The organism is Allorhodopirellula heiligendammensis, assembly GCF_007860105.1.
Classification (GTDB): Bacteria; Planctomycetota; Planctomycetia; order Pirellulales; family Pirellulaceae; genus Rhodopirellula; species Rhodopirellula heiligendammensis.
This window is the reverse complement of sequence record NZ_SJPU01000005.1, coordinates 57,672-115,342: the sequence shown is the minus strand read 5'-3', so window position 1 is coordinate 115,342 and position 57,671 is coordinate 57,672. Positions and strand designations below refer to the sequence as shown.

The window sequence follows — 57,671 nt, the reverse complement described above, 5'->3', positions numbered from 1 at the left end:
CACGTCCATGGCGGGCGTGCAGTGGCAGGTCCCTGATTCCGACGGTGAGCTGGGGTGGGAACCCCAACGGGCTGCGCTGACGAAGAAGTCCACTTTCCATGAGCACGTGCAGCCGCTTGCGATCAACGTCCAGTCCAAACGCGCCGTGGTAGGCAATACAGTCTCTTTTGCTGTTCCCAAACCGCTGACCCGATTGTCGCTCGTCGACCTTGTGTCAGGAAAATCCGTCCACAGCGATTCCGTCGAGGGACACATGCGACCACTGGCGTTACTCGACAACGGCAGTTCCGTCTTAATGGTTGGCTGTAGCGATGATCGAGGAGGCTACGAGAAAAAGAGTGAGTTACAGCTTTGGCGCTTTGATGGTAAGAAGATCGTTCGCTCGGCAAGCTGGACGCCTTACGCCCAAGACAAAGATCGCGGGCGTGCGGACGCGGAGGTGCTCGATGCCGAAGTGGTCAATAGCAGTCGAGTGCTGACGATGAGCGACAAAGGGCACCTGGTCTTGTGGGATCTGTCAAATCGCAAACCGATCTGGCACGCTCGTTTGAGTGAACGCAACTTCGCGATGAAACTGTCCGTTGATCGTAAACTGCTAGCGGTGTTTGACGAAAAAACTCTCATGGTTCTGAATCCAGAGACCGCGGAAATTCTGGGCAGCACCGCGTTGGCCCCTAACACTCCAACGGGCTGGTGCCGGGTCGCCTGGAGTCCCAGTGGCAAGCGGATTCTATTGACTTCGATTGCCGACGTGCGGGTGATGGATACTAAAACCGGGCAGTGGGCATTCGAGTTCACGCTGCCTGGCGGCCCCGTCGCAACGAAGGCACTGAGTTTTCCGGACGAGAAGTTTGCGCTGCTGGACAGTCGCTTGCTGGTCGATTTAGAGAGCAAGATTCAGGTCTGCGAATATCGCGGTGCATCCCAAATTGAAACCCTTGGCGGAACCTCGTTCATCGCGGTCCAATCCGATGCGGGAGGGGTTTTGGTACCAGCGAAGTTCCCGCACCCCGCGGCGTTAAAGATGCTCGCGAAGGCGCAGGAAGACCCGTCGCTGTTCCTTCTTCATCCGGGCGTTGCGGTTTCCATTGATGTTTCCGGAGTCAGCAACCAGTACCAAGCGACCGTTCGGCAGGGCCTCGAAAAATCCGTGGCCACCTCCGGCTACACGCTGAATGATTCGTCGCCGATTCAGATCATGGCCTCGATCAGCGGTCCCAAGCAAGAGGCGGTGGGTTACATCGCCGCCGGATCCTACATTGTCAACAAATACACCTCGGCGGTGAAACTGCAATGGAACGGCAAGTCTCTTTGGTCGACGAGCGGCTCGAACGTCCCTGGAGTCTTGATGACGAAACGCGGTCAAACGATGCAAGAAGCCCTCGATAAGGCGGGCAAGGCTCCCAACACTTCGATGTTCGCCGGACTCCATTTCCCCGAGTTCATGCAAAAGCCGAGTGAGAATCAAGCGGCCGGAAACCGCTCCCAAGCACTGATGTCGTCTCCGTTCACGCTTCAGGGTCTCGTCGATTCCCAGTGAGCTGGCGCCATTTGCATTGATATCCGTCCTGAGACACTGGTCTGAATTTTCCGACTCTTCGAAGAAAGATACCTGATGAAAGCAATTCTCTCTCTCGCATTGGTTCTGTCCCTGGCTAGCCAGCCCATCCTGCTCGTCAGTGCCGAAGAAGTCGCTCCGGCGGCGGCGGAACCAACTCAATTGCAAATATCCGACTCGAAAAACGATCATCTTCGCGAGTTCATCGTCGACCAATGGCCCTCCAACGGAGAATTGGTCCTGCAGGGGCCGCTACCCAGTATTCTCAGAGCGACACTGGCGGGTACTAAAAAACCAATTGAATTCTCGTTTAATCGTGACGCCAGCAAGATCACTTTGCATGTCCCCGGTCAATCCACCGGCTCGCCGCCGGCACGAATCCAATTTTTAATTGCCGAGGAGACTTCCGTCCTTGCCGATGGAACGGTCATCCTAAGTGCACTCGATAGCGAGGTGGTAGGACAGCAGGCCAAGCTCGAATCGCACCCCGGAAGCCACCGCATCGGTTTCTGGGGAAATGCCGCTGATTACGTGCAGTGGGAGTACCGTGCGCCGCCAGGCGAGTATGCGGCCGAACTCGTCTATTCGCGAGCGACCCCCGATGGAACGGTTGTTGAGATTTCCATCGACGATTCCGTCTCGACGTTGGAACTTTCTCATACCGGTAGCTGGTATCGGTATCGAAACGTTCCGATTGGCGACGTGGAGCTGATCGGAAACGCTCATACCGCGACGGTCCGAGTGCAGCGGATTGTCAATGGCGGAGTCATGAATTTAAAAGCGATCATTTTAACGCCTCAGCCATAAAAGCCCCAAATGCGATGCCGGAGTTGCTAGAATCATGTTCCGACAATTCGGCCTCCATCCCGCCAAATATTCACTTAACATTTGCTCTCGTTCACACGATTGACATCACCTGAGGACCTTGAAATGCATTTCCAGCCCGGCGTGAGGTTGTTGAAACCTCTCCTCACGATTGTTTGCTTACTCTTCGCGACATCGGGAGGTTGGTCGGCATTCGCAGCGGATCCGTTCAAATTCCAAGAAAATGACGTGGTGGCCATTTACGGCAACGGTTTGGCTGACCGGATGCAGCACGATCCGTGGGTCGAGACAGTACTACAAAACAATTTGAAAGGCCTGGACGTCAGCTTTCGAAACATGAGTTTCTCGGGTGACATGGTCAACAAAAAGCCACGTAGCCAAGGGTTCACTAACGACATCGAGTATCTGCAGCATGTGGCACCTGATGTTGTATTTCTTTTCTACGGTTACAACGAATCCTATGCAGGACCAAACAAGGCCGACGCCTATCAGGCTGAATTGGTCAAGTTAGTCGAGAACTATCGAAAAGTGCGTAAGGACGAGGGCGTCGACCTCCGTTTCGTGCTGTTCAGTCCGATCGCATTTGAAAACACGGGAGACCGCAATCTCCCCGAGGGCACGGAACAAAACGAGAGTTTGGCCGCTTACACCGAGGCCACTCGTCGCGCTGCTGCCGAAACGAACTCGACATTTGTGGACCTCTTTTCGCCAACCCTGCGGTTATTCCAGTCCGATGCCGAACGGTACACAATCAATGGCATTCACCTTTCAGCCAATGGTTACCTTGAACTCGCGGAGATGATCTCACAAGCGCTGCTTGGAAAGCCTGCGCCACCGGTCGACTCGGTTGCCGACCTGTACTCAGCGGTCAAGGACAAGAACTGGTACTGGCACAATCGCTATCGCGCGACCGATGGTAACGACGTTTGGGGCAGTCGTTCGGTGCTCAGCTTTGTCGACGGTCAAACCAATGCAGACGTGCTTAAGCACGAGTTGGTGATGCTTGACGTGATGTCCGCCAACCGTGACCAAGTGATTTGGGCTGCCGCCGAGGGTCGAAAGATTGAGCCCGATGACAGCAATGTTCCCCCACCGGTCAAAGTGATCTCGAATATTGGTGGCGGCAGCAAGAGCTCCAATGCAATGAAGGAAGGAGATGTTGATTATCTCAGTCCCGAGGAGAGCCTCGCCAAACTCAATGTCCCTGAAGGCTATGAGGTCAATGTCTTCGCTTCGGAAGTTCAATTCCCTGATCTGGCGAACCCGGTGCAGATGCAGGTTGATGCTAAAGGCCGGTTGTGGGTATCGAGCTGGAACACGTACCCGAAGTGGGAACCGTTGAAGGAAATGAACGATAGCCTGATGATCTTGGAGGACACCGACGGCGACGGCAAGGCTGACACCCGCAAGATCTTTGCTCACGTTCACAATCCTCTCGGATTTGAATTCTGGGGCGGTGGCGTGATTGTCACATCGGGGCCCGATTTGCTCTTCCTCAAAGACACCGATGGCGATGACGTCGCTGACGTGCGGTACCCCCTGTTGCAAGGGCTCGGAACCGCCGATACGCACCATGCGGCCAATAATTTGATCTATGGCCCCGACGGTGGGATTTATTGGCAGAGTGGTATTTTCCTAGTTCATAACCATGAAACGCCGTGGAAACAGAACCTGAATATCGGATCGTCGGGAATGTACCGTTTCGATCCACGGACCTTTGCGATCTCACCACACGCTGAAAACCGGCCCAATCCACACGGGACCAGCTTCGACCGTTGGGGCTACTGCTACGCTAACGATGGTACGGGCGGCCGCTCGTACCAAGTGCGCCCCGAGGGGAAGGGATTCAAAATGTTTGAATTGCTGACCAAGGAATTCCGGCCCGTCGCGGCGGACGCCATCATTTCCTCGGATCACCTCCCCGACGATGTGCAACAGGATTTCTTGATCTGCAATACGATCGGATTTCTGGGTGTCAAACAGTACGATCTCGATCGCGATGGCGACGGTGCGAAGCGAAAGCTCGGCGAGGTCTGGGGCACACCGGTCAAAGCGTTGATCGATAGCGAAGATCGGAATTTCCGACCGACCGACGCGGTCATCGGGCAAGATGGTGCGCTGTATGTGTCGGATTGGCACAACGCGATCATTGGCCACATGCAGCACAATATCCGTGACCCTAACCGAGACCACCAACACGGACGCATTTTTCGCCTAACAGCGACAGGGCGAGAATTGCAGAAGCCCGTCAAGATTCACGATCAGCCCATCGAAGTGTTGCTCGACAACCTCAAACATCCGGTTGATGGTGTGCGTCACCGCAGTCGCGTCGAGCTGAGTGCCCGTGATTCGCAGGCAGTGATCGCGGCAACCGTCAGGTGGATGGCGGACTTCGATCCCAACGATGAACTCGAGGCGCACCACCTGCTCGAAGCACTCTGGATGCACCAACAACATAACGTCCAGAACGAGGAACTGCTCAACAAGCTGTTGAACTCAAGCGTGAAGCATGCCGCCGTTGCTGCCAGCACGGTAAAACATTTTTGGGATAACGTTGACACCGCTGGCGCGAGTGGATTCACGGCACCCGCCGAGGAGCACATCGTCACATTTACGACTCCCAAGCATCTCCGCAATGCTGATCGGAAAGCGTACAAGCTCGGCGCGACAATCTATCAGCGAGAAGCCCATTGCATGACCTGCCACATGGCGGATGGCCAGGGCAACGCCAACGTGTACCCATCTCTGGTGGGTAGCCCTTGGGTACTCGGCAGCGAAGAGCGTCTCATCAAACTCGCCCTGCACGGCATGTGGGGCAAAATGACGGTCAACGGCAAAACTTATGATCCCGCTCGGGGCGTGCCGCCGATGACTGCCTTCCGTTCGATACTCAACGACAGAGATCTCGCTGCGGTGCTGACGTTTGTCCGCAATACGTGGGATAACGAGGCCTCGCCTATCAAGCCAGCTACGGTTAAAAAAGTTCGCGCCGAAACGGTCGACCGATCGACCTTTTGGAAGCCGGAGGAACTACTGGCCGAACACCCGCTCGAAGCTGCTCTCGCTCAGGCTGACGCTGGAACCGAGGTCGACAGTTTTTCCAACGAGGAATTGGAAAAGGAACTGCTCAGCGTTCCGCCTGCCAAGCTGGTGGAAGTCGCGCTTGCTAAAGGGAATGCCAAGCGAGGCAAAGAGTTGTTCTATCAATCGGCGGCGGCCTGCTTTGCCTGTCACGATCCACCAGCAGGTGCCGTTCGCATGGGTCCTGACCTGGCCACAGTCAAAACCGTGTTGACCAATGAAGAACTGGCAGAGGCGATATTGCATCCCTCCAAGGCCATCGATAAGGACTTCGCGCAGGTCAACGTCCTCACCGTTGACGGCGAGATCCTCACTGGCATTCGGGTTTCTGAAAACGCCGATGAGATCGTGCTACGAAATCTGGCTCAGACCGAACCGGTGAAGATCAGCAAGGATGATGTCGAAGATTTGGTCGAATCGAAGGTTTCACTGATGCCTGAGAATCTTGCACGGCTCTTGAAAAACCGTGACGAATTCAACGATCTGATGAAATACATCATCGAGGTCCGAAAACGTTAGGTTGGACGGTGGAGGACGCAGGGGCGAATTTCGTACTGCTGACGATGAACCTGATCACCGAGTTCGATGAATTCGGTCAGGTTGCTATCGGGAGCCATCCGCCACTGCGTTTTTCAAGTTCCGGCCACGGCCGCTCGGTAGCCGCGGACCGTTTCGGCTTGGCATTGTTGATCAATCACGGCAAGGAAGCGGCAGGGCGGTGATCGTTTGACGGGTGCCGAGAAGCACAGGGCCTGATGCAGGAGTGTGGCGAACTCATCTCGCGTGTACGCGGCCCGGACGCTCGCCGAAGCGTCGAAATGCACGACATCACTGCGTGTGACGAGACGGGCGGCGGCCGTGATGAGGGCGAGATTGGTGCGGGATCTCTCCAGATCACAAATCACGATCGCCCGATCGCTGACCCGCCACATCTCTTGGATCAATCGCGAGACTTCGGGCGGGTCGAGATGATGCATGAACAATGACGAAGTGACCACATCAAACCCCGCCGGTAATCCATCCCGCAAGCAATCCCGGCACACGGTGCCGAGTTGGACGCCGGCTGCATCGGCCGCTTCGGCCGCTGTCTGCATGGCCAGTTCACTGCGGTCGAGGGCCGTCACCGCCAACAGCATCTTCCGCCGACCCGCCATCCGCAGCCACTCGATCGGTAAATCACCGCTACCGCTGGCGACGTCGAGCACCCTCAGCGGTCGGCCGGCCGGCATCGTAGCGGCCAACCGAGCGAGCTGACGAAATAAAGTGCCGGAGATACCGCTGAGCCGGTTCAAGCGACGCAAACCCGCCAGCGCCGCCCGATGCCGATCGGCCGACAGGTCGGGGGCGTCCATCCATTCATTGACACGACAGCGAGGGAACGTCATGACGTCGGGTTGTGCTCCACGGGAGAGGTCTGAGCGGATGAGTTGCCTCGAAATTGACGCACGCGAAATACCAACGCGATCAGGCAAGCGATGATCACGACAATGCTCACCCACTGTGAGATCGATAGCGAAGTCCCAAATTGCCCCGCCTCATCGACACGGACCCATTCCAAGATGATTCGCAACACAGCATAAGCGATGAAACCGCACAGCATCAAAATACCGTCAAGGTGCACCCCGCTGATCCGCAAAATCCGCTCCAAGATCAACAGTAACACCAACATCACCGCTGCCATTACGGAACTGATGATTTGGGTCGCCCAAACTGGAGCTGCTCGGGGGGGCAGCTGATCGGGCGAAAACCGAGCCACCAATTCACCGTCGCGGACCACCGCCAAACCCGGCAATGCGTCTTCGGCGGGAATATCGGGCGGGGCCAATTTGGCAAAATCCGGATCGAGAATCAACGATACCGTCTGGCCTGGTTCAATGCTCCCCTGCGCTGCCAAACTGCCTGGCGTTACCGACTCGACCCTCCACTGCGTCCGCGCCCGACCGTGCTTGCCAGGTTCCCGTTCGGTGCTGCTAACAGGTTCTGCGGTAATCCCAATCAGTTCACCACTGAGTAGCTGATCCGCGTAGACGCTGCTGCCTGGCGGAAATTCAGCGGCCAGCGCGTTCGGCTCACAGGCCCCCCCATAGCAGCAACCATTCATGAGGCAGCCCAATCGCCCGAAGAATAAACCCACAAAAATACAGGGCACAATCACGTCACCAAGCTTCCAAAGGGGCAGACGCATGCGGGTGATCGCCCATGCCGAAGCAAGAAACCCACCGATAAAACCGCCATAGACAACCAATCCGCCCTGGGTCATCGCGGCCATGGCGGCAATGGTTTCAGGCCACGTGTCGCGTATAAAATCATTATGGTATTGGACCACATAGAACAGTCTGGCCCCGATTAATCCGCCGATAAATGTCCACGGCGCCAATCGAAAGATCGACTCCGCCCCCAGTCCGGCACGGTCCGCTCGCCAGGCCGCCAGCGAGACGGAGGCGACCGCCGCGAGCATCAGAAACATGCCGTAACCCCGAATCGGTAGTCCGACTGGGTCGCCCGCTATGTTGGCGAGTTCGAGCCGCGGCAGTACGAACACAATGATCGCCGCGAAAATCGCCCACACCACGCCCTCTTGAGCGATCAATGTTTTCCACGGTGAGAACGATGCTGAGCGTCCCGATGACCCCGCTGCGGCCGCCTCCGATTCGCGGGAGGGGCGTGATTCGCGGGAGGGGCGCAGCTGAGCCCACGCCAGGCGAACGATGACGTACAGGATCAGAGCAGCGAGCAGCCATCCCACGCCGAAAAATGGAATGCCAGCAATCTCGTGTGGAATTAGAAAAAGCGTTCGACGCATAACGATCGCAGGGGCGAGGGGAATAAGAATTGAATAATTGTGGCCCGATTAACTGATCAAGCCAATGTCGCAGGCCCGATACGCCACGAATAGGCGAATTTTCACTCCAGACGCTACAACCTGCCTCTGGGGGGACAAGAAAATTTAGCTAGACTAGCAATTCTGAGCAGGTTTGCGAAACTTTCGCCACCCGCAACTACACTGATGCTAGCGACTGACTATGCTATGTCGCTGACGGCCCCCATATTCTCTTCCAATTCGTTCTTCGAGGTCCCGATTCATGCCCAAGGCGCTTTGTCTGCTCAGCCTTGTGGCGTCGATTCTCCTGCTCGTGCTGTTCGGAGCCGATCTGATCATGGGCTTTGCGGGGATGCAGGACGCCGCCCCAATGCAAGGGACCAGTATGTTGATGGACCTTGCCTTCTTAGCATTTGCGGGCGGATTGGCCTACATGAGCTATTCCACCTATCGCGAACAAAGATGAGTGGCACGGGAGTTCACGGAAGACCGCGGGTTCAGAGTTCAGAGTTCAGACGTTAGAGTACACAGCGGTCCTTCTTCTGAACCCCTGAACCTTTTTTCTGAATTCTCCCTCTGATGTCTTCTCTGGCTGACTCTATCGGCGAAATGCTCGCCACATATCCCGATCCCGAATCCGGTCGACCGCTTGGTCCGATGGGCCAGATTCAGCAGATTGAGGTGGGCGACGACACGGTGACAGTGCGGATTGGGATCACCACGCATTGCCAGCCGATTGCTGATGAATTCGCTGATGCTGTTGCAGACAAAATTTTGACGATCGCACCCGGCAAGCGGGTGACGGTTGAGACGCCCGTCCACGAACGTCCACCGGCTCGCATTGGCCAGATCGGATTGCGTGCCAAGAGTGTGATTCTCGTAGGCAGCGGCAAGGGCGGGGTCGGTAAGAGCACCGTGGCCGCGTCGCTGGCCCTGACACTGCAACGTCTGGGCGCTAAGGTTGGATTGATGGACGCCGACGTCTATGGGCCGAGCATCCCACACCTACTCGGACTGCGGGGGCGTCCCGCCGTCTCCGAACAGAAGAAGATTGAACCCATTCGACTGGCCAATGCCATGCCGGTGATGTCAATGGGTTTTCTACTCGAACCCGACCAAGCAGTGATCTGGCGTGGGCCCATGCTCCACGGTTCCATTCAGCAGTTTCTGAAGGATACCGATTGGGGCGAGCTGGATTATCTCGTAATCGATATGCCACCGGGCACGGGGGATATTGCCCTAACACTTTCACAGAATGTGCCCGTTTCGGGAGCGGTCGTGGTGTGCACGCCGCAGGAGGTGGCGTTGCTAGACGCTGTCAAAGCGATCAGCATGTTCCGCAAAGTCAACATTCCGATCGCGGGCATGGTCGAGAACATGAGTGGTTTCCTGTGCCCCGATTGTGGCAAGACCTACGATATCTTCGGCAGTGGCGGGGCGCGGGAAAAAGCCGAAGAGCTCGGCGTGGCTTACCTCGGCGGGCTGCCGATCGACGTTACCCTGCGGGTTGCAGGCGATGAGGGGCGACTCGCCGAAGTGATCGAGACCGACGAGCGAGCACGTGCTCCATTTGAAAAAATTGCCCGAGCGCTGGTTCGCAACCTGGCCGCCGAAGCGGCAACAGCGCCACCCAAAGCGTCGCTGCCGACACTGTAGCGTTTCCTGAGGAGCGGGCTGATCCAAGCAGATGCGACGGCCCGTTTTCACTGGGTCGTGTTCCCACCGCTTGCTACAGCCCACCCTCTGAGCGTTCGCATGCAGCGTGCACGCGTTGGAAGGGAACATCGATACAGACACCATAGCCCGGATCCCGCGCCACACGAAAACGGCGGAAGTGTGGGGTGCTGAGCCCACACAGAAATTTGGCTTGATCGAGTGGTTCCGCAAACACGTCGGGATATCGCTCGATGGCGTTCTTCATCGCCATCGACGCCGAACGGCCAATGGAATCTCGCCCTGACTCGGTAGAGAGAGTTGGAATGGTGTCGGTATTGCGATCGGTTAACTTCGGCGAAACGTCCGATGCGCTGCGCAAACACACGCTACAGCGGCCGCAGGGTCGCTTGCGGCGGTGCCCAAAATGCTCCGCCAACCCGATGGCGAGGCACTCGGAACCTCGTAAAAACTCGATCATGTCTGCTACCCGGGTGATACTCTGTTCGAACTGTTGGAATGCGTGACGCTGCAAAGCAGCAATCACGGGCTGACGCCGTTTAATTGGCTTGACCCATTCGTAGCCGTGCATCGAGTCGGTCGCATCGACATTCCACAACCCCGCGATCGCAGTTTGCTCGATCGCGGCGATCAAGCATTCCCGATTAAGTTGATACTGGTCAGCGGCAACAATCAGATTAACCCGAAAACCTCGCCGCCCCTTTGCGAGCGAGGCCAACACGGCTCGGACGGCGTCACGATGTGCAGGGTCGCATTTTTCGATGATCACCTCGCTCGAAAACTTAGGAGTGATCCGATAGGTGTCGTACCGCATCGGTTGACATCGCAGGTATCCCAGCGTCTGCAGCCGAATCAGGATCGTAGCCAGGGCGGGTGTGGAAAGATTGATTTCCCACCCGAGTTTGCCAAGCGACAGATAGAATCGCGCGGGTTGCCCGATCAACCGGTCGAGCAGGTTTTTGAGTGATGTGGCGGTGGGCAAGTCCCCCGCCGCCAAATTTCCGAGGGCGACTTCATCACCACGGACGAGCAGTGTTTCGCACTGACACGGCTTCCCGTCACGTCCACCGCGTCCTATCTCTTGGCTGTAGGCTTCGATCGATTGGGACGGGTTATAGTGAATCACGCGGCGGATGTCGGCCTTGTCCACCCCCATTCCAAATGCGATCGTTCCGATCAAAATCGCATTGGCCGATTGGCCGAAGGCAAGTTGCACGTCGTCTCGTTCCGCGCTGGACAGTCCCGCGTGATAGACCAAAGGCTCCAAACCCGCGTTGCGGAGCGTTTCGCCGAGTTGATCAGCGGTACTACGGCGCGTGACGTAGATCAACGTGGCACCGCGGCGACGAGAACGCGCCCCTCGGAGCCGATCGATCAATGCCGCGTCACGCTCGCCGCTGCTGATAGGCGTGCAGCCCAACCGCAAGTTACTGCGGTGGGGTGACAACCGCACTGTTTGTTTGGCGTCGATCGAGAACGCTTTGCGGATGTCTCTCACCACAGCGGTCGTGGCCGTTGCGGTCAGGGCGAGCGTTTGTCCGATCTGGTAGCGCTCGACGAGGTCCGGGACGCGGAGATAGTCGGGCCGAAACGAGTGGCCCCACTGACTCATGCAGTGGGCCTCGTCAATCGCCAGCAGCGAGATCGGCAGTGCCCCGAGCTGGGCGGCGAATCGTTCGTTAAAAAACCGTTCCGGCGCCAGATAGAGCAGCTTGGCTTGGCGGGAGTGCAGTTTTCTCCAAGTCGCTGCAAACTCGGCAGCAGAAATCGACTGGTCAATCCTCAGGGCGGTGATGCCTTTTCGCATCAGTGAATCGCACTGGTCTTTCATCAGTGAAACCAGGGGCGAGACGACTACCGTCAAACCCGGTAAAATCTGGCTGGGTAATTGAAAGCAGAGACTCTTGCCGTGTCCGGTGGGCAGTACCGCGAGCGCGTTTTGGCCACGCAGGACGGCATCGATCACTTTCCGCTGAGCGGGCAGCAATTGAGGGTATCCGAACTGGCTCTCTAATAATTCGTGGGCGATTTGCCATCGCAAGCAAGTCTCCCCCTCGTCGCCACGCCTGTGCTGCTGCTCACCGGTATTCACGTTTGACATGATAGTCGCCCCTCGTCATGGACACACCGGGTCGTCATGATGAGCGGGGTCGTCATAATTGAGTCGTGCCGATAAGTTTTCAGGGTCGGCGAGAATTGAGCCCAACGCTCATTCTGCTCCCTTTCTTCCCTCTCCCGTCTCCCCCTCTGCCTTTCCTCATGGCTGCGACCTACAAAGACGCTGGCGTCGATCTCGACGTGTACGCGGAATCAATGAGCCGATTGCCTCGCTTGATGCATCGCACATTCAGTCCACGCGTGCTGCCGAGTGACGGCGGGTTCGCGGGGCTGTTTCGACTGGATTTCGACGGCAAACTGTTCGCGAGAAATTACGAAGAACCCGTCCTCGTCAGTGGCACCGATGGTGTGGGGACGAAGCTCGTCGTTGCTCAGTCGCTCGATCGGCACGACACCGTCGGCATCGATTTGGTCGCGATGTGCGTCAACGATTTGATTTGCACAGGGGCTGAGCCGCTGTTTTTCCTCGACTATGTCGCGATGGGACGCGACGATCCAGCTCGCTTGGAGCGGATCGTGTCAGGAATCAGTGATGGTTGCGTGGCTGGCGACATGTCCCTTCTCGGGGGCGAGACCGCGATCATGCCCGATATGTATGGCACAGACGATTACGATCTAGCAGGTTTTGCCGTCGGTGTTGTCGAACGCAAACGATTGATCGATGGACATTTAATCACCCCTGGTGATGTTGTACTGGGGCTGGCGGGATCGGGACTGCACAGCAACGGTTTTTCACTGGTACGCAAAGTGATTGCTGACAGCGGTGTGGGCTGGGACGACTGCCCACACGAGTTGGGTGGCGAGTCACTCGGCGACGTCTGTCTACAGCCCACTCGAATCTATACTTCTGCCATTCGCGCCATCCAGTCGCACTATCGGGTCAAACAGGTCCTGCACGGAATTGCCCACATCACGGGGGGCGGGATCGAAGAGAACCTTGATCGCATTTTGCCCAAGGGGGTCGACGCCATCATCGACCCCGCTGCCTGGACTCCCCACCCAATTTTCACCTGGGTGCAGCAGCAGGGTGCGGTCGCCACTGCGGAGATGCGGCGGGTCTTCAACATGGGAATCGGGATGGCGATCGTCGTCAACGAGTTTTATGCTGGCAGTATCGCGGGACAGATGCAATCACTGGGTATCGATTGCCATCGCATCGGCTCGATCACGACCGGCACGGGGCAAGTTCACTATACTGACCAGGAAGTCTGAGCCGAGTGCCGTAAGGCTCCGTCGCCAGCCCGGTCGCTTACGCGTCTCGACTCACTCATTTAACAGCCCGCTAGCCAGGGTTTTAAGCTGGCTTTCTAATCGTTTTCCAAACCTTCCTATTCGAGAGAGAGCACAACATGGCCCGCGTCGTTTATGCCACCCTTTTGAGCGTTCTTCCCGCCACGGTACTCTTCGCTCATGAAGGGCACGGGCACACCGCACCCGGCCAGGGCAATTCGTTATGGCATTATGTCACCGAACCGCAGCACGCGTGGGTGCTCACCGCGTTGGTGGTCGTCGCCGCAGCGGTAGCACTGTATCGCTGGTCACAGCGAAACGTCATCGCGTCCGCCGACGACTTGTCCTAAGCGATCCAGCATGCCTGCCGAGCAAGAATCCGTGAAGCGCATTACGACTCGCTCGCTGCAATCGATGCGACAGCGAGGTGAAGCGATCACCATGCTGACCGCATACGATTTCCCAACGGCGAGATTGCTCGACGAAGCGGGAATCGATGTGCTACTGGTCGGTGATTCGCTGGCCATGGTCGTCCAGGGCCACGACACAACGCTGCCGGTGACCATGGACCAAATGATCTATCACGCTGAGATGGTCGGTCGCGCCGCCAACCGCGCGATGGTTGTCGTCGATCTCCCTTTTCCCGAAGGCCAGATCGAGATTACGCGAAGCATCGAAGCCAGCGCGCGGGTCCTCAAAGAGACGCACTGCCACGCCGTCAAACTCGAAGGGGGCGCCGAACAGGCGGGCCGAATCGAAGCGATCGTGACCGCCGGAGTGCCCGTCATGGCCCATGTCGGCCTGCGTCCCCAAAACATCCACGTCGATGGTGGCTATCGCCTGCAACGTGACACCGAGAAATTGGTTGCTGACGCTCAGGCCGCCGAAGCAGCAGGCGCGTTTGCGGTCTTGATCGAGTGCGTGCCAGCTGCGGTCGCCGCCGCCATCACCGCCGCCGTCTCGGTTCCCACCATCGGTATCGGTGCGGGACGCAGCGTATCGGGACAAGTTCTCGTCACGCACGACATCGTCGGCTTGACCTCCGGTTACACACCCAAATTCACCCGCCAATTTGCAGACCTCGGCGAGGCACTTCGGGACGCCGCGACGGATTACTGCGAACAAGTCCGCCAAGGAAATTTCCCCAGTGACGCGGAAAGTTTCTAGGCCGCGACGGTGTCCTCCCGACCCCGTCACTTCCAACAGCAGTCGACCTACTTCCCGCTCAAGTCAGCGGTGCCGTTCGTCCACCCAGCGGCGAGACTTCCCCTCACTGCGGGGCAGACTCCCCGGGGCGACCGTCGTTACGGGAATCCGGAGTGCCATCCGATCACGCAGTAACTCCGCTAGCGGCGTCTGAACCTCGGTCACACCCTCATTCTCCACTTCGATCCGCAGTTGGTCCATCTCGTCACGGCGGGTAGCGATCATGCGGAACTCGGCTGTCGGAGCGATCTCTCGGACAATCGCCTCAATGCTGCTCGGAAACACATTGACGCCTCGAATCACCATCATGTCATCGGTGCGGCCAAGTACCCCGCCCGGTAGATGCACAAACCGGCAGGGCAGATCATGATCCCATTGAGGCCGGACGATGTCACCGGTTCGGTATCGGATCGCAGGGCCTCCTCGGCGTCCGAGGTTCGTCATCACGAGTTCACTCAACTCACCCTCGGCGGCTCTCCGCGGCACGGCAGTGACGGGGTCAAACACGAGAAACTCAGCGATGAATTCTGATTCGATGACATGCAGCCCCGAATCGTCGGCGCTTGCGAACCCCCATGCCCCCAGCTCGCTGGCACCGGCGTGATCGATCACCCGCGCCCCCCACTGAGACTCAATCGCCTCACGGATTGTTGGCACGCTGCCGCCAGGCTCGCCCGCGACAATGATTCGCGAGACGTTGTTCTTGGATAAATCAATGGAATGCTCAGCGGCGACACTTGCCAGGTGCAGGGCGTAGGTTGGGGTACAGCAGAGCACGGAGCAGCGCTGCTGGGCAATCATGTTCAAACGTGCCAAACTCGATAGCCCACCGCCGGGGATGACGAGCACACCACGCTGCACCAGTGCGTCATTGGCCGACCAAAACCCAATGAACGGGCCGAAGGAAAACGCCATCATCGCAATATCTGCGTTGGTGACCTCCGCCGCGTCGAGCACGTATTGCCAACAATCCAGCCACCACGCCCAGTCGGCTGTGGTGTCAAGCACAGGCATCGGCCATCCCCTCGAACCACTGGTTTGGTGATACCGCGTGTACTGCTCGGCGGGCAATGCGAAGATTCGGCCGGGTTCGCCAGGAGACGCCGCGAGCAGATCGGACTTGGTAACCAAGGGTAGACCAGCGAGTTCGTCGAGTTGCCGCAGCGGCAACTGACAAGCAGCCATCGATGGCGCGTAGAGCGGATGCTCAGACACGGAAGTCAAAATGCCGTTGAGCTTGCCAAGCTGCAGTTGTGTCAGTTCGTCGCGGCTCAGACCGCAACATTGGGGACGTGTCAGGATAGTCATCAGGCGGATTTTTGAGGCAGTCGGTAGCCGGCGTCCGTCGTGGAAACGGATCAACGACAGACTGGAGCAATCGTTTCGCGCCCGCCCCGGTGGCCGCCGCAATGGATTGTCCGATCAAGCGAGGTGCTATCATAGCGGCGACGAGACACCCGTACCTCACCGCCGCCTCCGCATAGCTGATTTTCCCCCGCTGAGCGATGTCGCTCTCAGCCCACGCCAAGCCGACGACGAGCAAACTCGCTCCAACGACCGCTAGTCCGCATCGGACCCAAGACCTCGCCTCGGAATCAACGCGCAACCCGATCAAGACGACTGGAATCATGCTAGTGATCACAACCATCCCCACCCAGAAAACAGGTCCGCGCTGGACCAGGGAAGTGTAGCGGAGCAGCGCTACCAAGATCGCACATGCAGTCAGCGTGGCCAGCAGATCAGCGATCGTGAACTGGCGGGCTCCATGCCCAGAACTTTCGAGTCGCCCACACAAACCGTTCAATGCGTTTGTCGCACACACTAAAACCGCTAAGACCCACGTCCGGCTGAGTGTCCAATCGCTCGTCCAGAGCCCACTGCTCGGCCCAACGTCCCCCATGTGGTCGCTGTCAGTTAGTGTCAAACCGAATAACTGCGATAGCACCAAAGCCATGTAGCCACCTGCCATCACGAGGAACGCCCGTGTCCCCTTGGACCATATCCCCTCGGACCATATCCCCCCGGGGCCGGTCCTATTTGCACGTATCCCTTTCAAGCTGCCGCGTTGTGGCGTCAGCGTCGCCGCCAGGGCAAATCCATATAGGAGCCCGACCATCAGTTCATGTGGGATCGAACCGTCCAGCGGGATCGGCAGGTTTAGCATCCGTGTTCCGTTCCGAGTGGGGAGTTATTCGGTTAGATTAGGCCGTTCGGCACGGTATCTATATTGATTGGCTGCTCAAATTTCCGGCACCCACGAGTCACCTACTTCCACGCGAGTCTGAACATGGACGGGACGACTGAACCGATTATCGCAATTATCGGACATCCGATCGCTGGGAATCCGACGCAATTTGCATTGGAAACCGGGTTCGCCGCTGCCCAGATTGACTGTCGCGTTCTATCGGTCGACCTGCCGCCGGATCGGGTATCGGCAGCCATCGCGGGCATGGACGCGATGAACTTTCGCGGCATCTGGATCACTCCTTCCTGTCGCGCTGCATCATCGCTGGTCGCTCCTCAAGCCTCGCTTCCCCTGCTCGATTTTCTACAACACCGCAGAGACGCTGCATCAGCCCCCCCGTGGACGACACTCTCATTGAAGCAACGGGTCTGGCCCGGCCTTGCTGGCGACCTCCTCGATCGCCGCTCCTGTCACTGTCGGAAACTTTGGTGGATTGACGATCGGGCAGGTCTTTCAGCGGATGACTTACACGCTCAGAGAACGAAACTTGTCGAACAGATACACGCCGCGAACTGCGATAGTTTCTCGGCATTCGAGGTGGACCAGATCGAAATCGTTAACACCCCCACCGGCATCGAAGTCGACGACGACCTTGATAATGCCGACGTGATCATCTGGGCACGGTCCAAGAACGTCCCCACTCAGTGGGAGCCTTCTTGTCGGAGTATCATCATCGATCTGAATGAGAACTGGGATCCTGAACATCTCGTTTTCTGGGATGGAATTAAGGCGGTCGCTGGCGACTGCTTGCGCGGCGCTGACGTGCATGCGGCTTGCTTGTCGCTTCTGACCAAGCTGTTATTCGATCGCCACGTCGATCCGGAAGTGTTTCAAGACGCTGTCGATGAGTACCTAGCTGTTTGACACGAATCGACATTGGCTGCTTGACCTCTTCCAGAGGAACTCGTTGAGCCACCCACCCATCAGGCCGCGAGTTCGCCGCAAGAACGCAGGTCAATGCCCGTGCGGCCTCACCGCTCAAGAACGCCCCCTCAGAAAGAAGTGCGATGAAAAGCATTCCCAAACAGGCTGCTGACCGCAAGCTGCAAACCGGATTGGTTGCCGCTGCCGAGCAGCTGCGTAACGCCGTCGACGCGCTCAGCTTCGCCGATCCGGTCACCCATATTTACAACCCGCTCGATTATGCTTGGGATTTGCACCAACGTTACATCGCGCAAGCAGCCGCGAGCGCCCATGTTTTGTTCCTGGGTATGAACCCAGGCCCCTGGGGAATGGCTCAGACGGGAGTCCCTTTCGGTGAAATTGCTGCGGTGCGCGACTGGATGAAAATTCGTGGAGACGTCGAGAAGGTCGAGAACGAACACCCCAAACGACCGGTCGAAGGACTCGCTTGCCAACGCAGTGAAGTCAGTGGCCGGCGGTTGTGGGGGCTCGCACAGGATCGTTTCCAAACTCCCGCAGCGTTCTTTCGCAAACACTTTGTGTTGAACTATTGCCCGCTCGTTTTTATGGAGAGCAGTGGCCGAAATCGGACGCCTGATAAACTTCCAGTCGCGGAGCGTGATGCATTGCAGAAGTGCTGCGACCAACACCTACGCGATGTGCTCGCTCTCCTGCCATGGACGCATTTGGTCGGTGTCGGAGCCTTCGCTGAAACCTGTTTGAAACGCGTCACCAACGACAGTGACGGTACTGCGGAAATCGTGCGGATTCTTCACCCTAGCCCCGCGTCTCCCGCAGCCAATCGAGATTGGGCCGGGACGGCGACCACGCAACTCGAACAGGCCGGAGTGTGGTGAGGGCCTCGGGAGGCCCCGACTTGTCGATTCGAGATGTCCGTTCGCGTGCCTATTGGCAACTCATCCATTGGCTTCCGACCGCACCACCCGACCACCCTCGTCAGCGGCGCCCGGCCCGATTTCGATAATCCAATCGGCGGCAGCGGTGAGCATGGGGTGGTGCTCGATCACAACGAGTGAGTGGCCATCGGCGATGAGGGCGTCAAAACAACCGATCAGCCGCGTGATGTCGGCGAAGTGCAACCCGGTCGTGGGCTCGTCCATCAAAAACAACGTGCGACGCTTGGTCGAACCAGCCAAAAAAGCAGCGAGCTTTAACCGCTGGGCTTCACCGGAGGATAGCGTCGTCGCGGGTTGACCGAGCGGGATGTAGTCGAGACCGACATCGACTAGACGCTTCAGTCGGGCCTGCGCCTTGGGCATGCTGCGGAAGAAGCGGTATGCGTCGCCGACCGTCATCTCCAGCACCTCGGCAATGGTGCGATCACGATATCGCACCTGCAAGACTTCGTCACGGTATCGTCGCCCGCGGCACTCGGGACATCGCATCGACACATCCGCGAGGAACTGCATGTCAACTGTCTGCACGCCCGCACCTTCGCACGCCGCACACTGACCGGCCGATGAGTTGAAACTAAAGTGGCCTGGTTTGAAGTTACGAATCCGAGCATCGACCGTGTCTGCAAACGCCTTGCGAATCTCGTCAAAGGCTTTGGCAAACGTGACCGGACAACTGCGAGGACTGCGACTGATCGGCGACTGGTCGACGAGCAAGCAATCTTCAATTCGTTCCACACCACGTAGGCTCTCAAAAGGCAAAGTGGCCGCCGCGCTGCTGGGAGGCGTCTCACCCCGTCGCCGCGCCAATTCGCTCGTGACGGCCCCGAAGAGAGTGTCATGAATCAGACTGCTCTTGCCGCTCCCCGATCGACCCGTGACCACGCACAGTGTTCCGAGCGGGAACGACACATCAACCTGTTTGAGATTGTGTCCCGATGCACCGCGTAACTCAATAAAGTGACTAGGTCTCCGTACTCCTCCATCACCCGCTTGGGCGCTAGCCCCGGTTACTTCACTTTGATCACCCGCTTGGGAGCTCGCTCCGCTTACTTTACTTTGATCAGCCGCTTGGGCGCTAGCCCCGGTTACTTTACGACCAGTTCGACAATCGTGGCTAACGCCTAAATGGCCAGTAGAATCAGCGTTCTTTAAATTTGAATTGTCCTGCTCGCAAAGGTAGGGACCGGTCAGCGAATCGGGGTCGTCGAGCAGCTCCTGGGGAGTTCCCGTGAACGTTTTCTTCCCGCCGCCCACGCCTGCTTCAGGTCCAATCTCGATCACATGATCGGCTGCAGCGATCAGTTGCGCATTATGTTCGACGGCCACCACGGTGTTACCGCGATCACGCAACCGAACGATGGTTTGAATGAGATTGCGGACATCATCGGGATGCAAGCCAGCGGTTGGCTCATCGAGTACGTAAAGCATGCCAATGAGGGTGCTGCCCAGCGCCGAGGTGAGAGCGATCCGCTGCGTCTCACCGCCTGACAACGTTCGGAGCGGTCGATCGAGTTGGAGATATCCCAGTCCCACGGCATCGAGATATTGCAATCGGTCGAGGATTTGACGGACTGGTTCTCGCGCGATCGCGTACTGCCGCTGCTCGCTCGCCTCAGCCACCATAGCGAGCGTCATCGCGTCAACGTCCGCAGTGTGATCCTTACGCTCATTGGTATCGATCGTCACGTTCGTTAGAAACTCGGTGACTTGATCGCATCGCATTGCCAGCACGTCTGCGATGCTTTTGTCGGCAATGCGATAAGCAAGCGCTTCGGGTTTGAGCCGTTGTCCGTCACAGGTGGGACAGGTCGAATAAGTTCGGTAGCGGGACGCGAACACTCGCACGTGCATCTTGTACTTTTTGCGATCCAACCAGGCAAAAAAGCCATCGAGGCCACCGAATTTTCCTTCGGGCACACCGGCGTGAATCTTCTTCAGCTCAGATTTTTTGAGCTTCTCAAACGGCACATCGACGCGAATCTTGAAATCATCCGCGAGGGCGAGCAGCTCGTCGAGCTCATGACTGTAAGACGGTGTGTTCCAGGGTGCGATCGCGCCTTCGCGGATCGACATCGTGGGATCAGGCACGACGAGCGACATGTCGACTCGCAGCACGTCACCAAAGCCTTCACAGGTGGGGCACGCGCCGAGTGGATGATTGAAATTGAACAGCCGCGGTACGGGATCGGCATACTCAATGTCGCACTCGTCACAGCGGCGACGATCGCTGATGACACGCTGTTCCATGTCACGTCCATCAACGGTCATGGTTCGCGCGGGAGCTTTGACCAGCCGCAAGGACGGTTTGGTTTGCCTCACATCCTCCACATGCGCGGAGTTGGATTGACTTCGCTGCAGTAGCACGACAGCTCGTCCGTTACCTTCGGCCATGGCCGTTTCGAGCGACTCAGTCCAGCGCGACAGCTCGGTATCACCGGACAATCGATCAACGACCACCACGGCGGCCACGCCACGGCTACCGATCCGCCGGGCCATTGGCCCCCGGTCCTCGTCGGAAAGACGAAACGTCTCGCCTTTGAGGATCAGACGCAGATAGCCTTCCTGTTGCAGACCGAGCAAAATCTCACTGGCGGCGGCTCGGTTGGGCAGCCAAATTTCAAAGCCGACGATCGCGCGGTCCACGCCGCTGGCCGGATCGGCCATCTCCGCTGCCACACTCTGCGGGCTATCAATCTCGACGCGGCGTCCACAGCCGTAACACACCAGATCGGCAGCCTTGGCAAACAACAATCGAATATGCTCGGCGATTTCGGTAGCCGTTGCGACCGTACTGCGATTGTTCTTGACTGCAGCCGCCCGCGTGACGGCTATCGCTGGTGGGATGCCAGTGATCGAATCGCAATCCGGCTTCTCCAGCCGAGCGAGATACTGGCGGGTGTAAGCAGAAAAACTCTCGATGTAGCAGCGCTGCCCCTCGGCGTAGAGTGTGTCCAGGGCCAGCGACGTCTTGCCGCTCCCCGAAAGTCCACAGATCACCGTTAATTTCCCACGAGGAATATCGACGTCAATGTTTTGCAGATTGTGTACGCGACACCCACGCAGCTCGATCGGGGGCGCGTCGTCTGCCGTGACGTTCTTGCGGGGCCTACGGGAGAGGGTGGGTTTCAAGTGAATCCTCGGTTTGCGTTGAATCTGGCGCGGACCATTTCACGCGTCAGTTATACACGAGTCATTCTGCATCCCGGAAGGGATTCCTTCCCATTCGCTGTCGCTCTTCATCCTCACTCGGTAGCGGGCGTGCGGACAGTAAGTTGTTTCGCATCATCAACTTACCTCACCCTCCAAGCACCGCAGGGAGCGTCGGAACACGAGGCTTTTGTGGTTCATTTGGGCAAACAACCTCTCGATCTGTTAGCCCGAAATGAGGTCGGCTGCCTCGATAGCCCGTCGGGTAAATAAATTAAAAATCCGCACTCAGCAGGATCTCTAAGAAGATCCACTACAGTAGAATCCAGCCATCTCGACTACACACAATGGTCGTACCTCAGGAGAATCCCCATGCCGACTCGATTGCGAACGCTCACGATATTCGTAGCGCTCATAGCCTGCGCCGCGATGACATGGAAGGCCAACGTGATGCAGGCTGCGGACATGCCCCCGAATATTGTCATGATCTTTGTTGACGACATGGGGCCGATGGACCTCGGGTGCTACGGCAGTACTTTCCACCAGACACCCAATATGGACAAGCTGTCGGCGCAAGGCATGCGGTTCAATCAAGCCTACGCTGCCTGCGCCGTTTGCTCGCCGACCCGCGTTTCACTCTACACCGGTCAATATCCTGCCCGAACAGGCACCACCAACTGGATCCGAGGATCCGCGAAACAATTCCCACATGAAAAGCTCAGCGAACCTGCCGATTGGAACGTCGCTGGATTAAAGGATGCGTGGACCACTTTGCCGGAAGTACTCAAGACAGCGGGCTATACCACGGCATCGTTTGGGAAATGGCACGCTGGGGGTAGTCCTGCGGACCATGGTTTCGACCAGAGCTACGACGATTGGAGTTTCAACCGCGAAGAGAACCAAGCAGATCCCAAGGGCGTTTCGCGCCTCACCAAAATGGCCACCGACTTCATCCACGAGAATGACAAACAACCCGTGTTTGTGGTCATCTCACATTTCGCCGTCCACACACCCATCCGTTTCAACAATGCCACCCGCGACGCATATGCAGAGCGAGTCGAGCAGGACAATCCGCAAACCAATGCTGACTATGCCGCCATGGTTGATGAGCTGGACCGGAGCGTGGGGCAGCTACTGGACTTTCTCGATCAAACTGGTGCCGCAGATCACACGCTCGTCATTTTATATGCAGACAACGGCGGGCTGGATCTCGAGGTGAACGGCCGAAAAAAAGGGCCGGCCAACAACGATCCGCTTCGTGGAAGCAAAGGATCCCAGTACGAAGGCGGCCTTCGCGTCCCGCTGCTCGTCCGCTGGCCGGGCCGAGTGCCCGCGAACCAGACCAATGATATACCCATCATCACGCCCGATTTCCTACCCACTCTGGCTGAGATTGCGGGCGTCGATCCCGCAGAGTTGCCACAGACAGTGGATGGCGTCAGCTTTGCCTCGGTGTTAACGGAAAATGGATCGTTAGCCGATCGCCCATTGTACTGGCACTTCCCACACTATCATCCTGGAGGTCGCCCCGGCAGTGTGATTCGGGTGGGCGACCAGAAACTCATCTATCGTCCCGACGACAAGACGGTTGAACTCTTCGACCTCGCCCAGGATCCTCGTGAAGCAAGCGACCTCTCCGCACAGATGCCCGAGCAAACTGAGCAGCTCAACGAACGACTGCAATCTTGGCTCGATCAAGTAGATGCCCCTCGGGCAATCCCCAACCCGAATTACAAGCGAAGACGGGCTCGGTATTGAGCCAAGATTTGATTAAGCCCTGAGTCCCGAACGGGATGGAAGCTCTCTGCCGGGGATGCAAGCCCCGGACGCGAAGCTACGCAGATTGATCGTCCCGAATGGAGCGACAATTTTATTACTGCAGTTTTGGGTGATGGTTGGTGTCTCCCGTCTCAATCCACGGGCTCACGCCCGCGGCGACAACCTGTCGTCCCATTCGGGACTGAGCATCAGTAGTAAAGTCGACGTCCCTCGCTAATGAGAATTGGCCCAAAAGCCTGCTCAACCCAAACGCCGTGCCAGCGTCGATGCCAAATCTCTCAGTGCCTCGTCGCTCGGCAAACTGATTTTCAGCGGCGGTCGACCCTGCTCATCTGGCTCGATCGATTCGCTCAGTTTGCTGGTCAACGCGTCCACTTTCGCTTTGTCGGGTTCCGTCGCCATCATCAGCCTCCCGTACATTCCATGCGAAGTGCTTTACCGAGAATTTGATGAGATCGACTTGAAGTGCCTCAAACAACTGGGTAGCTAGCCCAATCCGAGAGAGACTGCTCAGGTATGAGTAATGGTGTTAGGCCGATGATATTGTGAGTTTTTAGGAACTCGGAGTGAATCTGGCATTGAAGGTAGCGGAAGTCGTCAAGAGTTTTACTATTTCGGCGAGTCACGCGGCACTACCGAAACTCTGGACGAGTTCCGCTACAAAGACTGAGCGACACAAATAGATGCGGTTTTGGCCAGAAAACCGTTAACCCAATTGTGTATAACAGTCATGACGCGCCCCTAGCCCTAGCCGGTTTGTGAAGGAACCAAACGATGACTGACGACGCCAACGCCCCTAAGCACAGTAATACCCTGACGTACTGGATCGCAGGGGCGATTGTGGTCGCGATCGCGGTCGCACTGCTATGGCCCCATTTTGCGATGCACTTCGACATCGGAGGTGAGTTGTTTTTGAGATCACTCAAAATGATCGTGGTGCCGTTGGTGTTCACCTCAGTGATGTGCGGCATTCTTGGGCTGGGGGATGTCCGCCGTCTTGGCAAACCGGGGGCGACGGCGGTCGGCTACTACCTCTGCACGACCGTGTTGGCAGTGATCGTCGGTTTGATTGTCGTCAACGTGCTACGACCAGGCGTCGGGACGGTCGATAAAGCTCGTCTGCAGGAATTCAGTCAAGGATCGGAAAACCCGAAACAAGTCCTCCGCCGAACACTAGCGGAGGAAAGTGGATTGACCGAAGCGGAAGTTGCGGGCGTGCTCCATGACTTGCCAGCAGTCGAAGATGACATCCCCAGCACAAGCAAAATCCTGGAAAACTTGGCCTTGATGCTGGTCACGGACAACCTCTTCCAAGCGGCCGCAGAAATGCAGCTGTTACCGATCATCGTGTTCACGATTTGCTTCGGCGCGCTGCTGACAACGATGCCGAATCGAACTCGCTCCATCACGACACTTATCAGCGAAGCCAATGATGCCTTATTGGCATTCGTCATGATTCTGATGAAGATCGCGCCGCTCGGTATTTTCTGTCTGGTCACGGCTAGATTCGGCAAGGCGCAAGCAGAGGGAAAGTTCATGCAGGAGATCGGGCAGATCGGTTGGTATTTTGCCGCCGTGCTGATCGGGCTGGCTATTCACGCGTTTATCGTCCTGCCACTGATCTTCTGGATCGTCCGCCGAGAAAATCCTTATCGCTATGCCGCCGCGATGAGCCAAGCGTTGCTCACAGCGTTCTCAACGGCGAGCTCATCGGCAACACTCCCGGTCACGCTTGAGTGCGCGGAGTCAGCGGGAATTTCCAAACGTTCGTCGGAATTCGTCATCCCGCTCGGGGCGACGATCAACATGGATGGCACCGCGCTCTATGAAGCCGCCGCCGCGATCTTTATCGCCCAGGTCATCGGACAGGACCTGTCGATGTCTCAACAAGTCATTGTGGCCGTGACAGCAACACTCGCGGCAATCGGCGCCGCGGGGATCCCGGAGGCGGGACTGGTGACCATGCTGATCGTGCTCAATGCGGTCGGACTGCCGCTGGAATATATCGGCCTCATCCTCTCGGTTGACTGGTTGCTCGACCGCTTCCGCACGGCCGTGAATGTATTCGGCGATAGTGTGGGTGCGGCAGTCGTAGCAGTCACCATTCCCGAGGATGAAATACCGGAGCCACCGGCATATGCCCCTACCGGACAATGAACTCAGAGACTGGGCAAAGCAAGACTGGGCAAAACGAATCCAGAGAATACGATAAACAATGCCACAACCGTGACGATAAACAATCCCCACCAAGTCACAACGCTGGTATACCAGCGGTCGCCAAGGCCCTTCCAGAGATTCATTTTATGCCAGTTGAAGGTGAGCTGGTCAGTCACCTGCTCCGCTCGCGGCGGGGCCGTCAGCAAACTTACACAGCTACACACCGCCAAACAGAAGAACCAGTTGATAGACGCCTGATTGGCGTAGGGAACCAGCCACGCGGGAGGTGTGGCGGCGAGGCTCATATACAACTTGATGGCAATGCCCAGACCGAATCCCGAGATGATCGTTACCAACGCACCGGTGCCATTGATCCGTCGCCAAAGGATGCCGAGCACAAACACAGCGGCGAAGGGAGGAGCAAAAAACGCATACAGCGATTGGATGTATTCAAACAGACTGCCGCCGAGCCTACCTACAAATCCGCCCAGCAAGATCGAGATTGCCAGAATGATGATCGATGAGACCACGCCAACTCTGACAAGATCCCGATCCGACGCCTGGGGGCGAAACATCCGCTTGTAGATGTCGAGCGTGACGATGGTTGACGTCGAGTTGAGCACCGAGTTTACCGTGGACTGGATCGCCCCAAAGAGCGCCGCGAGCAGCAAGCCACGCAGCCCCACTGGCACCAACGACTGGATCAGCCGCACGTAGCCCTTATCGGCTTCTGGCTTCACCTGGTCCCACGGTCCCAGCAATATTTCAGGATGCAGCGCGAACAATATCATCCCAGGCACAACGGTGATCAACGGCATAATCACTTTGATCCAACCCGCAAATACAATCCCCATCCGGGCATCGTATTCGCTTCGTGCGCCCAACACACGCTGGATCATGAACTGGTTCAAGACATTGTACCAAACGCCTACTGAGAGAATAAAAGGTATGAGACTGATTGCCGGCACGATGGGATGGGTTGCGGCCTGGAAAAGCGACATGCGATCGTATGCATCGGCGTCTCCACCAGCAAGATGATCCGTGTTGACAGCGACAGCCTCGGCCCACTGGCCATGCGTCGCTTGATTCCGCTCGATCATGATGCGAAATCCGTCGATCAAAGATCCGCCGTCACCCGCCAGTGCGTCCAAGCCAAGGATCGTGACCGTCAATCCTCCCACTATCATGACCGCGACCGTCAAGAGATCGGTCCACGCAACGCTCGATAAGCCCCCGTAAATCGCCCAGATCCCCGATACGATTCCCAACGTAATGACAGCGAACCAGGGATCCCAACCGAACAAGCTCGAGAGGGCCAGCGCACCGCCATAAAGGACCGCAGCCAAAAACGCCACCACGTTGCTGATCACCGTCACAACGGCAAAGATCTGTCGCAGCGCGGCGTTGAACCGGAGCTCCAGATACTCCGGAGTTGTGAAAACTTTGGCTGACAACAGGAAGGGAATGAAGAACCAAATCAAGAGCGAGAATGTAATCACATTGCCCCACTCGAGCATCGAGACGGAGATTCCGAACACAACCGCCGAACCGATCATTCCAATGAAATGATCGCTGCTAATGTTCGATGCAATGAACGATCCTCCGACGACGTACCAGGGGAGTTTCTTGCCAGCTAGAAAATACTCGGTACTACTGGCCTGCTCACCGCGTCCGGCCCAATATCCGACGATGGATAACGTCGCGAAGAAGGCGCCGATTGCCAGATAGTCGAGCGGTGCCAACGCAAATGATTCAACTCCCATGCTTCCCTTTCATTGGTTGTCGCCGACATCGTCACGACTTTCGCGTTCCCGAGTGACCGAAACTCCCAACGAGTTCCACGGCCTGGACAATTCAGTTGATGCGCCCTAAGACGCTCTCGCAACAAGCTTCACAATACGTACTGCGGGATTTTCAATAGCTCTCCATCCCGGAACGCTGATTGGTGTGCGACAATCCCCGCCACGGTCATGTTGAGAGACTGGGCTACATCCACCCAGGGTTTGCGATCGCGGAGGATCGCGTCCACGAATTCACACGTGAGGTGACCGTGTGACCCGCCATGACCACCACCGGCAACACCTGGTGGCAGCGGTGGGCGGTCGGTGTTGACTTGGCCCTGGCCCGCCAGCTGTCCGTAAACACGCCCCTGCTCACCGTGAGCTGACGGCATGTCCCAGCACACCGCCATCCGTGACATCCCACCTTCGCTGGTGCGGAACAAAGCGATCTCTGATCCAAACGGGTTCTGGTAGTCGTTATTTGCCGCCTGCAGATGGGGAATGATGCTGTGATTGCCCATGCAGGAGACCTCTGTAAAACGCCCACCAGTAACCCCGATGTAGTATGCATTGGAATGGGTCGGGTAGTATTGTGGCGGGAGTCCCTTGCGCCAGCCGTTACTGTCCACCTGCTTTGTCTTGGGGTTGTATCCGCCAAGGAGCTTTCCAAAATAATGAAAATACTCGCCCTCCGAATAGACAATCTCACCCAGCTCGCCGGACTGATACTGTTGATGCATCGCGTACAGGTCGGGTCGATAATAAGATGTCTCAAACATCATGTATTTCTGCCCGCTCGTCTTGACCGCCTCAAATAACCGGTCGGCATCCTCGAGCGATCCGAAGACTGCAGGCACCGCCGAAGCGACATGCTTACCATGCTCCAAGCCCGCGATCGCTAAGCGTGCGTGGCTGGGCGCATCCGTTGCGATAAACACGGCCTCAATGCGATCGTCAAGGATCATTTTCTCAAAAGACGGATACGTCGTCTCGCAGCCGCACACCTTTGCTAGCTCGGCGCACTGCGAAGGAATCAGGTCTGTGACCGCGACAACCTCGACGTTCGGGTGGTTCTGGAAGCCAAACTGCGCTCCAAACCGGCACAAACCGTAACCAGCAATGCCCACTCGAATTTTGCGATCCGAGAACGGCTGCCAGTTCTTGGAGGCATGGGTGTCCGACTGCCCTTTTTCAAACCCAGCGATCACCTGACCGCTGGCATCCTTGGGTGCTGACGCAGTCTCTTGAGCCGATGCCGTAATGCCCACGCCAAGCGCCGAGGTGCCCAGACTGACTGCTTGTATGAACTGACGTCTTGAAGTGGATTTGCTCATGAGTATGTTTCCTTAGAGAACGTTGCCTTCGATGACAAAATGAAATTTTTCTAACAAGGGACGATAGCTACCAAAGTCGCTCCTAAAGCTTCGGAAGCTCTTTTTTGATGGCCGGCCCCACATCGATCAATTGTTCCGTTGTTTCACCTTCGGCGACCGTGACTTCCGCCGTCGTCGTCTTCAGCGAACTGAATTGAGGGTCGACAAGTCGGAACATTGTCGCTGGGGGAACCCCGGCCGGATCGTTGGATACTTCAACCGGCCCCTCACTACTAATCTTGTCCACCGTTACCTTGTATGTGCCCGCTGGCGCACCCTCAAACTTTCCAAGTGTCATGATGTTGACGACGCCCGTGGCGTCGGTGGATCCACCGCTGGCCCAAGTATTCGAAGCATCTTCCGGCATGAGCTGCACGCTTGCACCTTCCAGCGGCGTGCCATCTTGCACAATCGTAACTTTGACCGGCTGCAAACTTGGCATTCCGACAGGCAGCTCGTCGCCCGAACAGCCGACAAAAAACGTCGCACTAAGTCCGATGATAAAAAGCTTGGAAATAGATAGTGTTTTCATCTTTGCAATTCATTGTTAAGGAGGAAAATGTGTGAAAGCAGGCTGGGCGATCTCGTCCGCCAGTGCTGAGGATCTCGGCCAAGACTGGTCACCCCACCAATGGATCCGCGGCATTTGGACGTCACGGCAACAAATCAACTGAAACGCCCTGCCAATCCGTGTCGTCAGACCTGATCGACGGATGCAACTTGAGTCGACGATCAGGTTCCTGTATCATTCATTCGAGCGACTCTGTTTCTTGCCCTTGTGGCGATCCCATCGCTCCCCAAACACCATACGGACTCTTGCCGGACTTGACCTGATAACTGTTGAGATTCCCACTATCGATCGAGTCGGTCACGAATCGAACCGCCCCATCAAACAAGAGTGTCTGCACGCCGCCTTGATGGTGGCTGGTTGGAGAAAATGTACCCCAACTATTGTTATTGCCAGCATAGGCGCATGATGGTGAATTGGGAGAGAGCGTTGTTGTAAAGCGGCTATTAATGGCTCGTCCGTCACCGAGAATCAATCCACGCCAGCAGTCCGCAGGGGTGACGTAAGAGAGGCGGTCAGGAGTCATGGGAACAGTCAGACAAGGTGCTGCAGATGCCGTTGTCCCGTCATACATCCCGTTGAAGTTTGCAACGTCTCCTCGGACGAGCGCTAGGTCTCGGGGAGCACCCACAACTTCGCTCATCGCAATCGTGCGGCTCAGTCCGTCGAGTATGTCACGAAATCGCCTCTTATTCGCATTCATGTTGGTGGCCAGAGCACTGACCCACATGCTGCGTATATCAATTCTGGCGATGGCCATGTTTTCAGATGCATCGGACTTGGCATTGTGCCACATCGCATCTCCCAAACAAAACACATAAAGACTTTTGGAAATATTATTCAGTTCCGTCGAATCTCCATTCGCCGCTGACGGACAGATGAACGCGGCTTGTGGACCGGCAGCCTGTAGTGAGGGAGAATCCCACAGATAGGAGTTGGGGGCCGCATTTTTGGCGTCCTGCGTGAAGGCATCATGCAATGCACCCATCTCCATAAAAGGCATTAAAAACATCAGCCCGCTCACCTGAGGATAGGTTGCGTTGTTGTTATAACCCTGGAAATGTGTGGCTGCGGCGGGGAGTTGATTGTATGCACTGTGGTAGTTCTGTATCGCCAACCCCAATTGCTTCAGGTTGTTAGAGCATTGCATCCGACGGGCCGCCTCCCGAGCTGCCTGGACCGCGGGGAGTAACAGCCCTACCAAGACGCCGATAATGGCAATCACGACCAACAGCTCGACTAGAGTAAAACCGTGGTTTCGCTTCGAAAGACAACGCTTCATCTGATCTTCTCACATAAACACAGGAAAGGAATGGATGTGGGATTGCGTTTTTTGCCAATAGCGCTTCGCCGCTGCGATGACAATCGGTGTGTCTTTCGACAATCTCATAAGTGGACATCGCGGAAATGAGTCGATCATGACTTTCGCTCGCCGGAGAGGACCGGGTGATTGTCTCGAATATGATGCGACAGTGATTTCCTTGCCGCTGACCAGTTTCTCGTCAGGAGAGCGGTCAGAATCTCCCGGTGCTGACGCATCGTCTCAATTGCCACGGCACGATTTCGATCCTCCCATACAAACAACAGCTTGTAATATCGCCCCTGACGATCGAAGAAATCTTGAATATAGGTATTGCCCGCCGTGACGATGAGGTATTCGTGCAAGGACTCATTCACACAGAGTTCGCCGCCGGCCGACGTGGGTGCCGCATTCAGTTCGAGCAGGCGTTCCAGTTCTCCGGTGTCAAGCTTGGGCCGAGCCAACTCCAATGCCTTCAGCTCCAACGCCTCACGCACTTCGATAAAAGCCAGGAGATCGTCATGGCGAAACGGACGCAGGCGCCAACCGCGCCGAGGAATGTGATCGAGCACGCCTTCACCAGCGAGTCGATGCAGGATGTTACGGATCGCCGAGCGGCTAATGCCGTACTTCTCAGCCGTCACTTCCTCACGCAAATAAACCGGTTCGCCGCCCAGACTGAGCTGCACTAGGTCGTTGGCAATGACGTCATACGGGTCCCGCGGCGGCTCGGGCGAAGGGTGCTCGCGATGGCCGCCAGGACGCTTGCCGCTCGAGCACGCGACTGCCAGGCGATTGTTTTCACCTTTCTCCAGCAACCCTTCCTCAATCAATTCTGCCACCGCAGCTCGAACAGGCGTCAAGCTGACCTTGTAGTGGCCCGCGAGTGAATCCAGGGTCAGCTGAACCGGCGATTCCCACCCCGATCTCAGCTGCGCCGCGAGGTCATTCTTGATGTAGGAGGTGATTGACATGTCGACAGCGTACTTGTCTTCGGCGACAAAAACAAGTACTTTGGCGACAAAGTCAAATAAATATCGTGCGGCTGATTGTTCGTACCACTCGCGCGGCACATCCCGTCACAGCAGAAACTGGCAGCAGCAATGAAAATCACAGCGATCCAAACGCATGTCTGTCACGCCCGCATGCGGAACTGGATATTCGTCAAAGTGCTCACCGACCAACCAGGACTCTATGGCTGGGGTGAAGCGACGCTGGAATGGCATACTCGCGGCGTCGTCGGCGCAATTGAAGATCTGGCGCCTCTCCTTATTGGCGAGGACCCAACATGTGTCGAGCACCTATGGCAGATGATGTGGCGGCAGCACTTCTGGCACGGCAGTGGTGTGACGAGATCAACGGCGATTGCCGGGATCGATCTTGCCTTGTGGGATATCGTTGGCAAGGCGTACGGAGTGCCGTGTCATAAATTGTGGGGCGGCAGCGTTCGAGATTCGATCCGTTTGTATTGTCATCTCGGCGGTGGCGATCTCGAGAGTTTTTATGAGACGCCCGTCGACAATGCGAAACAGTTCGCGGATTTGGCCCAACAAGCCGTTGAAGATGGATTCTCTGCGTTTAAATCCATGGCGGTGCCACCTACCATGCCGATCGAGGGCCTCGGGCCGATCAAGGCTGCCGATGCCTGTGTCGCTGCGATGCGTGAGGCGGTAGGAGCGGACATCGACATCATGGTGGACTGTCACGCGCGACCTTCACCAGCGATGGGTATGCAGTTCGCAAAAGCTCTCGATCAGTACGGACTCTACTTCCTAGAAGAACCCTGTTGGCCAGAGAGCATTGCAGGACTGGCAGCCATCAATGCAGCGATCGCCACGCCCATCGCAGCGGGAGAACGGCTGACGCATCTAGCGGCGTTTCGTGACCTCTTCGTCGCCCGAGGCTGCGAGATCTGCCAGCTTGACCTGACACACTGTGGGGGATTCACCGAAGCTCGACGCATCGCCGCGCTCGCCGATGCCTATCGAATCGCCCTCGCCCCTCACAATCCGCAGGGACCCGTCAGCACAGCGGCATCGCTGGAGTTCGGGTTCTCACAGCCGAGCTACATCATCTGCGAGTCCGTCCACAACGACGTCCCGTGGCGCGATGATATCGTCGAAGAAGGATTCACCATCGACAAAAAAAACCGCACTGTCTCCGCGAACACGAGGCCTGGGTTGGGGATCTCAATCAACGAGGACGAAGTGAAAAAACACCCGTTTGAGCAGGAGATTGCGCAACGGGTCTTCTATCGAGACGGCAGTGTGGGCGATTGGTAGGAGACGGTAACGCAATTGTTCACGTCGATGACGAGTGATCGGAGTCGCCAAACTCTGTTTTATCTCAGCGTAAGTTTAACTCAGACTGCTCAGACACCATGAATCAATATTCACCCGCCCAGCCTCCATTTGCCCCACCTCCATCTGCCCAGCGACATAGTTCGTTTCGAGGTCGCATCGGAATTGCCCGTGAGGACATCACGCCACCGGTCGGTATCTACTCACGAAACTGGGGTGCCGCGACACATGAGACTGCCGAATCGATTCACCGTTCCTTGTCGCTCACCGCGCTAACGATTGCGACTTCAGCGGGTGGTGATCCTCTCGTTCTGATCGATGCAGACCTGGGCTGGTGGCGCGAGATGAACTCGTTTCGCCGGTTTCAGAAACGGCTACTCGACGAGGTCAAGCTTGCATCGTCCCACCTGATTTTTGCCTTGAGTCATACGCACGCGTCGCCGCCTTTGATGGAGCCCGATCCTTCCCTACCGGGCAGTGAACTGCTCGGACCGTGGTATGAGCTCATCTATCAAGCCGCCGTCAGTGCCATCAAGCACGCGTTAACGACCGCTGACGAGTCCGTCCTGGATTGGCACAGGGGGCATTGTGGACTCGCGGTCGCACGCGACTTCCCTGATCCTCATCCAACCTCAAACCGCATGATCTGCGGTTACAATCCAGCTGTCGCTGCTGACGATACATTGGTAGTGGGACGCATCACCGATCCAGCGGGAACGGTGCGAGCAACGTTGGTCAACTACGCCTGTCACCCCACCACACTAGCTTGGGCAAACACGGCGATCTCCCCGGACTATATCGGGGCCATGCGGGAGACGGTCGAGGAGGCAACCGGCGCGATCGCGTTCTTTCTTCAAGGGATGTCGGGAGAGCTCGCGCCCAAGCACCAATACGTTGGCGATGTCGAAGTGGCCGACCGTCATGGAAAACAACTGGGGCATGCTGCTTTGGCAACTCTTAACGACATGGATCCGGTCGGAAATCATCTGTGCTTCGAGGGCGTGATGGAATCTGGAGCACCGCTGGCACTTTGGAAATATCAACCCCACGAGATCTCGCCAGCATTGCAGGCCATCGAAGTGACCGTGGATCTGAAACTCAAAGAGTGGCCATCAGCGGAGGCCCTCGAACAGCAGCGCATCGCTTGCGATGACCGGGCATTGGAAGAGCGTCTGCGACGGAAACGAGATATCCGGCGGTGGCTCGGCGATGGTTCATCGTTTCCACTTCCCGTGTATGCGTGGAGAGTCGGCGACGCTGTCATTGTCGGTTGTGCAGGTGAAGCCTACTCACAGGTGCAGCAGGAACTACGACACCGCTTTGCCGATCTCACCGTCATCTGCATGAACATTGTCAACGGTACAGTCGGCTACCTGCCGCCAGCCGATTTATACGATGTCGATACTTATCCTGTCTGGCAAACGCCGTTCGATCGTGGCTGCCTCGAACGAACCGGCGAGGCGATGTGCGATGCCATCGAAAAACTTCTCAATTGAATCGCCGCCATCCTCCAATTATGTCCTCATAACCGACGAGAAAGCATGTCGACTACGACGATGAAACCCAGCATGGAAGGTGTATTTCCTGTGCTGAGCACTCCGTTTGATGCCCATGATGAGATTGATCGCGACAGCCTTCAACGCCAAATCGACTGGGCGTTCCAGCTTGGTAGCAACGGTGTTTGCTCTGCCATGGTTTCAGAAATTCTACGACTCACATCGGCCGAGCGAGTTGATCTCAATCAACTCATCGTGGAAATGGCGGCCGGTCGTGGTGCGGTTGTCGCGAGCGTCGGTGCGGAGAGTGTCAAACAGGCCGTTTACTTTGCGAACGCGGCCGTGGAAGCTGGCTGCGACGCCCTGATGGCAATTCCTCCCGTCACCACACGGTTGCCCTTAGCAGCACTTCAAGACTACTTCAGGATACTGGCCGATGCCGTACCCGTTCCGCTCATTGTTCAAGATGCCTCGTCGTACGTCGGCGCTGCGATCCCAACGGAATTCTACGTTCGTCTGCTCGATCAATACGGACCACAGAAGATCCTTTTTAAACCGGAAGGAGCGCCCATCGGACCCAACCTATCCGACCTTCGTGACGCGAGCGGCGGTCGTGCCAATATGTTCGACGGATCGGGCGGCATCCTACTGATCGATGCATATCGCCGCGGCGTCGTCGGCACCATGCCCGGCGCCGATCTGCTCGACGGGATTGTCGCTTTATGGAATGCGTTGAAAGCCGGCGATGACGAGACTGCCTACCGAATCTACTTCCCCATCTGTGCGATCGTGGCCTTGCAACTTCAAGCGGGGCTCGATGGGTTCTTGGCCATCGAAAAGTACATTCTGGTGAAACGAGGTCTGTTCACAACCGATCGCCGCCGCGAACCGAATGCTTGGGCTCTCGACGTGGAAACTCGCCATGAAGTGGATCGACTTCTGGAGATGTTGACCCAAGCAGTTTCCTGCCCCCAGTAGCATGCATCCGATTTATCTTGATCTCACGATCATCGCCGGCTGCGGCGGATTTCGGGTGAGATCCGAAGTCGGCTCCCCCGTCGTTGACGACGCTCGTGTGGAGACTCGCCCACTCAGAGGAGCAGAGCCGTCTGGCTACGATCGCAGAACTCGCATCTCATTGTTGTTAGAATGAAGACCACGCAGTGACCTCACTGCGGGCCCACCTTCATTCCTCGAATTCGCGATACAGGCTTCCCATGGACAGACGCACGTTCTTAACCGGATCCACGCTCGCTACCACCGCTGCAACGCTCGCCGGCGGCGCCTATGCAGCGGAAACCTCCACACCTCGCCGAGTTGGATTGATCGGCTGTGGATGGTACGGAAAATGTGATCTGCTGCAACTGATCAACATCGAGCCCGTCGAAGTCGTTTCCCTGTGCGACGTCGATTCCGATATGCTTGACGAGTGCGCCGATCTCATGCAGTCACGGCAGAAGTCTGGCAAGCGACCGCGAACCTATGCTCGCTTTGACGAGATGCTGGCCGAGCAAGATCTCGATATTGTCATGGTTGCCACGCCGGATCATTGGCATGCGCTCGCCATGATCGCGGCGGTGAAATCGGGTGCGGACGTGTGGGTGCAAAAGCCGACGGGAGTGGATGTACTCGAAAGCAAAGCGATGCTCGATGCGGCACGGGCGAACAACCGGGTCGTCCAAGTCGGAACGCAGCGGCGGAGCACACCGCACTTGATCGAAGCCAAAGAACGGGTGGTCGACGAGGGTCTGCTCGGTAACATCGCTTTTGCCGAAGTCTGCTGCTACTACCATATGCGCGCCAATTCCAATCCGCCGACCAGCGAACCGCCTGCCAACCTTGATTTTGATGCGTGGACCGGCCCGGCACCGCTACGCGACTACAACAAGCTGATCCATCCACGCTCCTGGCGAGCGTTTATGGAATACGGCAACGGGATTGTCGGTGACATGTGCGTTCACATGCTCGACCTGGTCCGCTGGCAACTCGATCTGGGTTGGCCACAGCGAATCAGCAGCGTGGGCGGGATCGAGGTCCAAACAAAATCGATCGCGAACATCACCGACACCCAAACGGCCACGTTTGATTTCGATGACCTCGACGTGGTCTGGACACACCGCAGCTGGGGCAGTCCCCCGGATCCCAAGTATCCCTGGGCCGCTGTCATCTATGGCGACAAAGGAACGCTCAAACTCAGCGTTAACGGATACGATTTCGAACCGCACGGTGGTGGGAAGAAACTCAGCGGCACGCCCCTGATCGAGCTCGACGAGTATCCGAGTGATCAATCCGATGTCAAGGATTGGAAAATGGAGTTGCACGTGGCATCCGCCATCCGTGGCCACCTGCGCGACTTTCTCAATGCGATCGACAACCGCAGTAAACCCATCGCGGATATCGAGCAAGGGCACATCAGCAGCGCCTCGTGCATTCTGGCCAACAACGCCATGCAGCTCGGCCGGACCCTAGCTTTTGATCCCCAAACGCATACCATCCCCGGTGACGAGGAAGCAACGGAGAGATTGAAACGTCCCTACCGAGCCCCCTATCAACATCCTGGAAATGCTTCTTAGCGGAACCTACCAGTACACATCCGTTTGATGAACTCCAAAATCTCACGCCCACTTCGGATCATCGCCGCTGTCGTCGCCATGACGGTGGCGACGATATTTGGTGCGGAAACCACGATGGTCAACGCGGATATCATCTTGATTGCGCAGCCACCGAGCTGACTCTCCTGAATTGCCGCAAACCGACGATGTGGTCGAATCCATGTGCGTCTCAATCAACCGACTGCCATCGCACACCCGTCAGCCTGAAACACACCACACGGTTATTGGTGACGTCCGGTCCCACAACAATCGAAGGTGTCGAAAACGTGGGTGAATTTGGCAGTGAGGGTAGCGACATGCCCGGTTTTTCTTGGCTACTCTTGTTTTAAGTTTCTACGCGGCCGGGCCAGCCCCCCCCGAAAAGCAACGCTCAGATTTATCTTGACCTCGTAATTGCCTCATGCTAGGGTTGAACTGGTCACATCACCGCTCTGGGAGGAGCATTGGTGTGTCCATGTCTAACCGACCCAACCCAGCTCCGATGAGCTGGCCCCGCCTGTGGTCGGTTTGTTCTCAGGTCGATCTGTTATGGATCGCCTGAGGATGCATGATTGCATCAGGTCATCGGTTCCCCACCGAGGCAGACTTGACGCAAAAACCAATGCGCAGAAATCACGATTGGGTCGGTAGCGCTGGCCCATTCTTGAACTGACAATCACGGTCAAGGAGTGCCAAGCATGAGATCCAGTCGCCGATATTCCTGCATCGTCCGCGCAATCACTACATCAGTAGCGATTTTCATGGCGGCGATCATTGCCGAGACCGCTAGCGGCGAACCCCGACTGCAACGGGGGGACACCGCATTTGAAAGTCACAATGGTGATGTTTCGATCACCAGCGATTTTCCGGGTGGGCGAATGAAAGATTGCTTGCAGATCAGTGATGACACCTTCACTGTCACGATCGCGCCTGAATCGACTCCGATCAATGATAGCGCCTGGTACGCTTTTCAGGTTCAGTCTCAGAATCCGAAAACCATTCGCATTCTCCTGCACTACGTCAATGGCTCGCACCGCTACGAGCCCAAGATCAGCCGTGACGGCGAGAACTGGCAATCGGCAGCGGATTTGATCGCAGAGACCAGCGACAACGGCCAGGATGTGGAACTGGAGGTTCCCGTCGATTCAAAACCGCTTTGGATTGCCGGACAAGAATTACTCGGCACAGACGAGGTCTCGCTGTGGTCCGAACAGCTCACACGTTTGCCCTACGTTGAGCGACAAGAGATCGGTCAGTCCGTTCAAGGCCGGCCTGTCGAGCAACTGACGATTACTGAATGCGACGAACCGAACTACGTTTACATCATTGCGCGTCAGCATCCACCGGAAGTGACAGGCGCGATTGGAATGCTGAACTTTGTCGACACCATCGCCGGATCTTCCGACCTGGCCCAGCGGTTTCGCAAGCGATTCGCCGCTCTGGTCGTGCCCACGGTCAATCCCGACGGGGTGCATCAGGGCCATTGGCGCACCAATGCCAACGGTGTGGACCTGAACCGCGATTGGGCTCACTTCACCCAGCCTGAAACTCGAGCGGTCCGCGATCGATTGTTGCAGTGTCGGCGCTCGGGTGACCGTCGTCTGTGTCTGTTCGTCGATTTTCACAGTACCTACAACGATATCTTTTACATTCCCGCACCGAACCCGAATATCTTTCCAGCCGGATTCACGCAACAATGGTTCTCATCCATTCAAAACCGATTCCCTAGCTACGAAGTCAGCGTGGATGACAACCACAATGCCCACCGCAGCACCAGCAAAGCTTGGGTCAACAACACGCTCGGTGTCACTGCGGTCACCTATGAATTCGGTGACGAAACCGATCGTGAGATGATCCAAACTGTGGCAGACGGTGCGGCTGAAGAAATGATGCGTTTGCTGCTCGAACTACCGAGTGATCACAGCCCTGCAGTCCTCGCGAACGAATCCGAGGACGACGCAACAAAGCCTATCGACATAGAACTCGTTGACGTGAAATTTGACGGTGGCAGCAATGGCAAACCGTCGATCCAGCTAGTCTCCGGTGTTGTTGATGGTAAACCCGTCGCATTGCAGTAAAGGGTCGTCCCGATCCAGGCGACCAGATTCTCCCGGGGACGCAGGTTCCAAGGAATCCAAACCTGGCGGAGCAATCGACTCAGTGACGCCGAACGACGCGTGATCATGCGCAACCATGGATTTTTCTCCACCGCCGAGAGCCTCGTCGGGAATAATCCGGTACTGGCGATCTTCAAACACGTCGCCGATCGGCGTCTCGAGCGAATCTGGCTGGCCAAGCAGTACGGATCGACGAATCCGTTTCCATGGATGAGCGAGACGATGGACCTCGCCAAAGAGAAAAACTTTTTCGAAACACGCGTCACGGAATACCAATCCGCCGGAAGCCTGAGCTGGGACTGAACACGCAAGACCGGGGAGGGCTTCCCAACGATGCCCTCGATACACGCGTGTGAGGCCCCTTCACCCTACGCCTTCCCATCTCATTCTGGCAACCACACCACCCGGGAGCTGCTACAATGTTGCTTTGTCTCACTCACTCCTCCAATAAGGCACTCTCCACATGATTCTGCGTTTTGCCCTGCTGACGACTTTGGCTTTCTCGGTTGCCGGATTCTCATCCGCTGCCGAAAAAATGAGTCTGGATTCCGAGAAATCGAAAATCAATTTTGTCGGCTCCAAACCAGACGGAAAACACCCGGGCGGTTTCAAAGAGTTCACCGCAGATGCTGTCGTCGATCTGGAAGACCCCAGCAACGGTTCTCTCGAAATTGTCATCACGGCAGCGAGCCTCTTTTCGGACAGCGACAAGCTGACCAATCATTTGAAGAGCCCCGACTTCTTCGATGTGCGAAAGCACCCCAAAATCACTTTCAAAGCGACCAAAATCACCCACGCGGACGGCGAGGAGAAAGCCAGCATTACCGGGATCATGACCATGCTGGGCAAAGAAGTTGAGGTCACGATTCCCGTCGCCGCCAAGGTTACCGAAACGGAAATCACGCTCACTGCCAATTTCAAAATCGACCGCACCAAGTGGGGCATGGTTTATGGAAAAGGGAAGATTGACGACGAGGTCCCCGTTACCGCTGTGCTCGTGCTAAATCGCTAATTCGATGCAGCGTGAAATCCTCTTATGGTGCGTCGGCGCGCCCGCGGCAGTGTCGCTGGCGTGCCTTCTCTTGGCATTTTGGGTAGCCCGTCGTGAACACTGGCTGACTCAATACGTCGTTCCCGCCATCGCCACGCTTGGCTGGTGCGCCGCCATCGCCGTGACGCTGGTCATCCGCCAAGAATTCGATGCTTCTGCCCTGAGTTGGTGGAATCTCGAAGCCTGGCAACAAATTCATGTGCCACTGACCCTCACGGCCTTGTTCTTAGCACTGACCGCAACCCCGCAAGCGCGCGCTCACGAATTTCGCTGGGTCGCCGCTACACTGGGCTGCATCGCTCTCGCCATGGTGGCCATGCCCAGCGGAGAGGGCTGGGTCGATCTGTTTCCGGAGCATCGAGCTTGGATGGCGGCCGTCGCGGGCGCCAGTCTGCTCAATCTGTGGATGCTCGATCAGATGTCTCGCCGTGGTACCGAGCGCTGGATTTTATTGGTTGCCCTGGCAGGACTCGCTGGTCCAACAATTCTCGCCGCGACCGCCTACGCGGGCTTGGCCGAATGGGGCTTCGCCGCCATCGTCGCAACTCTGGTATTTGCCGTCGGAGCGGCCTGCCTGCCGAAGCAAAACCTATGGTGTGTGGCCTATCCAGCAACTCTGTTCGCAGTCTGTACCACGGCCGCAGGACGTTTCTACACCTACGAAGACCACCCTGCTTGGTTGTATGGACTCCTCTTGCTGACGCCATCGTGCATCGGTGCCGTCGACTGGATCCTGAGAAACCGACCGACCTACGCCCGCATCGCCGTCGCAGCCGTCCTCGCGGGCCTCATCATCGGTGTGGCTGCGTGGTTTCTTTTGGCTCGGACGTCGCAGTACTGAGAACACTCGCCGGGTGGGAGCGATTTGTTAGCGAGCCAGTAGGGCCGGTTCCTACCGGCCGTATCCACCGGGACGCGACACCCGATCTCAGTGCACCGGCCAGGCGGTCATTCTCCTTCCCCCTTTTTTGGCTCGAAGCGTTTCCCTGTCACAGGCCCCGGCCAGCTATGCTTATTCGGGAGCTACCAAGAGTTCAGAAATCTCCTCCGGAGTATCAGCGCTGGCGATCCCCCACATCTCGGTACCCGCGAGCGAGTCACTCGGCAGCCAAAGAAATTCAACGACAGTTGATCTCTCACCCAGCACAGTTTTCTCATTTTTTGAAATAGCTTTTAGCACGATCACCCTCTGCTCCTCTATCAGAAACATCGGACGATCGTCTTCACCGTACTGGATCGATTGCTTGAACTGCTGGGATTCATGTGGCATTCCGTAGGTATGCCACACGCCATACGAGTTTACCCGCAGATGCACATTGTCAATCTCCCATCTTCGAATGACCGGACCCTCCTCAGGCCCGACTTTACTTGTAATCGTGGTCGTCTGGTCACCCGCTCTTTCTGCTGAAACTTCCGCCCCCGAGCCAAAGCAATCCAGCAGTCGCTTCTGTAGTTTGTTGCTATGGATATAGAGGATAGGAAACTCAGAGAGTCCGAAGCGCGTAAAATCAATAGCTAAAGATTCTTGCAGTCCAGCTTCAAACCCGCTAGTTCTTCTTGAGACAACTCGGTCGGGAAAGATGATCAATTCCGAACGATCTTCTGTGAGTGCGATGGCAATCGTTTCACTCAACCAGGGGTCAGTTCTACCAGCGAATCCAGACTCTGCCGATAAGGTTTTCTTCTTAGCGACATAAAGACAGCGTTTTGCCTTGTCGATTCATCCGCAATCGAAACTTCGAACGAGTTGATGGGAACTCCCGTCCGTCGTAGGAAATTGTTGTCTCCAGTGATACTAAGACATCAAATCCATTCAGGTTCTCCCAGTATGCCTGGCAGGCCTTGATGAGACTTCTTGGGTCCAATTGTTCCTGCGTAGCACGGCTGACTGGACCATCCGCAACACAGGAATGCGCCAGTAGTGACACAATGAGGATTGCAAGGGCCACCACCTCAACCAATATCTTCTTATCCGTGAGGGTTCCGCGTTTTACCATTCTAGTAGTCATCTTTTAGAATCGCTCCTTATGTTCCTTGGCAGGTGATCAATCGGGGGTGTGACAGATAGCAGCAATGTCGGGGATCAATAGATCGCGATAATTAAACGGTGTTCCACTAATGGTGAGATCCTGCTTGCAGAAGTCACCTGGTCCACTGCAGACACTGGTGTAATCGCACGGAAACCATACCGAGCAATAATCAGATGAGTCGACAAAGAAATTTGTTGCTGCGTACTCATCCCCATGGATGTCTGAATTGAATACGGACAAATAGGTATGCTGTTTATCAATCACTTGCTGTCACCAACTGCCTTGTATGAATATGCCGACACCTTCCGCCAATTGAGATCACCGCTGCCATCCTGTCGTGCTGGCGAACGAACCAATTGCAAACTGGATGCCACAGCAACGGTCAGTCATGGGCTAGGTCGTCAACATGCCTTCTGTTTTTCGTCGAGGGGAAGGCACCTCAACAATGTCCGGTGCTTAGGGGGGGGGGGGTAGATGCGTCCCAAGTGCGGGGAGATAGGCTTCTGCTTTTTGTTTCCAGTCCAGCATCTGTCGCGGCGAATCCGCCAACAGTTCGCCGGGGATGGTTGGGCTGCATCATTTGTCAGCACAATCTGCAATTCAAAGAGGCAGTGGTTCCGCCGGTGGTTTGAACGCGTTGCAACCAGCCATAGGCGCCGGGATGCTACATCCGATCCCAGCAAACAAGCCAAGTGGACGGCCGGTGGGAACCGGCCCTACGGCCAACATAAGTAGGGCCGGTTCCTACCGGCCATAGACGCCGGCGCTGCACTCGATCTGAGCGGACGGGTCAAGCGGACAAGGCTAGTCGGAGATTGCCCGAACGCGCATAAAAAAACCCTCCAGTTTGACCTGGAGGGTTTTTTTAAAATTTCAAAAATCTGGCAATACCTACTTTCACGCTGGTGGGCACTATCATCGGCTCACAAAGCTTGACTACTGTGTTCGGGATGGGAACAGGTATAACCTTTGCGATATGGTCGCCAGAAAGACCATACGACGGGTATTTCGCCGCCGTATGGCCAAGTTGTTTGGTAGCTGTACTTCTATCAAGAGTGTTCTAAATTCTTGCGGTCGCCATCGATTGGCACTTCTCTTGAGTGCGGGATATCGGTGGCCAAACTTTCGCCCGTTAGTATTGGTTTGCTGAATACCTTACGGTACTTACACGTCCAACCTATCAACCTGGTCGTCTTCCAGGGGGCTCTCGACTAATGTCTACGAATCTTCATCTCGAGGCGGGCTTCACGCTTAGATGCTTTCAGCGTTTATCCTTTCCGAAGTTAGCTATCCAGCCGTGCCGCTAGCGCGACAACTGGTACACCAGAGCTTCGTCCAACTAAATCCTCTCGTACTAAAGTTGAATCCTCTCAAGATTCGAACGCCCACGGCAGATAGGGACCGACCTGTCTCACGACGGTCTGAACCCAGCTCACGTACCACTTTCATTGGCGAACAGCCAAACCCTTGGGAGCTTCTACACCCCCAGGATGTGATGAGCCGACATCGAGGTGCCAAACCGCATCGCCGCTGTGGACGCTCGGATGCGATAAGCCTGTTATCCCCGGAGTACCTTTTATCTGATGAGCGATAACCCTTCCATTCGGGATTACCGGATCACTAAGACCAACTTTCGTTCCTGCTCGACTTATGGGTCTCGCAGTCAAGCACACTTATACCTTTACGCTCTACGCCTGATTACCGACCAGGCTGAGTGTACCTTTGCACTCCTCCGTTACTCTTTGGGAGGAGACCGCCCCAGTCAAACTGCCCGACTGACACTGTCCTTTGCCCCGATTCAGGGGTTCAAAGTTAGAACTAAAATATAACCAGGCTGGTATTTCAACAACGGCTCCCGATGCACTAGCGTGCAAAGTTCAAAGCCTCCCAGCTATCCTACACAAATTATATCTCAGCCCAATATCAGCCTACAGTAAAGGTTCACGGGGTCTTTCCGTCTAACCGCGGGTATGTGGCATCTTCACCACAACTACAATTTCACCGGGTCGGTGGTTGAGACAGTGCTCCAATCGTTACGCCTTTCATGCAGGTCGGAACTTACCCGACAAGGAACTTCGCTACCTTAGGACCCTCATAGTTAGGGCCGCCGTTTATTGGGGCTTCGGTCGCGAGCTTCGCCGTGAGGCTAACCCTCTTCCTTAACCTACCAACACCGGGCAGGCGTCAGACTCTATACATCCACTTGCGTGTTAGCAGAGTCCTGTGTTTTTGATAAACAGTCGTTAGAGCCGATTTTCTGTGGCCTCCAACAGCGTGAACCGTCGGAGGCGCCCCTTATCGCGAACTTACGGGGCCATTTTGCAGAGTTCCTTAACCACCGTTCTCCCGAGCGCCTTAGAATTCTCATCTCGCCTACCTGTGTCAGTTTTAGTACGGTCAGTTGCTTAACTTCGCAGCTTTTCTTGGACGTCCTTCCAATGACTTCGAGAACTTGGATGCTCTCGAGCTTGACCTTGGCTATATCCGGTATTTTAACCCCAGACACCTCAGTGGTCGCTACGGACATTTCTATTCGTACCGCTCACTTTCCGGACGCCGTCCCTGCGACTAGATACACAACCGGCGAAGGAATATTGACCTTCTATCCATCCCCTACGCTTTTCAGCCTCGGGTAAGGTACCGGCTAACCCTGGGCGGATTTACCTTCCCCAGGAAACCTTAGGCTTTCGGCGAACAGGATTCTCACCTGTTTTATCGTTACTCATTCCGGCATAATCACCCGATGACGCCAACACCGCTCGTTACCGTACGGCTTGTATCTCGTCATCGGCGCTCTCCTACCACTCTAGCCAAAAGGCTAGAATCCGCTGCTTCGGTGAAATACTTACTCCCGTTCATTATCGGCGCAGAAATGCTCGACTGGTAAGCTATTACGCACTTTTTAAATGGTGGCTGCTTCTAAGCCAACATCCCAGCTGTCACGGCACTTCAACTTCCTTAGTGACTAAGTATCTCTTCGGGACCTTAGCAGGCGATCTGGGTTGTTTCCCTCTCGACCCTGGAGCTTATCCCCCAGGGACTGACTGCCGAGGTACGGCAACCGGTATTCGGAGTTTGGTTCAGTGAGGTACCCCGGGAAGGGCCCCCATCCGATTCAGTATCTCTACCCCCGGTTACTAATTTACTCGACGCTATCCCTCAAGATATTTCGGAGAGAACGAGCTATCTCCTGGTTTGATTACACTTTCAGTCCTCCGCACAGGTCATCCCCTCGGTTTTCAACCCAAGTGAGTTCGGTCCTCCACGCAGTTTAACCCGCGCTTCAACCTGCCCATGCGTAGATCACACAGGTTTCGCGTCTGCAGCAAACGACCAACGCCCTATTCAGACTCGGTTTCCCTTGGGCTTCGTTCCGTCAGAACTTAACCAAGCCGTTTACCACAACTCGCCGGATCATTATGCAAAAGGCACGCCGTCACACATTAAAATAGTGCTCCGACCGCTTGTAGGCACATGGTTTCAGGTTCACATTCCTCCCCTAACAGGGGTTCTTCTCACCGTTCACTCACGCTACTGGTTCGCTATCGGTCGTTAGAGAGTATTTAGCCTTACGGGATGGTCCCCGTGGATTCAGTCTAGGTTTCACGTGACTAGACCTACTCAGGTGCCTCTAAGGTGTGATCCGGTTTTCACGTACGGGGCTGTCACCCTCTGTGGCCGACCATTCCAAGTCGTTCCGTTAACCAATCACAATCCCATATCGAAGTCCTACAACCCCGAGAGGGAAACCCCCTCGGTTTGGGCTATACCGATTTCGCTCGCCGCTACTGACGGTATCGATTTTTCTTTCTATTCCTCTAGTTACTTAGATGTTTCAGTTCACTAGGTTGTTACAGACATACCTATGTATTCAGTATGCTGCGGTCGGGAATCCCGGGATCATCACTTGTGTGTCAACTTCCCCAGGCTTTTCGCAGACTTCCACGCCCTTCTCCTTCTAACGCCAAGACATCCCCCATGTGCCCTTGATAGATTGGCCACCGAAATCCCGAACTCAAAAACCATCCATCAACCTCGTGGCGAACCACCCAGAAAACAAATCGCAATCGAACTCATAGACTTCAAATTTGAATCTATTAACGATATCACACAGTGGCCAGACTCTTCTAAGTAAGCCTGGCCGCTCAAGAATCCAATCGAAATTTATCACCAGCTTAAATCTCCAACACACGAACGAGCTCGAGAAATCAGACTGGCGACGCTTCCGAAGAACTTATATAAAATTACCTTGTGAATGCTTACTGAACCCCGGAAAAAGGCCAGCTCCCATTCACATATGGTGCTCTTTTCAGATGCCAACTACCAAACAACCAAATTGTCAAAAATCAGTTTCGTGGATGAATCGCTTTCGCAATCGACCCACGAGTCGCTGTCGAAGACAGCCGGCCGAGATCATGATGCCCTCTTTGCGAGGTGATCTCGGCCGGTCGTTTTCGAGTGAGCGGAGAATTTAGCGGCTCGCCCCATCCCCGTCAAGCGGGAAAGGGTAACTAAATCTTCATTATGTCCAGCAGCGATATTGGGGCCTTGTGGGAGCCTGCAGGGGGCGAGTTTAGCGGCCGCCGCGATCGCGTCCCAAACGATCATTTTGCCATGCTCAAGTGAATGACGTGACTCGCCACACGGATGGATCAGGACGTGTTTGCCGTGCTAGCCCAATGGCGGTGGCTCGCGATGCGGGATGCCGGTGGTAACACACGCCGCATCTAAAGTGCGTTTGAACGCCATAGCAACCCCAGCGCCACTTGCGGTCGCTGCCATGCCTTGCCCTTCAAGGCCGCGCATTCGTGCCATTGCATCGTTCTCTGTTGGGCGATCTGCGCGACCACGTCTGAACAGGTTTTCACACACACGATCCGCCTAGCTGGACAACGTCAATTCCGTCCACAATTGGCAAAGCGCATCACAATCCTAAACTTATTCTGAAGAAATTTCCCGAGCGAGTTGCGTTCCGGTGCGTTTGAATCGCTCCCCATCAGCTTGCTCAGTACTTGTCGATAACTCCCATTCGTTGTTGCCGGTTGGAACCCAAGCATCTACCGAGAACCGATACATTGCCCACACGCAGACGCTACCGGCGAACGGGTCTTGCCCAGCGAGATAGAGACTCTTCCCGACAGTCCATCATGTGTCGTTTCGAGAATCGACCCGCTCGGTACGCCAATGGGGCAGCTTGCGATCAAACAATCCAATCATGGCTACGCCCTCGGAATTAGATTCTGTTGAGAATTAGGCGGCACTTGGACACAAATGCGGATGCGATCGGGAAGTTCAATCATCCCGCTCGCGTGATTGGCTGGCGGAGCAGGGCGCCGCGGTGTGCCTCGGAACGAAGCAGTTACGAACCTCGCCACGGCGGGAATTTTCGGCTCTTGTGGCTGCCGCAGCCTCCGTTGCGAACACTGTACCGAATGCTCGGCATCGGCGGAGGCTTCGGATTGATTGGCATCCGCCGCTAGCGTAGTTCATCTGACACCGGGACGGCGGAACGCAGAATAGGACCGTTGTCCCTTCCGAAACCACTTTTCTGCACGCTCGGGACGATGGTCCCAAGCTACGCTCAGCGGCAACCGTCCACCAGCACCATTTGGCCCGGTGGGTTGACGGCTATTTTTTAAGACGTTGACGGCGGGCGCGTCGGACTCGCTTGCGGTCGGCCGCTTGCCGGCGTTCGTCTTGCCGGTAGTCGCGGATACATTCTGGGTGCGAGTCTCTCCAAGCAGGTGGACGTCGCGATGACCGGTCGGTTTCACCAGCCAGGGCGCGGCGCAGCACATCATCCAAATACGCGTGAACGTCCAAGTCATTGCGGATCGCCGTCCCGATGATCGTCATCAGGTTCGCCGCTCGTTCACCCGCTGACAACGAGCCTTTGAACAACCAGTTCTTGCGGCCCGTCGCCACGCGCTTCATCAACTGCTCGCAGTCGTTGTCATCGTTTGGAACCCGAGCGTTTGCGGTGAACCGATTCAGCGACGCCCAGTGGCGACGCACGTACGCTGCCGTCTGGCCAAGATTGCTTTTGGGAAGAACCTTGGGCGAACTCATTGGTTCGCTTTGTAAGTATTCGTCGATCAAGCCAAGCACGTGACGCGAGTGGGTTTGTCGCCGCGATAGTCGCTCCGCATCATCGAGAGCCTTGATTTGATCCTCGATGTCGTAAAGCATCCGGATCAGCGATTCCAGCTTCGCCACTTGGATTGGAAACGCACTGCGGCACTCGTCAATCTTGCGACGTGCATGCGCCCGAAACGCATCATGGATGCAAAGTGCTACCATCACGCAACTTTCATTCGTTGGAGTCTTACCTTGGCCGACTTCCATGACACGCCAGCGATCCACATCGCGAATGCGACCAAATCGATCGTGAAGCGCGCTCGACCAAATGGAGGCACTGGCAGCTCGACGGTGCCTTGCTCGAATCGTCCGTACCACAAGGTCCAATCCACCAGTCTCCACCAGAGGGATTTGGTGCAGTCTCGCTTTCGATTGACAAACTGAGACGGTGAACCGTCGGGACGCTCTTGGAAAGCAAAGTAAACCCAATAACCTAAAACCCGCGCCTACACTGGTTCTGGTGAACGGTTACGTTCGTGTGACCATCGCGGGAGTGATCGCGATCCTCATCATTCGCGTCAACGCATGGTTTATACTCAGCGGGTTGCCTGAGCACTAACACTTGAAGTTTATACCTTCTAACTCTTAGACATCTCTCGTAGCGTTTCCCAGTTAATCCAGCGCAACCAATGCGAATAATATCGGCAATCGATTACCTCATTTTCTTCCTCCAAAGTCGACCAGTACCTGACTCCGATCGTCGTTCGCGATTCCTTCCATCGCCCCAATCGATCCGCCAGTGAACGATCCACGTGTCGGCGGTGCTGTTGGGATTCAACCGCAGGAAGTTTGAATTGAGGTCAATGTTCGTGGAATCTGCGGAGATCTATTGTGGTCAAATCCTCTGCGATCACTACCAACAGGGTGACTAAACAAACTAGTCCAAGCATTCTACTCGTCGTCAACATGGGGATAGCTGATGGGTGCCTACGTTGTATTGGGCGGAACCGGAGCGGTCGGTTCCGCATTGACTGAGAGACTCATCGGCAGTGGCAACCACGTGACGATCAGCGCTCGCGATTCGGAGAAGGCCCGGCCACTGCAGGAACGAACAGGGTGCGATGTCTGTCAGGCCACGGCGGATGACTCCGCATCAATCGCCGAGGCTGTCGGTTTCGCGAGGGAGAAACACGGACGACTCGACGGTGCAGCTAACTGCATCGGATCCATCCTACTGAAGCCTGCCCATTTGACCACTGACGATCAGTGGCATGAAACGCTGATGACAAATCTTTCTTCGTCGTTCTTTCTCTCTCGCGCAGCAGCCAAAGCGATGCGGGAATCAGGCGGGTCGATCGTCCTAGTATCGTCCGTGGCCGCTCGCTATGGGATGGCTAATCACGAAGCGATCGCAGCGGCGAAGGCAGGCGTCGAGGGCCTAACAGTATCTCTTGCTGCTACCTACGCGAATCGCGGGATTCGCGTTAATGCGGTTGCACCTGGGCTAGTCAAATCGGAAATGACTCGGAGTCTGTGGGAATCTGCACCAATCGCTCAGGCATCAGAGAAAATGCATCCGCTCGGTCGACTCGGTGAGCCCGCGGAGGTAGCTGCACTCATGGCCTGGCTACTGGAACCCGCGTCGGGATGGCTCACAGGCCAAGTGATCGGGATCGACGGAGGATTGGGGTCGATCGCGTCGCGTCGCTAGAGACGCCGGGGCTACTGAATGTAGGATCCGTGAACGTGGCCGTGAGCAAAATCATTCAGCTCCCGCGAATCTCTTGACCTCCACATCCAACGGGAGGGAACACTACGCAAATTGTTTGCCGTATCATTTCTCAGCGGACAAGCCAAGTGGATGGCCGGTGGGAACCGGCCCTACGGCCAACATACGTAGGGCCGGTTCCTACCGGCCATAGACGCCGGCGCTGCACTCGATCTGAGCGGACGGGTCAAGCGGACAAGGCTAGTCGGAGATTGCCCGAACGCGCATAAAAAAACCCTCCAGTTTGACCTGGAGGGTTTTTTTAAAATTTCAAAAATCTGGCAATACCTACTTTCACGCTGGTGGGCACTATCATCGGCTCACAAAGCTTGACTACTGTGTTCGGGATGGGAACAGGTATAACCTTTGCGATATGGTCGCCAGAAAGACCATACGACGGGTATTTCGCCGCCGTATGGCCAAGTTGTTTGGTAGCTGTACTTCTATCAAGAGTGTTCTAAATTCTTGCGGTCGCCATCGATTGGCACTTCTCTTGAGTGCGGGATATCGGTGGCCAAACTTTCGCCCGTTAGTATTGGTTTGCTGAATACCTTACGGTACTTACACGTCCAACCTATCAACCTGGTCGTCTTCCAGGGGGCTCTCGACTAATGTCTACGAATCTTCATCTCGAGGCGGGCTTCACGCTTAGATGCTTTCAGCGTTTATCCTTTCCGAAGTTAGCTATCCAGCCGTGCCGCTAGCGCGACAACTGGTACACCAGAGCTTCGTCCAACTAAATCCTCTCGTACTAAAGTTGAATCCTCTCAAGATTCGAACGCCCACGGCAGATAGGGACCGACCTGTCTCACGACGGTCTGAACCCAGCTCACGTACCACTTTCATTGGCGAACAGCCAAACCCTTGGGAGCTTCTACACCCCCAGGATGTGATGAGCCGACATCGAGGTGCCAAACCGCATCGCCGCTGTGGACGCTCGGATGCGATAAGCCTGTTATCCCCGGAGTACCTTTTATCTGATGAGCGATAACCCTTCCATTCGGGATTACCGGATCACTAAGACCAACTTTCGTTCCTGCTCGACTTATGGGTCTCGCAGTCAAGCACACTTATACCTTTACGCTCTACGCCTGATTACCGACCAGGCTGAGTGTACCTTTGCACTCCTCCGTTACTCTTTGGGAGGAGACCGCCCCAGTCAAACTGCCCGACTGACACTGTCCTTTGCCCCGATTCAGGGGTTCAAAGTTAGAACTAAAATATAACCAGGCTGGTATTTCAACAACGGCTCCCGATGCACTAGCGTGCAAAGTTCAAAGCCTCCCAGCTATCCTACACAAATTATATCTCAGCCCAATATCAGCCTACAGTAAAGGTTCACGGGGTCTTTCCGTCTAACCGCGGGTATGTGGCATCTTCACCACAACTACAATTTCACCGGGTCGGTGGTTGAGACAGTGCTCCAATCGTTACGCCTTTCATGCAGGTCGGAACTTACCCGACAAGGAACTTCGCTACCTTAGGACCCTCATAGTTAGGGCCGCCGTTTATTGGGGCTTCGGTCGCGAGCTTCGCCGTGAGGCTAACCCTCTTCCTTAACCTACCAACACCGGGCAGGCGTCAGACTCTATACATCCACTTGCGTGTTAGCAGAGTCCTGTGTTTTTGATAAACAGTCGTTAGAGCCGATTTTCTGTGGCCTCCAACAGCGTGAACCGTCGGAGGCGCCCCTTATCGCGAACTTACGGGGCCATTTTGCAGAGTTCCTTAACCACCGTTCTCCCGAGCGCCTTAGAATTCTCATCTCGCCTACCTGTGTCAGTTTTAGTACGGTCAGTTGCTTAACTTCGCAGCTTTTCTTGGACGTCCTTCCAATGACTTCGAGAACTTGGATGCTCTCGAGCTTGACCTTGGCTATATCCGGTATTTTAACCCCAGACACCTCAGTGGTCGCTACGGACATTTCTATTCGTACCGCTCACTTTCCGGACGCCGTCCCTGCGACTAGATACACAACCGGCGAAGGAATATTGACCTTCTATCCATCCCCTACGCTTTTCAGCCTCGGGTAAGGTACCGGCTAACCCTGGGCGGATTTACCTTCCCCAGGAAACCTTAGGCTTTCGGCGAACAGGATTCTCACCTGTTTTATCGTTACTCATTCCGGCATAATCACCCGATGACGCCAACACCGCTCGTTACCGTACGGCTTGTATCTCGTCATCGGCGCTCTCCTACCACTCTAGCCAAAAGGCTAGAATCCGCTGCTTCGGTGAAATACTTACTCCCGTTCATTATCGGCGCAGAAATGCTCGACTGGTAAGCTATTACGCACTTTTTAAATGGTGGCTGCTTCTAAGCCAACATCCCAGCTGTCACGGCACTTCAACTTCCTTAGTGACTAAGTATCTCTTCGGGACCTTAGCAGGCGATCTGGGTTGTTTCCCTCTCGACCCTGGAGCTTATCCCCCAGGGACTGACTGCCGAGGTACGGCAACCGGTATTCGGAGTTTGGTTCAGTGAGGTACCCCGGGAAGGGCCCCCATCCGATTCAGTATCTCTACCCCCGGTTACTAATTTACTCGACGCTATCCCTCAAGATATTTCGGAGAGAACGAGCTATCTCCTGGTTTGATTACACTTTCAGTCCTCCGCACAGGTCATCCCCTCGGTTTTCAACCCAAGTGAGTTCGGTCCTCCACGCAGTTTAACCCGCGCTTCAACCTGCCCATGCGTAGATCACACAGGTTTCGCGTCTGCAGCAAACGACCAACGCCCTATTCAGACTCGGTTTCCCTTGGGCTTCGTTCCGTCAGAACTTAACCAAGCCGTTTACCACAACTCGCCGGATCATTATGCAAAAGGCACGCCGTCACACATTAAAATAGTGCTCCGACCGATTGTAGGCACATGGTTTCAGGTTCACATTCCTCCCCTAACAGGGGTTCTTCTCACCGTTCACTCACGCTACTGGTTCGCTATCTGTCGTTAGAGAGTATTTAGCCTTACGGGATGGTCCCCGTGGATTCAGTCTAGGTTTCACGTGACTAGACCTACTCAGGTGCCTCTAAGGTGCGATCCGGTTTTCACGTACGGGGCTGTCACCCTCTGTGGCCGACCATTCCAAGTCGTTCCGCTAACCAATCACAATCCCATATCGAAGTCCTACAACCCCGAGAGGGAAACCCCCTCGGTTTGGGCTATACCGATTTCGCTCGCCGCTACTGACGGTATCGATTTTTCTTTCTATTCCTCTAGTTACTTAGATGTTTCAGTTCACTAGGTTGTTACAGACATACCTATGTATTCAGTATGCTGCGGTCGGGAATCCCGGGATCATCACTTGTGTGTCAACTTCCCCAGGCTTTTCGCAGACTTCCACGCCCTTCTCCTTCTAACGCCAAGACATCCCCCATGTGCCCTTGATAGATTGGCCACCGAAATCCCGAACTCAAAAACCACCCATCAACCTCGTGGCGAACCACTCAGAAAACAAATCGCAATCGAACTCATAGACTTCAAATTTGAATCTATTAACGATATCACACAGTGGCCAGACTCTTCTAAGTAAGTCTGGCCTCTCAAGAATCCAATCGAAATTTATCACCAGCTTAAATCTCCAACACACGAACGAGTTCGAGAAATCAGACTGGCGACGCTTCCGAAGAACTTATATAAAATTACCTTGTGAATGCTTACTGAGCCCCGGAAAAAGGCCAGCTCCCATTCACATATGGTGCTCTTTTCAGATGCCAACTACCAAACAACCAAATTGTCAAAAATCAGTTTCGTGGATGAATCGCTTTCGCAATCGACCCACGAGTCGCTGTCGAAGACAGCCGGCCGAGATCATGATGTCCTCTTTGCGAGGTGATCTCGGCCGGTCGTTTTCGAGCGAGCGGAGAAGTTAGCGACTCGCTAACCTCTCGTCAAGCGGAACAGTGAGGGAAATCTTAAAAAAGCTTTCATCAAAGTTTCACTTCGAATCCGCAGTTGGAAACTGGGTGAGCGGTGAAGCTCGCCAGCCGTTTCTTGGCTGCGGGTTGAGAAGAATAGCGTTCCGTCGCCGGGCGTCAAGTTGACTTCGTCACAAAGTTCGAAAGTTTTTCTTAACCGCTGTTTCTTCTCGTGGTTGAAACAGTTCGTTTCAGTGTAAACGACTGTAAAGACCGGGGTCTCCTGGCGTCACGGCGGGAAGAGTACTGATCGTGGGACTCGCCCGCAAGGGACACTTCGCCGAAAAACAGGCGAATTTTCACAGGACCCTTGGGTCTCGCGATCGGCCAGGAAGAAACTGTTTCGGCTGGAGCGTTGCCCCGGCTGCAACATTTCTCGCAGTTATTGCTCAGGCGGAGGGGAAAGCTGAGTTGGCCAGACGGGTGCGGAATTCACGTCGCCCCGGCTGCCCAGGATGGTGATACCCTGCCGCGTGCGGCAGTTGCCTGCCGCAGACGTTGTCAGATCGCGTCGAGGATGGCTCCGTCTGGACGGCCACCCATGCAAACGTTCACCTACTGGATTTGGCCTTTTTCGCCTCACCATTCGCCTGCTTGCGATTGCGAGACTGCTTCTTGGCGGGAATTTCGGGCGCATCTTGGGGCTGGTCCTTGAAACGATACGGATCATCGAGACGACGCATTTCGTCAAGCAACAGCTGGTTCATCTCCCGCAATTTCTCGGTGTATTTCGGGTCGGCCGCCAGGTTTCGTTGATAGGACTGGGGGTCGATGCCACTCAGAGCAATCACCTTGGGATCGTGATGCTCGTCGAGAAACTCATGGGGATTCTCGCGAAGATTGAACAACTGCGTTTCAGCGGATCCATCAGCAGTTTCGTAGCGGATTAGCTTCCAGTCGCCCTCCTTCACGCAGCGCATCCCCGGCTTCTCTCCACCGCAATAACATCCATAGAGAACATCTCGAACCGTCTGTTCTTGTCCCATCAGGACAGGCCGGAAGCTTTTGCCCTCACTGGTTTTGGGGGCGTCAATGCCGGCTAAATCGCACATCGTCGCGAGCACATCGAGCAGATAGATGTTGCCTGGGGCCCGTGTCCCCGGCGCGATGCCGGGGCCTTTCACGACCATCGGAATTCGCCAAGTGTGCTCGTAGAGATTTTGTTTTCCCTGCAGTCCGTGCCGCCCAATCGCCATCCCGTGATCGGCACAATAGAAAATGTAAGTATTGTCTAACTCGCCCATCTCCTCTAGTTTCCCGAGCACGCGTTGGATTTGGATATCGATGTTTTCACTGCATGCGAACTCGCGTCCCAGCTCGTTACGGATGGTTTGTTCGTCGCGATTCTTCCATACACCGCTGACGGCGATCTCGTCGCGAACATCGATATGGGAGTTGTCGAAGGGGTGCTGCGGTAGATAGTTGACCGGTAACTTAGGTTGCTGATCGTTAGCTGGAGGTAGGCTCGATTTGTCCTGATGGTTGATTGCACCATATTTCTCGAGCAACTCGGGCTTTCCATCACGGGTGTCGTGGGGATGAGAAAAACCAAAATAGATCAGAAACGGATCGGTTTGCTTGGCAGATTCTCGCTCCGACAGATAGTCGAGCACCTGTTCACCGTGCCACGCGCTGCCGGTTTCGTCGGTTCCCCCCCGCTTCGTGGCGTCGTTAACCACTGAAAAAAGCTGATTGGCGGCCGCGTAGCTGTTACCTCGTTTGCAGGTCCGCATCGTCGCATAACCAGCGGCATTGAACACTGCGGGCATTGTATGATCGGGCATGTCGGTGGGTACATACTTGGCATCCGCTGCCAAGGGATTGCCGCCCGGCAGATGCCACACGGTACGACCGCACATCACCATCGTCCGCGACGGAGTACACACCGCACCACTCCACGACCCCATCTGGTATGCACCGTCGAACACCATGCCTTCCGCGGCAAGGCGATCGATCGCCGGCGTGTCGAGACGTGAGTCAGGATTATAAACCTTCAGATCGAAGGGCGACTGATCGTCAGCGATAATGAAGAGGATGTTTGGCGGGCGAGTTTCAGCAGCATGCAGCCATTGAGCTGAACAGAGCAGGGCGAATAGAGCGACGTACTTCATGGTGGGGAAAGGCGGGTGAGCGGGAGCGATCGGGCACCTCGTGGAGCGACGCGGAGAGCGTCGAAACCAGCCACGAGTCTCACCAGCATTGTAATGCTTCCGGAACCGGTGATGGGGTCGACAGCAACCACTTGCCTCCCGTTTGCCCGCCGCTCGCTCCGCGTGTCGATTCGGGGCCTTCGCAGTGGATCGTCGTTGATCCCCCGGGACGACAGGCGGACCGGCTGGGCCGAGATGGCGGTACCTCGCCGAGCAGACTCGCACAATTGAATACAGATATCCAAACAAAAAGCCACTTGCCGCAGTGCGACAAGTGGCTTTCGAAGTGGAGGTAGACGGTTTCCGAATCAAAAACCGCAAGCACTTGCCGCAAAAGGCTTTGCGTCGATAGCGATTCTCTAATTGGACCCCGGTTTGGCCAGTTTTGGCTTTCTAATTGGACCTCTTTTTTGACGCATTTTTTCCCGATTGATAGCGTAGCTTGGTCGCTGAAGTAAGGCTTATTACTAACGAACCTCCTTAGCGGCGTACGCTCTCAATGGGTGACCGGGCGTGTTGGCTCTGCCCCTCGACCGCAGGCTCACCTAGCCGAGAAAGGACAAAATGCTCTCGATGAGATGCAGGCCCCCAAACATGGTTCCCAGAACAAACAGGAAGAAGATGAACAGGAAGAATTGGATGATTTCCATTAAAAGGTTCCGGTGAAAGTGGTTCGATTAAGTCTGTCTCGGAAAACTGCTGTTTCCGTCGCACACCCCTACCTATCGCGAGTGCGTAACACCCATTCCGGTCCCAGTGGGTCAGAGATGCCGAAAACAGCTTGATTAGCGTAGAAATCACGTAAATCCCGCGTCAAAAATCGAATTCCGGCGTTTTTGGTGTCACTATTACTAGGGAAGACTTAGATTTTCTGAGTCCCCGCAACCCCCGCCAAAGCCCCGTCGTTCAGTCATCTCACTCAGAGATGCCTGGATTGCGGGGCTTTTTTCATTTCTATCCCATCGATTTGAAGGAGACCCAATGGCCTTTGCCGTTCTGGCGGCCAGCAGCGTGCTGGTCGTGCTACTCACCCTGGCTTGGGCGAAGGAGATTCGACTCAGACGTGCTCTGCAGTCGCTCCTGGCCCGAGTCTTTTCCCAATGGAGAAATCCTCGTGAAGCAAGTGAAACATCTTCGACGCGTCGCGATGTGCCTGGCTCTGCTGATTCTCAGCGTCGCCGGGTGCAGTGACTCATCTGACGAACGGCTTGCTGCGTTTGCTCAACAATCGATGGCCGAACAACGCATGCAGAACGATCGGATCGCTGATCAGTCACAAGCCGTCGTGGCAGAAAGCCACCAACTCGCGGAAGCCGCGAAGGAACTGGTCAAAAGCGACGCGGAAGCTCGCCGGGAACTGATCGCCGCCCAAACTGAGATGACTTCGCAGCTTAATGAGCAGCAATCGGTCATCTACTCTGGCCATAACCAGCTCGAACAGGATCGTCGCGATATCGCATCGCAACGACACCGAGATCCCATCATTGCGA

The 57,671-nt window shown here is 55.8% G+C and carries 40 protein-coding genes, 4 rRNA genes and 1 pseudogene (2 of these 45 cut by a window edge); 23 read left to right on the top strand and 22 right to left on the bottom strand.

Annotation, left to right across the window (positions count from 1 at the left end; all coding sequences use genetic code 11):
* From Poly21_RS24950 to Poly21_RS24940, 3 genes are all read left to right on the top strand, one after another.
* Positions 1 to 1,540, top strand: partial view of an SHD1 domain-containing protein gene (locus Poly21_RS24950; RefSeq protein WP_146409797.1) — the 3' portion only. The gene continues 371 nt to the left of window position 1, outside the view; 1,540 of the gene's 1,911 nt are visible here — the last part of the coding sequence; its start codon lies off the left edge, out of view; it ends in the stop codon at positions 1,538 to 1,540.
* A 75-nt stretch (positions 1,541 to 1,615) separates the two neighbouring features.
* Positions 1,616 to 2,365, top strand: coding sequence for a hypothetical protein (locus Poly21_RS24945; RefSeq protein WP_146409796.1), 750 nt, complete (start codon positions 1,616 to 1,618; stop codon positions 2,363 to 2,365).
* A 123-nt stretch (positions 2,366 to 2,488) separates the two neighbouring features.
* The gene (locus tag Poly21_RS24940; protein ID WP_146409795.1) at positions 2,489 to 5,983 is read left to right on the top strand and encodes a PVC-type heme-binding CxxCH protein; all 3,495 of its coding nucleotides are present in this window, start codon (positions 2,489 to 2,491) and stop codon (positions 5,981 to 5,983) included.
* 113 nt (positions 5,984 to 6,096) lie between these two features.
* Here the strand turns inward: Poly21_RS24940 and Poly21_RS24935 are convergent, their stop codons facing one another.
* Together Poly21_RS24935 and Poly21_RS24930 are read right to left on the bottom strand one after the other, a co-directional pair.
* Positions 6,097 to 6,849, bottom strand: coding sequence for a methyltransferase domain-containing protein (locus tag Poly21_RS24935; RefSeq protein WP_146409794.1), 753 nt, complete (start codon positions 6,847 to 6,849; stop codon positions 6,097 to 6,099).
* On the bottom strand, positions 6,846 to 8,267 hold the full coding sequence (locus Poly21_RS24930) for a prolipoprotein diacylglyceryl transferase (protein ID WP_146409793.1): 1,422 nt from the start codon (positions 8,265 to 8,267) through the stop codon (positions 6,846 to 6,848). The genes Poly21_RS24935 and Poly21_RS24930 overlap by 4 nt, the downstream gene beginning before the upstream one ends.
* A 280-nt stretch (positions 8,268 to 8,547) precedes the next feature.
* On the opposite strand from Poly21_RS24930, the gene Poly21_RS24925 reads away from it, so the two are divergent.
* A complete protein-coding gene (locus Poly21_RS24925) occupies positions 8,548 to 8,751 on the top strand; it encodes a hypothetical protein (protein WP_146409792.1) in 204 nt (67 codons plus the stop codon).
* A gap of 113 nt (positions 8,752 to 8,864) precedes the next feature.
* Positions 8,865 to 9,941 (top strand): Mrp/NBP35 family ATP-binding protein, encoded by a 1,077-nt coding sequence (locus tag Poly21_RS24920; RefSeq protein ID WP_146409791.1) that lies wholly within the window; start codon positions 8,865 to 8,867, stop codon positions 9,939 to 9,941.
* Positions 9,942 to 10,014: 73 nt separating this feature from the next.
* Here Poly21_RS24920 and Poly21_RS24915 read toward each other — a convergent pair whose 3' ends face one another.
* The gene (locus Poly21_RS24915) at positions 10,015 to 12,060 is read right to left on the bottom strand and encodes a RecQ family ATP-dependent DNA helicase (protein ID WP_146409790.1); all 2,046 of its coding nucleotides are present in this window, start codon (positions 12,058 to 12,060) and stop codon (positions 10,015 to 10,017) included.
* A 158-nt stretch (positions 12,061 to 12,218) separates the two neighbouring features.
* Here Poly21_RS24915 and purM point away from each other — a divergent pair, with 158 nt between their 5' ends.
* The 3 genes from purM to panB all read left to right on the top strand — a co-directional run bounded on the left by purM (position 12,219) and on the right by panB (position 14,474).
* Positions 12,219 to 13,289 (top strand): phosphoribosylformylglycinamidine cyclo-ligase, encoded by a 1,071-nt coding sequence (gene purM, locus Poly21_RS24910; protein WP_146409789.1) that lies wholly within the window; start codon positions 12,219 to 12,221, stop codon positions 13,287 to 13,289.
* 137 nt (positions 13,290 to 13,426) lie between these two features.
* Entirely contained in the window at positions 13,427 to 13,657 is a 231-nt protein-coding gene (locus Poly21_RS24905) for a hypothetical protein (RefSeq protein WP_146409788.1), read from the top strand.
* A gap of 10 nt (positions 13,658 to 13,667) precedes the next feature.
* Entirely contained in the window at positions 13,668 to 14,474 is an 807-nt protein-coding gene (panB, locus tag Poly21_RS24900) for a 3-methyl-2-oxobutanoate hydroxymethyltransferase (RefSeq protein ID WP_146409787.1), read from the top strand.
* Positions 14,475 to 14,537: 63 nt separating this feature from the next.
* On the opposite strand, the gene Poly21_RS24895 is transcribed toward panB, so the two are convergent.
* Together Poly21_RS24895 and Poly21_RS24890 are read right to left on the bottom strand one after the other, a co-directional pair.
* Positions 14,538 to 15,821: an acyl-CoA synthetase family protein gene (locus Poly21_RS24895; protein WP_146409786.1), complete on the bottom strand. Its 1,284-nt coding sequence runs from the start codon at positions 15,819 to 15,821 to the stop codon at positions 14,538 to 14,540.
* On the bottom strand, positions 15,721 to 16,677 hold the full coding sequence (locus tag Poly21_RS24890; RefSeq protein ID WP_146409785.1) for a hypothetical protein: 957 nt from the start codon (positions 16,675 to 16,677) through the stop codon (positions 15,721 to 15,723). Before Poly21_RS24890 ends, Poly21_RS24895 begins: the two co-directional genes overlap by 101 nt.
* Positions 16,678 to 16,800: 123 nt before the next feature.
* On the opposite strand from Poly21_RS24890, the gene Poly21_RS24885 reads away from it, so the two are divergent.
* Together Poly21_RS24885 and Poly21_RS24880 are read left to right on the top strand one after the other, a co-directional pair.
* Positions 16,801 to 17,622, top strand: coding sequence for a shikimate dehydrogenase (locus Poly21_RS24885; RefSeq protein WP_146409784.1), 822 nt, complete (start codon positions 16,801 to 16,803; stop codon positions 17,620 to 17,622).
* Positions 17,623 to 17,765: 143 nt separating this feature from the next.
* Entirely contained in the window at positions 17,766 to 18,518 is a 753-nt protein-coding gene (locus Poly21_RS24880) for a uracil-DNA glycosylase family protein (protein ID WP_146409783.1), read from the top strand.
* 60 nt (positions 18,519 to 18,578) lie between these two features.
* Here Poly21_RS24880 and Poly21_RS27965 read toward each other — a convergent pair whose 3' ends face one another.
* Positions 18,579 to 21,707 carry an excinuclease ABC subunit UvrA gene (locus Poly21_RS27965; RefSeq protein WP_302120559.1) on the bottom strand — a complete coding sequence of 1,043 codons (3,129 nt, stop codon included), beginning with the start codon at positions 21,705 to 21,707 and terminating at the stop codon, positions 18,579 to 18,581.
* 390 nt (positions 21,708 to 22,097) lie between these two features.
* On the opposite strand from Poly21_RS27965, the gene Poly21_RS24865 reads away from it, so the two are divergent.
* Positions 22,098 to 23,483: a sulfatase gene (locus Poly21_RS24865; protein ID WP_146409782.1), complete on the top strand. Its 1,386-nt coding sequence runs from the start codon at positions 22,098 to 22,100 to the stop codon at positions 23,481 to 23,483.
* 261 nt (positions 23,484 to 23,744) lie between these two features.
* Here the strand turns inward: Poly21_RS24865 and Poly21_RS27960 are convergent, their stop codons facing one another.
* Positions 23,745 to 23,909 (bottom strand): hypothetical protein, encoded by a 165-nt coding sequence (locus Poly21_RS27960; RefSeq protein ID WP_302120558.1) that lies wholly within the window; start codon positions 23,907 to 23,909, stop codon positions 23,745 to 23,747.
* Between the two features lie 369 nt (positions 23,910 to 24,278).
* On the opposite strand from Poly21_RS27960, the gene Poly21_RS24860 reads away from it, so the two are divergent.
* Positions 24,279 to 25,661, top strand: a complete 1,383-nt coding sequence (locus Poly21_RS24860) for a dicarboxylate/amino acid:cation symporter (RefSeq protein WP_146409781.1) — start codon at positions 24,279 to 24,281, stop codon at positions 25,659 to 25,661.
* A gap of 2 nt (positions 25,662 to 25,663) precedes the next feature.
* Here Poly21_RS24860 and Poly21_RS24855 read toward each other — a convergent pair whose 3' ends face one another.
* The 5 genes from Poly21_RS24855 to Poly21_RS24835 form a co-directional block, all read right to left on the bottom strand.
* Positions 25,664 to 27,424: an SLC5 family protein gene (locus tag Poly21_RS24855; RefSeq protein ID WP_146409780.1), complete on the bottom strand. Its 1,761-nt coding sequence runs from the start codon at positions 27,422 to 27,424 to the stop codon at positions 25,664 to 25,666.
* Positions 27,425 to 27,552: 128 nt separating this feature from the next.
* Positions 27,553 to 28,776: a Gfo/Idh/MocA family protein gene (locus tag Poly21_RS24850; protein ID WP_146409779.1), complete on the bottom strand. Its 1,224-nt coding sequence runs from the start codon at positions 28,774 to 28,776 to the stop codon at positions 27,553 to 27,555.
* 82 nt (positions 28,777 to 28,858) lie between these two features.
* Positions 28,859 to 29,347 carry a carboxypeptidase regulatory-like domain-containing protein gene (locus tag Poly21_RS24845; protein WP_146409778.1) on the bottom strand — a complete coding sequence of 163 codons (489 nt, stop codon included), beginning with the start codon at positions 29,345 to 29,347 and terminating at the stop codon, positions 28,859 to 28,861.
* 217 nt (positions 29,348 to 29,564) lie between these two features.
* The gene (locus Poly21_RS24840; RefSeq protein WP_146409777.1) at positions 29,565 to 30,665 is read right to left on the bottom strand and encodes a DUF1559 domain-containing protein; all 1,101 of its coding nucleotides are present in this window, start codon (positions 30,663 to 30,665) and stop codon (positions 29,565 to 29,567) included.
* Between the two features lie 134 nt (positions 30,666 to 30,799).
* Positions 30,800 to 31,657: a GntR family transcriptional regulator gene (locus Poly21_RS24835; RefSeq protein ID WP_146409814.1), complete on the bottom strand. Its 858-nt coding sequence runs from the start codon at positions 31,655 to 31,657 to the stop codon at positions 30,800 to 30,802.
* A gap of 129 nt (positions 31,658 to 31,786) precedes the next feature.
* Between Poly21_RS24835 and Poly21_RS24830 the strand changes: the two genes are divergently transcribed.
* From Poly21_RS24830 to Poly21_RS24795, 9 genes are all read left to right on the top strand, one after another.
* Positions 31,787 to 32,965 carry an enolase C-terminal domain-like protein gene (locus Poly21_RS24830; protein WP_146409776.1) on the top strand — a complete coding sequence of 393 codons (1,179 nt, stop codon included), beginning with the start codon at positions 31,787 to 31,789 and terminating at the stop codon, positions 32,963 to 32,965.
* Positions 32,966 to 33,063: 98 nt separating this feature from the next.
* Positions 33,064 to 34,479 (top strand): alkaline ceramidase, encoded by a 1,416-nt coding sequence (locus Poly21_RS24825; protein WP_146409775.1) that lies wholly within the window; start codon positions 33,064 to 33,066, stop codon positions 34,477 to 34,479.
* A 45-nt stretch (positions 34,480 to 34,524) separates the two neighbouring features.
* Positions 34,525 to 35,457 carry a dihydrodipicolinate synthase family protein gene (locus Poly21_RS24820; protein WP_302120557.1) on the top strand — a complete coding sequence of 311 codons (933 nt, stop codon included), beginning with the start codon at positions 34,525 to 34,527 and terminating at the stop codon, positions 35,455 to 35,457.
* 239 nt (positions 35,458 to 35,696) lie between these two features.
* Positions 35,697 to 37,052: a Gfo/Idh/MocA family protein gene (locus Poly21_RS24815; protein WP_146409774.1), complete on the top strand. Its 1,356-nt coding sequence runs from the start codon at positions 35,697 to 35,699 to the stop codon at positions 37,050 to 37,052.
* Between the two features lie 27 nt (positions 37,053 to 37,079).
* Complete coding sequence (locus Poly21_RS27955) at positions 37,080 to 37,211, top strand: hypothetical protein (RefSeq protein WP_302120556.1); 132 nt, start codon at positions 37,080 to 37,082, stop codon at positions 37,209 to 37,211.
* Between the two features lie 557 nt (positions 37,212 to 37,768).
* A complete protein-coding gene (locus Poly21_RS24810) occupies positions 37,769 to 39,148 on the top strand; it encodes a M14 family metallopeptidase (protein ID WP_302120555.1) in 1,380 nt (459 codons plus the stop codon).
* 99 nt (positions 39,149 to 39,247) lie between these two features.
* Positions 39,248 to 39,490, top strand: coding sequence for a hypothetical protein (locus Poly21_RS24805; RefSeq protein WP_302120554.1), 243 nt, complete (start codon positions 39,248 to 39,250; stop codon positions 39,488 to 39,490).
* A 160-nt stretch (positions 39,491 to 39,650) separates the two neighbouring features.
* A complete protein-coding gene (locus tag Poly21_RS24800; RefSeq protein WP_146409773.1) occupies positions 39,651 to 40,199 on the top strand; it encodes a YceI family protein in 549 nt (182 codons plus the stop codon).
* Positions 40,200 to 40,203: 4 nt separating this feature from the next.
* On the top strand, positions 40,204 to 41,079 hold the full coding sequence (locus Poly21_RS24795; protein ID WP_146409772.1) for a hypothetical protein: 876 nt from the start codon (positions 40,204 to 40,206) through the stop codon (positions 41,077 to 41,079).
* A 171-nt stretch (positions 41,080 to 41,250) separates the two neighbouring features.
* Here Poly21_RS24795 and Poly21_RS24790 read toward each other — a convergent pair whose 3' ends face one another.
* The 7 genes and pseudogenes from Poly21_RS24790 to Poly21_RS28380 form a co-directional block, all read right to left on the bottom strand.
* Complete coding sequence (locus Poly21_RS24790) at positions 41,251 to 41,871, bottom strand: hypothetical protein (RefSeq protein WP_146409771.1); 621 nt, start codon at positions 41,869 to 41,871, stop codon at positions 41,251 to 41,253.
* A 412-nt stretch (positions 41,872 to 42,283) separates the two neighbouring features.
* Positions 42,284 to 42,532: a hypothetical protein gene (locus Poly21_RS24785; protein WP_146409770.1), complete on the bottom strand. Its 249-nt coding sequence runs from the start codon at positions 42,530 to 42,532 to the stop codon at positions 42,284 to 42,286.
* Positions 42,533 to 43,147: 615 nt separating this feature from the next.
* Positions 43,148 to 43,256: ribosomal RNA gene (rrf, locus tag Poly21_RS24780) — 5S ribosomal RNA — on the bottom strand.
* A 125-nt stretch (positions 43,257 to 43,381) separates the two neighbouring features.
* A 23S ribosomal RNA gene (locus tag Poly21_RS24775) occupies positions 43,382 to 46,268 on the bottom strand.
* A 671-nt stretch (positions 46,269 to 46,939) separates the two neighbouring features.
* Positions 46,940 to 47,083 carry a hypothetical protein gene (locus Poly21_RS27950; protein WP_302120550.1) on the bottom strand — a complete coding sequence of 48 codons (144 nt, stop codon included), beginning with the start codon at positions 47,081 to 47,083 and terminating at the stop codon, positions 46,940 to 46,942.
* Between the two features lie 813 nt (positions 47,084 to 47,896).
* Positions 47,897 to 48,568 carry an IS66 family transposase gene (locus tag Poly21_RS24765; RefSeq protein ID WP_302120548.1) on the bottom strand — a complete coding sequence of 224 codons (672 nt, stop codon included), beginning with the start codon at positions 48,566 to 48,568 and terminating at the stop codon, positions 47,897 to 47,899.
* Positions 48,568 to 48,777, bottom strand: a pseudogene (locus Poly21_RS28380) (transposase family protein); the annotation flags it as partial. The gene Poly21_RS24765 and the pseudogene Poly21_RS28380, both read right to left, overlap by 1 nt.
* A gap of 548 nt (positions 48,778 to 49,325) precedes the next feature.
* Between Poly21_RS28380 and Poly21_RS24755 the strand changes: the two are divergent.
* On the top strand, positions 49,326 to 50,057 hold the full coding sequence (locus Poly21_RS24755; RefSeq protein WP_146409767.1) for an SDR family NAD(P)-dependent oxidoreductase: 732 nt from the start codon (positions 49,326 to 49,328) through the stop codon (positions 50,055 to 50,057).
* A gap of 333 nt (positions 50,058 to 50,390) precedes the next feature.
* Here the strand turns inward: Poly21_RS24755 and rrf (Poly21_RS24750) are convergent.
* From rrf (Poly21_RS24750) to Poly21_RS24735, 3 genes are all read right to left on the bottom strand, one after another.
* Positions 50,391 to 50,499, bottom strand: a 5S ribosomal RNA gene (gene rrf, locus Poly21_RS24750).
* A 125-nt stretch (positions 50,500 to 50,624) separates the two neighbouring features.
* Positions 50,625 to 53,511, bottom strand: a 23S ribosomal RNA gene (locus Poly21_RS24745).
* A gap of 1,071 nt (positions 53,512 to 54,582) precedes the next feature.
* A complete protein-coding gene (locus Poly21_RS24735; protein ID WP_146409765.1) occupies positions 54,583 to 56,142 on the bottom strand; it encodes a sulfatase family protein in 1,560 nt (519 codons plus the stop codon).
* A gap of 1,153 nt (positions 56,143 to 57,295) precedes the next feature.
* Here Poly21_RS24735 and Poly21_RS24730 point away from each other — a divergent pair.
* Positions 57,296 to 57,671, top strand: the 5' portion of a protein-coding gene (locus Poly21_RS24730; protein ID WP_146409764.1) for a hypothetical protein. It continues 260 nt past the right edge of the window; the window shows 376 of its 636 coding nt (coding positions 1-376); the start codon lies at positions 57,296 to 57,298; the stop codon falls past the right edge of the window.

What these genes read in the sequence shown, in the direction of transcription:
- Poly21_RS24945 (WP_146409796.1), top strand. Translation starts at nt 1,616, where the DNA reads ATGAAAGCAATTCTCTCTCTCGCATTGGTTCTGTCCCTGGCTAGCCAG.
- Poly21_RS24940 (WP_146409795.1), top strand. Translation starts at nt 2,489, where the DNA reads ATGCATTTCCAGCCCGGCGTGAGGTTGTTGAAACCTCTCCTCACGATT.
- Poly21_RS24935 (WP_146409794.1), bottom strand. Translation starts at nt 6,849, where the DNA reads ATGACGTTCCCTCGCTGTCGTGTCAATGAATGGATGGACGCCCCCGAC.
- Poly21_RS24930 (WP_146409793.1), bottom strand. Translation starts at nt 8,267, where the DNA reads ATGCGTCGAACGCTTTTTCTAATTCCACACGAGATTGCTGGCATTCCA.
- Poly21_RS24925 (WP_146409792.1), top strand. Translation starts at nt 8,548, where the DNA reads ATGCCCAAGGCGCTTTGTCTGCTCAGCCTTGTGGCGTCGATTCTCCTG.
- Poly21_RS24920 (WP_146409791.1), top strand. Translation starts at nt 8,865, where the DNA reads ATGTCTTCTCTGGCTGACTCTATCGGCGAAATGCTCGCCACATATCCC.
- Poly21_RS24915 (WP_146409790.1), bottom strand. Translation starts at nt 12,060, where the DNA reads ATGTCAAACGTGAATACCGGTGAGCAGCAGCACAGGCGTGGCGACGAG.
- purM (WP_146409789.1), top strand. Translation starts at nt 12,219, where the DNA reads ATGGCTGCGACCTACAAAGACGCTGGCGTCGATCTCGACGTGTACGCG.
- Poly21_RS24905 (WP_146409788.1), top strand. Translation starts at nt 13,427, where the DNA reads ATGGCCCGCGTCGTTTATGCCACCCTTTTGAGCGTTCTTCCCGCCACG.
- panB (WP_146409787.1), top strand. Translation starts at nt 13,668, where the DNA reads ATGCCTGCCGAGCAAGAATCCGTGAAGCGCATTACGACTCGCTCGCTG.
- Poly21_RS24895 (WP_146409786.1), bottom strand. Translation starts at nt 15,821, where the DNA reads ATGACTATCCTGACACGTCCCCAATGTTGCGGTCTGAGCCGCGACGAA.
- Poly21_RS24890 (WP_146409785.1), bottom strand. Translation starts at nt 16,677, where the DNA reads ATGCTAAACCTGCCGATCCCGCTGGACGGTTCGATCCCACATGAACTG.
- Poly21_RS24885 (WP_146409784.1), top strand. Translation starts at nt 16,801, where the DNA reads ATGGACGGGACGACTGAACCGATTATCGCAATTATCGGACATCCGATC.
- Poly21_RS24880 (WP_146409783.1), top strand. Translation starts at nt 17,766, where the DNA reads ATGAAAAGCATTCCCAAACAGGCTGCTGACCGCAAGCTGCAAACCGGA.
- Poly21_RS24865 (WP_146409782.1), top strand. Translation starts at nt 22,098, where the DNA reads ATGCCGACTCGATTGCGAACGCTCACGATATTCGTAGCGCTCATAGCC.
- Poly21_RS27960 (WP_302120558.1), bottom strand. Translation starts at nt 23,909, where the DNA reads ATGATGGCGACGGAACCCGACAAAGCGAAAGTGGACGCGTTGACCAGC.
- Poly21_RS24860 (WP_146409781.1), top strand. Translation starts at nt 24,279, where the DNA reads ATGACTGACGACGCCAACGCCCCTAAGCACAGTAATACCCTGACGTAC.
- Poly21_RS24855 (WP_146409780.1), bottom strand. Translation starts at nt 27,424, where the DNA reads ATGGGAGTTGAATCATTTGCGTTGGCACCGCTCGACTATCTGGCAATC.
- Poly21_RS24850 (WP_146409779.1), bottom strand. Translation starts at nt 28,776, where the DNA reads ATGAGCAAATCCACTTCAAGACGTCAGTTCATACAAGCAGTCAGTCTG.
- Poly21_RS24845 (WP_146409778.1), bottom strand. Translation starts at nt 29,347, where the DNA reads ATGAAAACACTATCTATTTCCAAGCTTTTTATCATCGGACTTAGTGCG.
- Poly21_RS24840 (WP_146409777.1), bottom strand. Translation starts at nt 30,665, where the DNA reads ATGAAGCGTTGTCTTTCGAAGCGAAACCACGGTTTTACTCTAGTCGAG.
- Poly21_RS24835 (WP_146409814.1), bottom strand. Translation starts at nt 31,657, where the DNA reads ATGTCAATCACCTCCTACATCAAGAATGACCTCGCGGCGCAGCTGAGA.
- Poly21_RS24830 (WP_146409776.1), top strand. Translation starts at nt 31,787, where the DNA reads ATGAAAATCACAGCGATCCAAACGCATGTCTGTCACGCCCGCATGCGG.
- Poly21_RS24825 (WP_146409775.1), top strand. Translation starts at nt 33,064, where the DNA reads ATGAATCAATATTCACCCGCCCAGCCTCCATTTGCCCCACCTCCATCT.
- Poly21_RS24820 (WP_302120557.1), top strand. Translation starts at nt 34,525, where the DNA reads ATGTCGACTACGACGATGAAACCCAGCATGGAAGGTGTATTTCCTGTG.
- Poly21_RS24815 (WP_146409774.1), top strand. Translation starts at nt 35,697, where the DNA reads ATGGACAGACGCACGTTCTTAACCGGATCCACGCTCGCTACCACCGCT.
- Poly21_RS27955 (WP_302120556.1), top strand. Translation starts at nt 37,080, where the DNA reads ATGAACTCCAAAATCTCACGCCCACTTCGGATCATCGCCGCTGTCGTC.
- Poly21_RS24810 (WP_302120555.1), top strand. Translation starts at nt 37,769, where the DNA reads ATGAGATCCAGTCGCCGATATTCCTGCATCGTCCGCGCAATCACTACA.
- Poly21_RS24800 (WP_146409773.1), top strand. Translation starts at nt 39,651, where the DNA reads ATGATTCTGCGTTTTGCCCTGCTGACGACTTTGGCTTTCTCGGTTGCC.
- Poly21_RS24795 (WP_146409772.1), top strand. Translation starts at nt 40,204, where the DNA reads ATGCAGCGTGAAATCCTCTTATGGTGCGTCGGCGCGCCCGCGGCAGTG.
- Poly21_RS27950 (WP_302120550.1), bottom strand. Translation starts at nt 47,083, where the DNA reads ATGGCACGAATGCGCGGCCTTGAAGGGCAAGGCATGGCAGCGACCGCA.
- Poly21_RS24765 (WP_302120548.1), bottom strand. Translation starts at nt 48,568, where the DNA reads ATGGTAGCACTTTGCATCCATGATGCGTTTCGGGCGCATGCACGTCGC.
- Poly21_RS24755 (WP_146409767.1), top strand. Translation starts at nt 49,326, where the DNA reads ATGGGTGCCTACGTTGTATTGGGCGGAACCGGAGCGGTCGGTTCCGCA.
- Poly21_RS24735 (WP_146409765.1), bottom strand. Translation starts at nt 56,142, where the DNA reads ATGAAGTACGTCGCTCTATTCGCCCTGCTCTGTTCAGCTCAATGGCTG.